Origin of the sequence: Mesorhizobium sp. SARCC-RB16n, assembly GCF_008520305.1 — a bacterium.
In the GTDB taxonomy this organism is placed as follows: Bacteria; Pseudomonadota; Alphaproteobacteria; order Rhizobiales; family Rhizobiaceae; genus Mesorhizobium.
Map to the genome: position 1 here is coordinate 99281 of NZ_ML703260.1, position 54977 is coordinate 154257.

Annotated in this window: 62 protein-coding genes (1 of these 62 cut by a window edge); 42 read left to right on the forward strand and 20 right to left on the reverse strand. The window is 64.0% G+C overall.

Annotation, left to right across the window (positions count from 1 at the left end; translation table 11 throughout):
* Positions 1-64: 64 nt before the first annotated feature.
* Positions 65-2755, reverse strand: a complete 2691-nt coding sequence (gene acnA / locus C7I87_RS07360) for an aconitate hydratase AcnA (protein WP_149903575.1) — start codon at positions 2753-2755, stop codon at positions 65-67.
* 285 nt (positions 2756-3040) lie between these two features.
* Between acnA and ccmA the strand changes: the two genes are divergently transcribed.
* The 4 genes from ccmA (at position 3041) to C7I87_RS07385 (ending at position 5485) form a co-directional block, all read left to right on the forward strand.
* Complete coding sequence (gene ccmA, locus C7I87_RS07365; protein ID WP_149903576.1) at positions 3041-3649, forward strand: heme ABC exporter ATP-binding protein CcmA; 609 nt, start codon at positions 3041-3043, stop codon at positions 3647-3649.
* Between the two features lie 292 nt (positions 3650-3941).
* Positions 3942-4607 (forward strand): heme exporter protein CcmB, encoded by a 666-nt coding sequence (gene ccmB / locus C7I87_RS07375; protein WP_149903577.1) that lies wholly within the window; start codon positions 3942-3944, stop codon positions 4605-4607.
* A 132-nt stretch (positions 4608-4739) separates the two neighbouring features.
* The gene (gene ccmD / locus C7I87_RS07380) at positions 4740-4907 is read left to right on the forward strand and encodes a heme exporter protein CcmD (RefSeq protein ID WP_149903578.1); all 168 of its coding nucleotides are present in this window, start codon (positions 4740-4742) and stop codon (positions 4905-4907) included.
* Positions 4904-5485 carry a DsbE family thiol:disulfide interchange protein gene (locus C7I87_RS07385; protein ID WP_149903579.1) on the forward strand — a complete coding sequence of 194 codons (582 nt, stop codon included), beginning with the start codon at positions 4904-4906 and terminating at the stop codon, positions 5483-5485. Before ccmD ends, C7I87_RS07385 begins: the two co-directional genes overlap by 4 nt.
* Positions 5486-5519: 34 nt before the next feature.
* Here the strand turns inward: C7I87_RS07385 and C7I87_RS07390 are convergent, their stop codons facing one another.
* Positions 5520-5687 carry a hypothetical protein gene (locus C7I87_RS07390; protein ID WP_149903580.1) on the reverse strand — a complete coding sequence of 56 codons (168 nt, stop codon included), beginning with the start codon at positions 5685-5687 and terminating at the stop codon, positions 5520-5522.
* Between the two features lie 252 nt (positions 5688-5939).
* Here C7I87_RS07390 and C7I87_RS07395 point away from each other — a divergent pair, with 252 nt between their 5' ends.
* Positions 5940-6860: an SMP-30/gluconolactonase/LRE family protein gene (locus tag C7I87_RS07395; protein ID WP_149903581.1), complete on the forward strand. Its 921-nt coding sequence runs from the start codon at positions 5940-5942 to the stop codon at positions 6858-6860.
* A 23-nt stretch (positions 6861-6883) separates the two neighbouring features.
* Positions 6884-7093 carry a tautomerase family protein gene (locus tag C7I87_RS07400; RefSeq protein WP_140618294.1) on the forward strand — a complete coding sequence of 70 codons (210 nt, stop codon included), beginning with the start codon at positions 6884-6886 and terminating at the stop codon, positions 7091-7093.
* Positions 7094-7175: 82 nt separating this feature from the next.
* Here C7I87_RS07400 and C7I87_RS07405 read toward each other — a convergent pair whose 3' ends face one another.
* The 10 genes from C7I87_RS07405 to C7I87_RS07450 form a co-directional block, all read right to left on the reverse strand.
* Entirely contained in the window at positions 7176-7706 is a 531-nt protein-coding gene (locus C7I87_RS07405) for an NADPH-dependent FMN reductase (protein ID WP_149903582.1), read from the reverse strand.
* A 36-nt stretch (positions 7707-7742) separates the two neighbouring features.
* Positions 7743-8363: a pyridoxamine 5'-phosphate oxidase family protein gene (locus C7I87_RS07410; protein ID WP_149903583.1), complete on the reverse strand. Its 621-nt coding sequence runs from the start codon at positions 8361-8363 to the stop codon at positions 7743-7745.
* Between the two features lie 23 nt (positions 8364-8386).
* Complete coding sequence (locus C7I87_RS07415) at positions 8387-9058, reverse strand: septation protein A (RefSeq protein WP_149903584.1); 672 nt, start codon at positions 9056-9058, stop codon at positions 8387-8389.
* A 57-nt stretch (positions 9059-9115) separates the two neighbouring features.
* On the reverse strand, positions 9116-10528 hold the full coding sequence (gene ftsY, locus C7I87_RS07420) for a signal recognition particle-docking protein FtsY (protein ID WP_373424651.1): 1413 nt from the start codon (positions 10526-10528) through the stop codon (positions 9116-9118).
* Between the two features lie 513 nt (positions 10529-11041).
* Complete coding sequence (mtaB, locus tag C7I87_RS07425; protein ID WP_149903586.1) at positions 11042-12367, reverse strand: tRNA (N(6)-L-threonylcarbamoyladenosine(37)-C(2))-methylthiotransferase MtaB; 1326 nt, start codon at positions 12365-12367, stop codon at positions 11042-11044.
* Positions 12367-13251, reverse strand: a complete 885-nt coding sequence (gene dapF, locus C7I87_RS07430) for a diaminopimelate epimerase (protein ID WP_149903587.1) — start codon at positions 13249-13251, stop codon at positions 12367-12369. The genes mtaB and dapF overlap by 1 nt, the downstream gene beginning before the upstream one ends.
* Positions 13252-13344: 93 nt before the next feature.
* Positions 13345-13506: a DUF1328 family protein gene (locus C7I87_RS07435; RefSeq protein ID WP_149903588.1), complete on the reverse strand. Its 162-nt coding sequence runs from the start codon at positions 13504-13506 to the stop codon at positions 13345-13347.
* 98 nt (positions 13507-13604) lie between these two features.
* A complete protein-coding gene (locus C7I87_RS07440) occupies positions 13605-14165 on the reverse strand; it encodes a sugar O-acetyltransferase (RefSeq protein ID WP_149903589.1) in 561 nt (186 codons plus the stop codon).
* 21 nt (positions 14166-14186) lie between these two features.
* Positions 14187-14753 (reverse strand): hypothetical protein, encoded by a 567-nt coding sequence (locus C7I87_RS07445; RefSeq protein WP_149903590.1) that lies wholly within the window; start codon positions 14751-14753, stop codon positions 14187-14189.
* An 80-nt stretch (positions 14754-14833) separates the two neighbouring features.
* On the reverse strand, positions 14834-15844 hold the full coding sequence (locus tag C7I87_RS07450; protein ID WP_149903591.1) for an MBL fold metallo-hydrolase: 1011 nt from the start codon (positions 15842-15844) through the stop codon (positions 14834-14836).
* A gap of 256 nt (positions 15845-16100) precedes the next feature.
* On the opposite strand from C7I87_RS07450, the gene C7I87_RS07455 reads away from it, so the two are divergent.
* Together C7I87_RS07455 and zapE are read left to right on the forward strand one after the other, a co-directional pair.
* A complete protein-coding gene (locus C7I87_RS07455) occupies positions 16101-16640 on the forward strand; it encodes a protease inhibitor Inh/omp19 family protein (protein ID WP_149903592.1) in 540 nt (179 codons plus the stop codon).
* Positions 16641-16823: 183 nt separating this feature from the next.
* Positions 16824-18041 (forward strand): cell division protein ZapE, encoded by a 1218-nt coding sequence (zapE, locus tag C7I87_RS07460; protein ID WP_149903593.1) that lies wholly within the window; start codon positions 16824-16826, stop codon positions 18039-18041.
* Here the strand turns inward: zapE and C7I87_RS07465 are convergent.
* The gene (locus tag C7I87_RS07465) at positions 18038-18466 is read right to left on the reverse strand and encodes a GNAT family N-acetyltransferase (protein ID WP_149903594.1); all 429 of its coding nucleotides are present in this window, start codon (positions 18464-18466) and stop codon (positions 18038-18040) included. The genes zapE and C7I87_RS07465 overlap by 4 nt on opposite strands.
* A 217-nt stretch (positions 18467-18683) precedes the next feature.
* Here C7I87_RS07465 and mdh point away from each other — a divergent pair, with 217 nt between their 5' ends.
* The 11 genes from mdh (at position 18684) to lpdA (ending at position 30950) form a co-directional block, all read left to right on the forward strand.
* On the forward strand, positions 18684-19652 hold the full coding sequence (mdh, locus tag C7I87_RS07470) for a malate dehydrogenase (protein WP_149903595.1): 969 nt from the start codon (positions 18684-18686) through the stop codon (positions 19650-19652).
* 46 nt (positions 19653-19698) lie between these two features.
* Positions 19699-20892 carry an ADP-forming succinate--CoA ligase subunit beta gene (gene sucC / locus C7I87_RS07475; protein WP_149903596.1) on the forward strand — a complete coding sequence of 398 codons (1194 nt, stop codon included), beginning with the start codon at positions 19699-19701 and terminating at the stop codon, positions 20890-20892.
* Positions 20893-20896: 4 nt separating this feature from the next.
* Complete coding sequence (locus tag C7I87_RS07480; RefSeq protein ID WP_149903597.1) at positions 20897-21388, forward strand: hypothetical protein; 492 nt, start codon at positions 20897-20899, stop codon at positions 21386-21388.
* A 29-nt stretch (positions 21389-21417) separates the two neighbouring features.
* The gene (locus tag C7I87_RS07485; RefSeq protein WP_149903598.1) at positions 21418-21789 is read left to right on the forward strand and encodes a cupin domain-containing protein; all 372 of its coding nucleotides are present in this window, start codon (positions 21418-21420) and stop codon (positions 21787-21789) included.
* A gap of 3 nt (positions 21790-21792) precedes the next feature.
* Positions 21793-22290 carry a DUF1579 family protein gene (locus C7I87_RS07490; protein ID WP_149903599.1) on the forward strand — a complete coding sequence of 166 codons (498 nt, stop codon included), beginning with the start codon at positions 21793-21795 and terminating at the stop codon, positions 22288-22290.
* A 12-nt stretch (positions 22291-22302) separates the two neighbouring features.
* Entirely contained in the window at positions 22303-23205 is a 903-nt protein-coding gene (gene sucD, locus C7I87_RS07495; protein WP_149903600.1) for a succinate--CoA ligase subunit alpha, read from the forward strand.
* 133 nt (positions 23206-23338) lie between these two features.
* A complete protein-coding gene (locus C7I87_RS07500) occupies positions 23339-26323 on the forward strand; it encodes a 2-oxoglutarate dehydrogenase E1 component (protein ID WP_149903601.1) in 2985 nt (994 codons plus the stop codon).
* A gap of 65 nt (positions 26324-26388) precedes the next feature.
* Entirely contained in the window at positions 26389-27666 is a 1278-nt protein-coding gene (odhB, locus tag C7I87_RS07505) for a 2-oxoglutarate dehydrogenase complex dihydrolipoyllysine-residue succinyltransferase (protein ID WP_149903602.1), read from the forward strand.
* 10 nt (positions 27667-27676) lie between these two features.
* Entirely contained in the window at positions 27677-28258 is a 582-nt protein-coding gene (locus tag C7I87_RS07510; protein WP_149903603.1) for a hypothetical protein, read from the forward strand.
* A gap of 506 nt (positions 28259-28764) precedes the next feature.
* The gene (locus C7I87_RS07520) at positions 28765-29520 is read left to right on the forward strand and encodes an SDR family oxidoreductase (protein WP_149903686.1); all 756 of its coding nucleotides are present in this window, start codon (positions 28765-28767) and stop codon (positions 29518-29520) included.
* 23 nt (positions 29521-29543) lie between these two features.
* Complete coding sequence (gene lpdA / locus C7I87_RS07525) at positions 29544-30950, forward strand: dihydrolipoyl dehydrogenase (protein ID WP_149903604.1); 1407 nt, start codon at positions 29544-29546, stop codon at positions 30948-30950.
* Positions 30951-31681: 731 nt separating this feature from the next.
* On the opposite strand, the gene C7I87_RS07535 is transcribed toward lpdA, so the two are convergent.
* Positions 31682-32749, reverse strand: coding sequence for a TraB/GumN family protein (locus C7I87_RS07535; protein WP_149903605.1), 1068 nt, complete (start codon positions 32747-32749; stop codon positions 31682-31684).
* Positions 32750-32811: 62 nt separating this feature from the next.
* Complete coding sequence (locus tag C7I87_RS07540) at positions 32812-33750, reverse strand: tyrosine recombinase XerC (protein WP_149903606.1); 939 nt, start codon at positions 33748-33750, stop codon at positions 32812-32814.
* Between the two features lie 116 nt (positions 33751-33866).
* Between C7I87_RS07540 and rimM the strand changes: the two genes are divergently transcribed.
* Both rimM and trmD read left to right on the forward strand, forming a co-directional pair.
* Positions 33867-34466, forward strand: coding sequence for a ribosome maturation factor RimM (rimM, locus tag C7I87_RS07545; RefSeq protein WP_149903607.1), 600 nt, complete (start codon positions 33867-33869; stop codon positions 34464-34466).
* Entirely contained in the window at positions 34463-35161 is a 699-nt protein-coding gene (gene trmD, locus C7I87_RS07550; protein WP_149903608.1) for a tRNA (guanosine(37)-N1)-methyltransferase TrmD, read from the forward strand. The genes rimM and trmD overlap by 4 nt, the downstream gene beginning before the upstream one ends.
* On the opposite strand, the gene C7I87_RS07555 is transcribed toward trmD, so the two are convergent.
* The gene (locus tag C7I87_RS07555) at positions 35143-35895 is read right to left on the reverse strand and encodes a sulfite exporter TauE/SafE family protein (RefSeq protein ID WP_149903609.1); all 753 of its coding nucleotides are present in this window, start codon (positions 35893-35895) and stop codon (positions 35143-35145) included. The genes trmD and C7I87_RS07555 overlap by 19 nt on opposite strands.
* A gap of 339 nt (positions 35896-36234) precedes the next feature.
* On the opposite strand from C7I87_RS07555, the gene rplS reads away from it, so the two are divergent.
* The 8 genes from rplS (at position 36235) to leuC (ending at position 42140) form a co-directional block, all read left to right on the forward strand.
* Positions 36235-36786, forward strand: coding sequence for a 50S ribosomal protein L19 (gene rplS / locus C7I87_RS07565; protein ID WP_149903610.1), 552 nt, complete (start codon positions 36235-36237; stop codon positions 36784-36786).
* Positions 36787-36940: 154 nt separating this feature from the next.
* A complete protein-coding gene (locus tag C7I87_RS07570) occupies positions 36941-37354 on the forward strand; it encodes an organic hydroperoxide resistance protein (protein ID WP_149903611.1) in 414 nt (137 codons plus the stop codon).
* Positions 37351-37893: a MarR family winged helix-turn-helix transcriptional regulator gene (locus C7I87_RS07575; protein ID WP_149903612.1), complete on the forward strand. Its 543-nt coding sequence runs from the start codon at positions 37351-37353 to the stop codon at positions 37891-37893. The genes C7I87_RS07570 and C7I87_RS07575 overlap by 4 nt, the downstream gene beginning before the upstream one ends.
* A 193-nt stretch (positions 37894-38086) precedes the next feature.
* On the forward strand, positions 38087-38884 hold the full coding sequence (locus C7I87_RS07580) for a transporter substrate-binding domain-containing protein (protein WP_149903613.1): 798 nt from the start codon (positions 38087-38089) through the stop codon (positions 38882-38884).
* 89 nt (positions 38885-38973) lie between these two features.
* Positions 38974-39783, forward strand: a complete 810-nt coding sequence (locus C7I87_RS07585) for an amino acid ABC transporter permease (protein WP_149903614.1) — start codon at positions 38974-38976, stop codon at positions 39781-39783.
* A 55-nt stretch (positions 39784-39838) separates the two neighbouring features.
* Positions 39839-40474, forward strand: a complete 636-nt coding sequence (locus C7I87_RS07590; protein WP_149903615.1) for a class I SAM-dependent DNA methyltransferase — start codon at positions 39839-39841, stop codon at positions 40472-40474.
* Between the two features lie 33 nt (positions 40475-40507).
* Positions 40508-40660 (forward strand): hypothetical protein, encoded by a 153-nt coding sequence (locus C7I87_RS07595; protein ID WP_188393775.1) that lies wholly within the window; start codon positions 40508-40510, stop codon positions 40658-40660.
* A gap of 70 nt (positions 40661-40730) precedes the next feature.
* The gene (leuC, locus tag C7I87_RS07600) at positions 40731-42140 is read left to right on the forward strand and encodes a 3-isopropylmalate dehydratase large subunit (protein WP_149903616.1); all 1410 of its coding nucleotides are present in this window, start codon (positions 40731-40733) and stop codon (positions 42138-42140) included.
* A gap of 34 nt (positions 42141-42174) precedes the next feature.
* On the opposite strand, the gene C7I87_RS07605 is transcribed toward leuC, so the two are convergent.
* Positions 42175-42492 carry a hypothetical protein gene (locus tag C7I87_RS07605; RefSeq protein WP_149903617.1) on the reverse strand — a complete coding sequence of 106 codons (318 nt, stop codon included), beginning with the start codon at positions 42490-42492 and terminating at the stop codon, positions 42175-42177.
* Positions 42493-42642: 150 nt separating this feature from the next.
* Between C7I87_RS07605 and C7I87_RS07610 the strand changes: the two genes are divergently transcribed.
* Together C7I87_RS07610 and C7I87_RS07615 are read left to right on the forward strand one after the other, a co-directional pair.
* The gene (locus tag C7I87_RS07610; RefSeq protein WP_149903618.1) at positions 42643-43839 is read left to right on the forward strand and encodes a GGDEF domain-containing protein; all 1197 of its coding nucleotides are present in this window, start codon (positions 42643-42645) and stop codon (positions 43837-43839) included.
* A 76-nt stretch (positions 43840-43915) separates the two neighbouring features.
* Entirely contained in the window at positions 43916-45133 is a 1218-nt protein-coding gene (locus C7I87_RS07615) for a GGDEF domain-containing protein (RefSeq protein WP_149903619.1), read from the forward strand.
* Here the strand turns inward: C7I87_RS07615 and C7I87_RS07620 are convergent.
* Positions 45117-45491, reverse strand: coding sequence for a hypothetical protein (locus tag C7I87_RS07620; RefSeq protein ID WP_188393768.1), 375 nt, complete (start codon positions 45489-45491; stop codon positions 45117-45119). The two genes, C7I87_RS07615 and C7I87_RS07620, sit on opposite strands and share 17 nt — an antisense overlap.
* A gap of 243 nt (positions 45492-45734) precedes the next feature.
* On the opposite strand from C7I87_RS07620, the gene C7I87_RS07625 reads away from it, so the two are divergent.
* The 7 genes from C7I87_RS07625 to C7I87_RS07655 all read left to right on the forward strand — a co-directional run bounded on the left by C7I87_RS07625 (position 45735) and on the right by C7I87_RS07655 (position 51062).
* Complete coding sequence (locus C7I87_RS07625) at positions 45735-46157, forward strand: hypothetical protein (RefSeq protein ID WP_149903620.1); 423 nt, start codon at positions 45735-45737, stop codon at positions 46155-46157.
* Positions 46158-46413: 256 nt separating this feature from the next.
* Positions 46414-46830, forward strand: coding sequence for a succinate dehydrogenase, cytochrome b556 subunit (sdhC, locus tag C7I87_RS07630; RefSeq protein WP_149903621.1), 417 nt, complete (start codon positions 46414-46416; stop codon positions 46828-46830).
* Positions 46830-47225 (forward strand): succinate dehydrogenase, hydrophobic membrane anchor protein, encoded by a 396-nt coding sequence (gene sdhD, locus C7I87_RS07635; protein WP_149903622.1) that lies wholly within the window; start codon positions 46830-46832, stop codon positions 47223-47225. Before sdhC ends, sdhD begins: the two co-directional genes overlap by 1 nt.
* A gap of 4 nt (positions 47226-47229) precedes the next feature.
* Positions 47230-49065, forward strand: coding sequence for a succinate dehydrogenase flavoprotein subunit (gene sdhA / locus C7I87_RS07640; protein WP_149903623.1), 1836 nt, complete (start codon positions 47230-47232; stop codon positions 49063-49065).
* 2 nt (positions 49066-49067) lie between these two features.
* Positions 49068-49502 carry a DUF3052 domain-containing protein gene (locus C7I87_RS07645; RefSeq protein ID WP_149903624.1) on the forward strand — a complete coding sequence of 145 codons (435 nt, stop codon included), beginning with the start codon at positions 49068-49070 and terminating at the stop codon, positions 49500-49502.
* On the forward strand, positions 49502-50281 hold the full coding sequence (locus C7I87_RS07650) for a succinate dehydrogenase iron-sulfur subunit (protein ID WP_149903625.1): 780 nt from the start codon (positions 49502-49504) through the stop codon (positions 50279-50281). The genes C7I87_RS07645 and C7I87_RS07650 overlap by 1 nt, the downstream gene beginning before the upstream one ends.
* A gap of 151 nt (positions 50282-50432) precedes the next feature.
* Positions 50433-51062 (forward strand): YceH family protein, encoded by a 630-nt coding sequence (locus C7I87_RS07655; RefSeq protein WP_149903626.1) that lies wholly within the window; start codon positions 50433-50435, stop codon positions 51060-51062.
* A 162-nt stretch (positions 51063-51224) separates the two neighbouring features.
* Here the strand turns inward: C7I87_RS07655 and C7I87_RS07660 are convergent, their stop codons facing one another.
* Positions 51225-51650, reverse strand: a complete 426-nt coding sequence (locus C7I87_RS07660; RefSeq protein WP_027145525.1) for an OsmC family protein — start codon at positions 51648-51650, stop codon at positions 51225-51227.
* Between the two features lie 213 nt (positions 51651-51863).
* Here C7I87_RS07660 and C7I87_RS07665 point away from each other — a divergent pair, with 213 nt between their 5' ends.
* The 3 genes from C7I87_RS07665 to C7I87_RS07675 all read left to right on the forward strand — a co-directional run bounded on the left by C7I87_RS07665 (position 51864) and on the right by C7I87_RS07675 (position 53126).
* Positions 51864-52091 (forward strand): hypothetical protein, encoded by a 228-nt coding sequence (locus C7I87_RS07665; protein WP_149903627.1) that lies wholly within the window; start codon positions 51864-51866, stop codon positions 52089-52091.
* Positions 52088-52444, forward strand: coding sequence for a YciI family protein (locus C7I87_RS07670; protein ID WP_149903628.1), 357 nt, complete (start codon positions 52088-52090; stop codon positions 52442-52444). Before C7I87_RS07665 ends, C7I87_RS07670 begins: the two co-directional genes overlap by 4 nt.
* Before the next feature lie 154 nt (positions 52445-52598).
* Entirely contained in the window at positions 52599-53126 is a 528-nt protein-coding gene (locus tag C7I87_RS07675; protein ID WP_149903629.1) for a hypothetical protein, read from the forward strand.
* A 120-nt stretch (positions 53127-53246) separates the two neighbouring features.
* On the opposite strand, the gene C7I87_RS07680 is transcribed toward C7I87_RS07675, so the two are convergent.
* On the reverse strand, positions 53247-54506 hold the full coding sequence (locus C7I87_RS07680) for a ubiquinone biosynthesis hydroxylase (protein WP_149903630.1): 1260 nt from the start codon (positions 54504-54506) through the stop codon (positions 53247-53249).
* A 97-nt stretch (positions 54507-54603) separates the two neighbouring features.
* On the opposite strand from C7I87_RS07680, the gene tesB reads away from it, so the two are divergent.
* Positions 54604-54977, forward strand: partial view of an acyl-CoA thioesterase II gene (tesB, locus tag C7I87_RS07685; protein ID WP_149903631.1) — the 5' portion only. The gene runs 487 nt beyond the window's last position; only the first 374 of its 861 coding nucleotides appear in the window; it begins with the start codon at positions 54604-54606; the stop codon falls past the right edge of the window.

Consider the following 54977-nt stretch of genomic DNA (forward strand, 5'->3'; position numbering starts at 1 on the left):
AGTAGGGGAGTAGGGGAGTAGGGGAGTAGGGGAGGATCTTCCCGGCTCCCCTACTCCCTTGTTGCTAAGCCGCCAGATCGCGCAGCACGTATTGCAAAATGCCGCCGTTCTTGAAGTAGTCGAGCTCGTCCAGCGTATCGATGCGGCAGATGATCGGCACGTTCTTCACCGTGCCATCGCCATAGGTGATCTTGGCCGTCATCTTCTGGCGCGGCTTGATGGCGCTCAATCCGTCGATCTCGACCAGCTCATCGCCCTTGAGGTTGAGCGAAGCCCATGAGGTGCCGTCCTCGAAGACGAAGGGGATGACGCCCATGCCGACCAGGTTCGAGCGATGGATGCGCTCGAAGGACTGGGCGATGACGGCGCGGACACCAAGCAGGTTGGTTCCCTTGGCCGCCCAGTCGCGCGACGAGCCGTTGCCGTATTCGACGCCGGCGAAGATGACCAGCGGCACGCCTTCCTTCTTGTATTCCATCGCCGCGTCGTAGATCGATTCCTCTTCCTTGCTGGGGTAGTGGATGGTGTAGCCGCCCTCGCGGCCGTTCTCGCCCAGCATGTGGTTACGGATGCGGATGTTGGCGAAGGTGCCGCGCATCATCACCTCATGGTTGCCGCGCCGCGTGCCGTACTGGTTGAAGTCGGCAACGCCGACGCCATGGTCGGTGAGGTATTTGCCGGCCGGCGAGGCCGCCTTGATCGAACCCGCCGGCGAGATGTGGTCGGTGGTGATCTTGTCGCCGAACAGGCCGAGCACGCGCGCGCCCTTGATGTCGCCGATCTTGCCGAAACCCGATGTCATGCCGGCGAAATAGGGCGGGTTCTGCACATAGGTCGAATTGTTGTCCCAGGCATAGGTCTGGCCTTCCGGCGCCTTGACGTTCTGCCAGTATTCGTCGCCCTTGAAGACGTCGGCATATTTGCGGGCGAACAGCTCGCGGGTGACGTTCTTCTCGATGAACTCCTGGATCTCGGCCGAGCTCGGCCAGATGTCCTTGAGATAGACCGGGTTGCCGTCACGATCATCGCCGAGCGGCTCGGTGGTCAGGTCCTTGGTGACGGTGCCGGCGAGCGCATGCGCCACGACCAGCGGCGGCGAGGCCAGGTAGTTGGCCTGCACGTCGGGCGAGACGCGGCCCTCGAAGTTGCGGTTTCCGGACAAAACCGCGGCAGCGATCAGGCCCTTGTCGTTGATGGTTTTCGAGATCGGCGCCGGCAGCGGGCCGGAATTGCCGATGCAGGTGGTGCAGCCGAAGCCGACCAGGTTGAAGCCGATCTGGTCGAGTTCCTTCTGCAGGCCGGACTTTTCCAGATATTCCGCCACCACCTGGCTGCCGGGCGCCAGCGAGGTCTTCACCCACGGCTTCTGCTTCAGGCCGAGGCGGTTGGCGTTGCGTGCCAGCAGGCCGGCGCCGATCAGCACGCTCGGGTTCGAGGTGTTGGTGCACGAGGTGATGGCGGCGATGACGACGTCGCCATGGCCGAGGTCATGATCGGTGCCTTCGACGGCGTAGCGCTTGGAGATCTCGGCCGCCTTCTTGTACTCGGTGTCCATCGCCTTGGCGAAGCCGGCCGGAATGCCTTCGAGCGCGACGCGGCCTTCCGGGCGCTTGGGGCCAGCCATCGACGGCACGACGCTGTCGAGTTCCAGTTCGAGCAGGTCGGTGAAGACCGGGTCGGCGGAACCGGCCTCGCGCCACATGCCTTGCGCCTTGGAATAGGCCTCGACCAAAGCGATGCGGTCCTCGCTGCGGCCGGACATTGTGAGGTAGCGGATGGTCTCGCTGTCGACCGGGAAGAAGCCGCAGGTGGCGCCGTATTCGGGCGCCATGTTGCCGATGGTGGCGCGGTCGGCCAGCGTCATGTTGGACAGGCCGGGGCCGAAGAACTCGACGAACTTGCCGACGACGCCCTTCTTGCGCAGCATCTGGGTGACGGTGAGCACGAGGTCGGTGGCGGTGACGCCCTCCTTCAGCTTGCCGGTGAGGCGGAAGCCGATGACTTCGGGCAACAGCATGGAGACCGGCTGGCCGAGCATGGCCGCCTCGGCCTCGATGCCGCCGACCCCCCAGCCGAGCACGCCAAGGCCGTTGATCATGGTGGTGTGCGAATCGGTGCCGACGCAGGTGTCGGGATAGGCTGTGGTTTCGCCGTCCTCGGTGTTGGTCCAGACGACCTGGCCGAGATATTCGAGGTTGACCTGATGGCAGATGCCGGTGCCGGGCGGCACGACGCGGAAGTTGCGGAACGCCTGCTGGCCCCATTTCAGGAACTTGTAGCGCTCTTCGTTGCGCTCATATTCGAGCTCGACATTGCGGGCGAAGGCCATCGGCGTGCCGAATTCGTCGACGATGACGGAATGGTCGATGACGAGGTCGACTGGCACCAGCGGGTTGATCTTCTGCGGATCACCGCCGAGCGAAGCCATGGCGTCGCGCATGGCGGCGAGGTCGACCACGGCCGGGACGCCGGTGAAATCCTGCATCAGCACGCGGGCCGGGCGATAGGCGATCTCGACGCCGGCGGTGCCCTTGTCGGTCAGCCAGCCGGCCACAGCCTGGATCGATTCCTTGGTGACGGAGCGGCCATCCTCGTTGCGCAGCAGGTTTTCCAGCAGCACCTTCATCGAATAGGGCAGCTGGGCAATACCGGTGAGACCGTTCTTCTCGGCCTCGACGAGGTCGAAATAGACATACTCGGCGGCGCCCGCTTTCAGCGTGCGGCGGCAATTGAAACTGTCGAGGGATTTTGACACGTGCGATCCGTCCTTGTCTGTTCAGCCTGAAAGGGAACGGACGCCGATGGCATGCAATCACGCGCAAAGGTGCGGGTACGGCCATTTCCGCTGTCCGTTCCCAAGCAACCCGAGCCGTTCAAGGCGGCGCGTGCGCTGGTTCGGCGCTAATTCTGTTCCCGCGCCGACCGCTGGCACGGATGAACCGCATATAGAGAATTTTCTGGAATAGTTCTAGACAGTTGCAAAGCAAATTTGTGCGATGCGGCGGCGACCGTGCCGCATCGTTGCAGGGACAGGGACGGGATGCGGCTGATCGCCGAAAATCTGGGCGGTGAGCGCGGCGGCGAGATGGTGTTTTCCAGCATCGGGTTCGCGTTGGAGGCGGGGCAGGCGTTGGTCGTCACCGGGCCGAACGGTTCGGGTAAATCGACCTTGCTCAGGGTGGTCGCCGGGCTGCTGCCGAAAGCCGAAGGCCGCCTGCTGCTCGAAGACGGCGGCGATGAATTCCCCTCGATCGCCTCGGCCTGCCACTATCTCGGTCACCAGAACGCAATGAAGACGGCGCTGAGCGTGACGGAGAATTTGCGCTTCTGGCGGGAGTTCCATGGCGAAGGCCGGCTCGATGTCGAGGAAGCGCTGGAAACGGTCGGGCTGGGCGGCATCGGCCATTTGCCGTTCGGCTATCTTTCGACTGGGCAAAGGCGTCGCGCGGCGATCGCGAAGCTGCTGGTCAGCCACCGGCCGCTGTGGCTGCTGGATGAGCCGACGGCGGGGCTGGACAAGGCTTCGGAGGGGCGGTTTGCCGGGTTGATGACGAGGCATTGCGCGGAAGGCGGAGTGATCGTGGCGGCGACGCATCTGCCACTGGGATTGGAGGTGGCGACGGAATTGAAGATGGGGGAGGCCGGTTGATGTCGGTACTCTACGGCGCCCCCCTCTGCCCTGCCGGGCCCGGCCCTACGCTATCGCTCCGGGCGTTCGTCGTTCGGAAAGCCAAGCAATTGGCTTCCCGTCCGCTGCGCGGACCACTCCTCACCCCCCTCAAGGGGGGAGATTGGATGTTGTCTCGGCTTTCGCCAATCTCCAACGTCTCAAAAGAGGCGCGATGGCCGAAGTTGCCGATCTCCCCCCTCGTGGGGGAGATGTCCGGCAGGACAGAGGGGGGCGCGACAGAACGCCGGCCTCAGCAAAGGACCACATCGTAATGTGGTCCCTCCTCCTCCGCGACATCCGCCTCTCGATCCGCGCCGGCGGCGGTGCGTTGACAGGCGTCATCTTCTTCCTTGCCGTCATCGCCACCATCCCTTTCGGCGTCGGGCCGGACCTGAAACTGCTTGCCCGCATCGGCCCGGCGATCCTGTGGATCGGGGCCTTGCTTGCCTGCCTGCTCGGGCTCGACCGGCTGTTCCAGGCCGACCGCGAGGACGGCTCGCTCGATCTGCTGGTGCTCGGCAACGATCGCCACATGCTGGCGCTGACGGTGCTGGTGAAATGCGTCGCGCATTGGGCGGGCAGCGTCATGCCGCTGGTCATCGCCGCTCCGTTGCTCGGCCTGTTCATGAACATGGAGCCGTTGGCGATCGGCGCCACGGCGCTGACGCTTCTGGTCGGCACGCCCGCGATCACCTTCATCGGCGCCGTGGGCGCCGCGGTGGCGGTGGCACTGCCGCGTGGCGGGCTGCTGATCTCGGTGCTGGTGCTGCCGCTGACCATCCCGGTGCTGATCTTCGGCGTTTCGGCGAGCTATGGCGCGACGGCCAATCCAGACCCGTTCCTGCAGCCCTTCCTCATTCTTGCCGCGCTGACGCTGTTTCTTGGCGTACTAGGCCCAGTGGCCGCGGCGCTGGCATTGCGTCATGGCACGGATTGAGGCGACCACGGGCGACAGAGGCTGCGGCGCGACGGCCGATTGCGTAGCCCATGGCGCGAGGTTAAGGGAAAGCATGATCGAGCGCTGCGAACGGACCGGGTTGGCGAGCGGCATGCCAAGGAGGCGGCCGGCATGAGCCCGCACGCCCTTTACGTCACCGCCGCCTATGCCATCACGGCGATCGTGCTGGCCGGGCTGATCGGCTGGATCCTGATCGATCAGCGGGCGCGCAAGCGCGAGCTTGCCGAACTCGAGGCGGCCGGGGTGCGGCGACGCTCCGACAAGGCGGCCAAGCCATGAGCACAGAGACGGAAACGCCGACGCCGACCCGTCGCCGCCTGTTCGTGTTTTTGCCGTTGCTGGTTTTCCTCGGCCTGGCCGGGCTGTTCCTGTCGCAGTTGTTGTCGGGACGCGATGTTTCGGAGGTGCCGTCGGCCTTGATCGGCCTGCCGGCACCGCAAACCAGCCTGCCGCCCTTGGAGGGCAGCAACCTGCCGGGGCTCGATTCGAAAGCCTTCGCCGGCAAGGTGACGCTGGTCAACGTGTTTGCGTCGTGGTGCGCGCCATGCCGGGAAGAGCACCCGGTGCTTCTGGCGCTGGCGCAGGACAAGCGGTTCGCCATGGCGGCGCTGGATTACAAGGACCGGCCGGAAAACGCCCGCCGGTTCCTCGGCGACCTCGGCAATCCGTTCCAGGCGATCGGCATCGACGAAGCCGGCCGCACGGCGATCGACTGGGGTGTCTATGGCGTGCCGGAAACCTTCGTCATCGGCAAGGACGGCAGAATCGCCTACAAGCATGTCGGCCCGCTGACGGCTGAGTCCGCCAAGGAGCTTCTGCTGCCGCAGATCGACAAGGCGCTGGCGGCGCCGAAGTGATGCCGCCTTCCTTCGTGATAGGTCGACCGAATACTCAGCCGTAGATCTGCTTGTGGATCTGGTAGAGCATTTCCGAGCGGTCGGCGCGCATGTCGGCCAGATCGCGGCTGGAGAAGCTGTCGATTTCGGCGACGAGGCGGTTGTAGTGCTTGCGCTTGGCGATGCTGTTGCGAGCGCGGGTCATGAGATCGTTGAAGATCATGGCAAGGTTCCTTCTGTGCCGCATTTGCCGCGGCTGGTTTCTTCCTCCCTTGATCGATACGGAGCATGACATAGGAATGGTGCATTGCAAAAAGAAGATGTTGCAATGCACCATTGCGCGCAGCGCATAGCCGGTTAATGGCGTCCTAACACACGTCCTGTCCGTTTTGTCTTACAAATGCTGGTGCCCCGTCTTGCCAGATCGGTCGCGGACTGGCTTGATCCGCCGTCACGTGATGCCGGGAGGAAATGCATGGCGGCCGCAGACTATTATGAGGTTCTCGATCCGCGTTTCGCGCGCCTGTTCAACGGCAGCGCGCAAGTGGAGAAGCTGTTCACCGGATGCCGGTGGGCCGAAGGCCCGGCCTGGTTTGCCGCCGGCCGCTATGTCGTGTGGTCCGACATTCCGAACAACCGCATGCTTCGCTATGACGAGACGGACGGCAGCGTCAGCGTGTTCCGGCAGCCGTCGGGGAATTCCAACGGCAACACCGTCGACCGGCAGGGCCGGCTGGTCACCTGCGAGCATTCGGGCCGCCGCGTCAGCCGCACCGAGCATGACGGCTCGGTCACCACAATCGCCGCCAGATGGAAGGGCAAGCCGCTGAACTCGCCCAACGACGTGGTGGTGAAATCCGACGGCTCGATCTGGTTCACCGACCCGACCTACGGCATCGACACCGACTATGAGGGCGACAAGGCCGAGAGCGAAATCGGCGCCTGCCATGTCTACCGGGTCGATCCCGACAGCGGTGAGGTCGAAGCCGTCATCACCGACATGGTCAGGCCGAACGGACTTGCCTTCTCGCTCGACGAGAGCCTGCTCTATGTCGTCGACACCGGCCGCACGCATGGCGCTGAGAACCCGGCGCATATGCGGGTGTTCAACGTCGGCAAGCACGGCAAGAAGGTGTCGGGCGGCAAGGTATTCGCCGACTGCACCGCCGGCCTGTTCGACGGCTTCCGGCTCGATGCCGACGGGCGCATCTGGACCAGCGCGGCCGACGGCATCCATTGCTACGATCCGGACGGCACGCTGATCGGCAAGGTCAAGGTGCCGGAGGTGACCGCCAATTGCGTGTTCGGCGGCGCCAAGCTGAACTGCCTCTATATCGCCGGCACCACCTCGCTTTATTCGGTGCGGCTGATGGTGAACGGGGCCAAGACGTACTGATCAGGAATGAAGGGGAGGACGTCATGCCGTTCGTCAACATCCGCATCGTCAAGGAAGTGATCGCCGCCGATCCGGCCGGCAAGAAGGCTGACATCGCCAGGAAAGTCACGGCGGCCATCATGGACGCCACCGGACTTGGCAATGACGATGTCTGGGTGGTCTTCGAGGAAGTCAACGCCCGCGACTGGTATGTCGGCAAGACCGATGTCGAGACGTTGCGGGGGAAGAAATAGGCCAAAGGCTGGGCGACCGCCGCCAATTGCGGACGTTAGAAATTGGCCCGAAGCCTCTCTCTCACTTCGTGGTGGCCGCCGCTCAACGCGTGCGTATGAAATGCATGAAGCCCGACAGCGCATCATGCATCGCCTTCTGGTTTGTCGGTTCCAGCAGAATGCTTGCTACCTCCGGTGGCTTCTTGCCGAGCAGGGGAATCTCCGGGCCGCCATCATAAAGCGCGAACGACATGGTGCGCATGATCTCGGCCAGCGCCGCGCGGGCATAGAGCGAGCGTGGCGAGGCGTGCACTGGCATGGCCGGCTTGCCGACGGCGACGTCGCGCGAGACCAGCCAGTCGAGCGCGTTCTTCAGTCCGCCCGGCACGCCATGGGCATATTCGGGACAGGAGACGATGACGCCGTCGGCGCCGGTAACGGCGTCGATCAGGTCGGAGGCATCGCCTGGCGTTCGCTCGCCCTCGTCGTCGGGGTTGAAGATTGGCAAGCGGCCAAGCCCGTCATAGACGGTGACGCGACAGCCCTCGGGCGCGTTCAAAGCCAATGCCGCGACCAGGGCCGAATTGGTGGAGGCCGCCCGCAGGCTGCCCGAGATGGCAAGAAGATTGAGCAAGGCGGCTGGGTCCGGGCGAATCGTGGGCCGAAAACCCTACCACATCGTCTGCTTGTACTCGTCGTCCAGCCAGCGGTCGGTCGCCTCGGCCGAATCGGCCAATGCCAGCTGGTCGCGCAGGATCTGCCCGAGCGTCGGCAGCGTGGCGCGGTCGTACCAGCTGTCGGGCTTCCACAAATCGGAGCGCATGAAGGCCTTGGCGCAATGCATGTAGGCGGACTTGACGGCGACCACGATGACGCTTTGCGGCTCCTTGCCATCGACCGCGAGGCGCTCGCGCAAGGTGGCGTCCACGGTGATGCGGGCGTCGCCATTGACGCGCAGTGTCTCGTTCATGCCGGGGATGAGGAAGAGCAGCCTGACCGAGGGATTGCGCAGGATGTTCTCCAGCGTATCCAGCCGGTTGTTGCCGGGCCGGTCGGGGATGGCGATGGTCTTCTCGTCGAGAATGGCGGCGAAGCCGGGCTTGTCGCCTTTCGGGGTGACGTCGGCATTGCCTTCGCCATCGGACGAGCCGATCAGCACGAACGGGCTCTTGCCGATGAAGGAGCGGCAATGGCCGTCGAGCGCCTTCAATTCCTTGCGGATCGAGCCATCGGTAGGGCGCGGCGTCTTGTAGATCGTCCGCAGCTCTTCCCGGGTCGTGACGAATTCCATGGCTCTCCCCTTTATTCCCGGCCTTATTCGCCGGCCTTCTCTCCACCCGCCTTGTCGTCGAGCGAATGGCGCAGGATCAGCGGCATCTGGCTGAAGGTGAACAGAAGCGTGATCGGCATGATGCCCCAGACCTTGAAGGTAACCCAGGCATCGGTGGAAAAGTTGCGCCAGACGACTTCATTGACGATGGCCAGGAACAGGAAAAACAAGCCCCAGCGGAAGGTGAGCTTACGCCAGCCTTCGGCATCGAGTTTGAAGGCGGACTCGAAGACATAGCCAAGCAGCGACTTGCCGAAGAACAGGCCGCCAAGCAGCACGCCGCCGAAGAGCGTGTTGACGATGGTCGGCTTCATCTTGATGAAGATGTCATCCTGCAGATAGAGCGTCAGCGCGCCGAAGATGAAGACGACGACACCCGAGACCATCGGCATGATCGGCAAGGTCCGGGTGAGCAGCCATGAGGCGATCAGCGCGATCGCTGTCGCGGCCATGAACAGGCCGGTGGCGACGAAGATCGGGCCGCCAAACTCGGCCAGCACGGGTAATTTCTGCGTCAGCCATTCGCCGCGCGCATTTGCGAAGAAGAAGACGAGCAGCGGCCCGAGCTCCAGTGCCAGCTTGAGCAGGGGATTGATGCCTTCCTTCTTCTCTTTCTGCGGGTCGGACGGATCGCGTTCGAGAATGGGTGGGTTCATGGTTTCCTTCTAACGCACGATCCAATCCGGAAGCCTCACTTCCGGCATCGTGCTTGTTCAAGCCACGCCAGCGATTGCCCTGGCGAATTCGCTTGCCGAGAAAGGTTCGAGGTCGTCGACCTGTTCCCCGACGCCGATGAAATAGACCGGCAATCTGTGCTTTGCCGCGATCGCCACCAGAATACCGCCGCGCGCCGTGCCGTCCAGCTTGGTCATAACCAGTCCGTTGACGCCGGCGACATTGCGGAAGATCTCGACCTGGTTGAGTGCATTCTGGCCGGTGGTGGCGTCGACCGTCTGCAGCACTGTGTGCGGCGCTTCGGGATCGAGCTTGCCCAGCACCCGCACGATCTTTTCCAGTTCCGCCATCAGTTCGGTCTTGTTCTGCAGCCGGCCGGCGGTGTCGATGATCAGCACGTCGGAGCCCGCTTCTTTTGCCCGTTCGAAGGCATCGTAGGCGAGACCGGCGGCATCGGCGCCGAGCTTGGAGGCAATGACGGGCGATTTCGTGCGCTCGCCCCAGATCTTCAATTGCTCGATCGCGGCGGCGCGAAAGGTGTCGCCCGCGGCCAGCATCACCGACAGGCCGCCATCGGTCAGCTTGGCGGCGAGCTTGCCGATCGTCGTGGTCTTGCCGGTGCCGTTGACGCCGACCACCAGGATGACATGCGGCTTGTGCGACAGATCGAGCTCGAGCGGTTTCGCGACCGGGGCGAGCACCTTCTCCACCTCGGCCGCCATGACGGCACGCACCTCCGTATCGGAAACATCCTTGCCGTAGCGGCTGGCGGCCAGTGAATCGGTGACGCGCAGCGCCGTTTCCACGCCGAGATCGGCACGGATCAGCACATCCTCCAGGTCCTGCAGCGTCTCCTCGTCCAGCTTGCGCTTGGTGAAGACGCCGGCGATGTTGCCGGTCAGCTCGCGCGAGGACCGGGCAAGCCCGTCGCGCATGCGCTGGAACCAGGATCGCCTCGGCGCCGGCTCGGGCGCCTTCCGCGGCTCGGCCTTCTGCTCGACCTTCTTGGCGACGGTCACCTTGCCGGGCGCGGGTTTTGGCTCGGGTTGCGGGACCGATTGAGGCTCGGGCGCAACCTCGGCGATGACCGGCTGTGTTTCGACCGGCGCCGGCTGGCGAATGGGCGGCGCAATTTCGGCTGGTGGAGCTGTCTCGACCGGGAGTGAGATAATCTCCGCGGGCTGGCGCTGCCCCTCACCCTCTCCCCGTGAAGGACGGGGAGAGGGGGGCGTCAGCGTTGAGGCTACTTCTTCGATGTCTGTAGTAGGAGCGCCGGCGATGGTGTCAGCGCCCTCCTCCCCGTCCCTATACGGGGAGAAGGCGCCGGCAGGCGGATGAGGGGCGGCGCCGACCTCTGAAGCTGGCTGCTCGTAGGCGGGCGGAGGGACTTCAACCGACGATGGCGTAGGCACTTCGACCGGTGCAGGCACTTCGACCGGCGGCGTCGGCACTTCGACGGGTGCGGGTTCCGGTTGCCTTTCCGGGCGCGACGGGACGATCTCCGGCTCGGACGGCGCGGGTGGCGGCACTTCTTGCGGCTGTGGCTCGGGCGTGGGCTCCGGCACGACCGGCGTTGTCGGGACCTCTTCGGGCGCGGGCGGTTCAGGCGTCTCGGGCGGGGGTGCCGGTTTCTCTTCCGGCGCAGGCTCCGGCTGCGGTTCCGGTTCTGACGGAACGACCGGCTCCGGCGCTGGCGGAATGGTGGGGACAGGTTCGGGCTTGGGCTCCTCGCGCTCCGGTCTAGGCGCGGCCTCGACCGGAGCGGGCGCCGGCGCGGCTTCCGCCGCCGGCTCCTCGCGCTTCAGAAACTCCGGCACGGCCTGCTCGGCCGCCGGCTTCAGCGCGTCGAGCTGGTCCCATTTGATCGGTGGCAGCGGGGCGGTCTCGTCGATGCGCTCCTCGACCACCTCCTTTTTGCCGAACGAAAATATCTTCTTGAAAAAACCAGCCATGCTTTTGCGTTCTCAGGCGGCGCGGGCGGCAAGGGGAGCGGCTGTCAGCCGGATACCATCGTGGCCGGTTATATCAGCTTCGACGATCTCTCCCGGCGCGCCGGTGCCGAGTGCGGCAAGCGTGAACCCTTCGGTGCGACCAAGACCGTCGCGCTCGATCAGGATCGACTGGCGGCTGCCGGCGAGCGAAGACAGATGCCTGGCATAGGCCGCTTCGCCGGCGGCGCGCAGCCGGGCGGCGCGCTGCTTGACGAGCTCGCGACGCAGCTGAGGCATGCGCGCGGCGGGTGTGCCTTCGCGCGGTGAAAACGGGAAGACGTGGAGATGGGTCAGGCCGCATTCCTCGACGATTTCCAGCGAATTCTCGAACATGGCGTCGGTCTCGGTCGGAAAGCCGGCGATGATGTCGGCGCCGAAAACAATGCCGGGACGCAGCTTGCGCACATCCTCGCAAAAGCGGATCGACTGATCACGCAGATGCCGGCGCTTCATGCGCTTCAGGATCATGTCGTCACCCGATTGCAGCGACAGGTGCAGATGCGGCATCAGCCGCGGCTCGGTGGCGATGGCGTCGAGCAAATCGTCATCAGCCTCGATCGAATCGATCGAGGACAGCCGCAGGCGCTTCACGTCGGGCACCTGCCTGAGAATGGTCTTCACCAGCTTGCCGAGCTTCGGCGCACCTGGCAGATCGGCGCCGAAAGACGTCATGTCGACGCCGGTCAGCACGATCTCGGCATAACCGTTGCCCGCCAGCCGCTTGACCTGCTCGACCACGGCGCCCATCGGCACCGAGCGCGAATTGCCGCGGCCATAGGGGATGATGCAGAAGGTGCAGCGGTGATCGCAGCCGTTCTGCACCTGCACGAAGGCGCGTGCCCGGCCCTCGATGGCGTCGACCATGTGGCCGGCGGTCTCGCGCACCGAGAAGATGTCGTTGACGCGCGCTTTCTCGGTGTCGTTGACACCGAAATCGGGCAGCGCGCGATAGGAATTGGCCTTGAGCTTTTCCTCATTGCCAAGGACGAGGTCGACCTCGTCCATGGCGGCGAATTTTTCGGACTCGGTCTGCGCGGCGCAGCCGGTGACGATGATGCGCGCGGCCGGGTTGTCGCGGCGCGCCTTGCGGATCGCCTGCCTGGCCTGGCGCACCGCTTCGCCGGTGACGGCACAGGTGTTGAAGATGACGGCGCCACCGGCCAACGCGGCGAGGCCGGCACTTTCGGCCTCGCGCCGCATCACTTCGGACTCATAGGTATTGAGGCGGCAGCCGAAGGTCACCACGTCGATGCGGCCGGGCTGCTTCGCCACGTCGACGTCTTTGGCAAGAGCGGACATCAGGCCGCGCTTTCGGTATCGCGGGCCCATTTTCCGGTCGACGGATCGAAGCTGCCGGAAAATTCCCATTCGGCCGCACCGATCAGGATGACGTGGTCGTCGTCGCGCCACTCGACATGCAGCGTGCCGCCGCCGGGGGTCAGCAGGCTGACGCCGCGGCCCGTGCGCCTGGTGCGGGCCGCTGCCACCACAGCAGCGCAAGCCGCCGAGCCGCAGGCCTTGGTCAGGCCGGCGCCACGCTCCCAGGTGCGGATGATCATGCTGGCTGGCGAGGTCACCTGCGCGATGGTTATGTTGGCGCGCTCGGGAAAGATCGGATGGTTTTCGAGCAGCGGGCCGAAACGGTCGAGTTCATAGGTCCAGACGTCGCCGTCGACCCAGAAGATGGCGTGCGGATTGCCCATCGAGACGGCGGAGGGCGAATGCAGCACCGGGGCGTCGATAGGGCCGACCTGCAACTCGATCGTGCGGGTGTCGCGGAACTCCTCGGCCAGCGGAATGTCGCGCCAGCCGAAGCGCGGCGTGCCCATGTCGACCGAGATCGAGCCATCGGCGTGTTCGCGGGCGTTGAGGATGCCGGCCACGGTCTCGAAGGTGAAGGTCTTCTCGCCGGTCTCGGCGGCCAGCGCCTGGACGACGCAGCGCATACCGTTGCCGCAAGCCTGAGCGCCCGACCCGTCGGAATTCAGGATGTCGACGAAATAGGCGGTGCCCGGCGTCCTGGCGTCGTGGATTGCCATGATCTGATCGAACCGCGTCGCCGCGTCGGCGTTGAGCGCGATGGCCGCGGCCGCCGTTACCCGATCCGCACGGCCACGCATGTCGGCAACGATGATCTCGTTGCCGATGCCGTTCATCTTGGCGAAAGGGGCCGTGCCTGCCATTGCTCCGAAAATTCCATGTCCGTTCGGCGCTATATGGCGGAAACGGGCAGGAATTACCAGTGCGCAGCCGCTTTGACGGCGAAGGCGCCGGACTTACGTCACCGCGAAGACCCCAAGCAAGATCAACAGGAAGATGATGAGCACGACGCCGATGAGAATGCGTGCGCCTGTGGCGGCGGCACCGGCCAGCGCCGGCATGCCAAGCAGGCTCGCCGCCGCGGCGATGATCAGGAGAATGATGATCCATTTGAGCATGGAAACGCCTCGCAAGCCGAACACATTGAAACCGGTTGAAAAACGCGGCTGTCGTGCTTGGGTTCCAAGGCTGAGAGATAGCGCCTTGCAGGTGTCGTTCAGTCGACGCCGATCGAACGAATGACCCGCGCCGGGTTTCCGCCGACCAAGGTATTCGGGGGGACGTTCCTGGTGACCACCGAACCCGCGGCCACAACCGCGTTTTCGCCCACCGTTACTCCGCCGATAACGGTCGCACCGGCCGCGATCCAGACGTTTCTTTCGATCACGATGGGCTTCCCGATCGTGACCGCGCGGCGCTGCGATGGGTCAAGCGGATGTCCCGCCGTGATGATGCTCACATTCGGCCCGACCATCACATCGTCGGCGATGTCGAGGCCGCCGAGGTCATAGAAAGTGCAGTTCTGATTGATGAAGACATTACGCCCGACACGGATTTCGTCCCCGCCGGCCGTATAGAATGGCGGAATCAGCAAGAAACTCTCGTCCACCTCCTTGCCGATGAGCTGGCCGAACAAGGTCCTGACTTCGTCCGCATCGTCGAACGTCAAACGGTTAAGCCGGGCGGTGATCGCCATCGCCCGTTTGACATTCGCCAGCATGGATGCGGATTCGGGTGTCCTGCGGTGAATTATCCTGGTGCCGTCTCCATCGGACATCCGTCGTTTCCCCGGAACGCCCTAGCCGGCGATCTCGACATCCGTGCTGAAGGGGGCCGTCTTGCTCGAATTCTCGTCATGCATGACGAAGTCGCACCGGTACTTGCCGGGCGGCAAGCCGGTGAGCGAAAGGTCCAGTTTGAAGAACAGTTCGCGGTTGTGCGAACGGGATGCGACCTGCACGCGACCGATCTTTTCAAACGTGCCGAGTTTTTCACCGGCTTCGGAAAGCACGGTAAGGTCGACGGACAGCGCGATCGAGCTGTTGCCAAGCCCGTCCGAGCCATAGCCGTAGCCGACCGGCTCCATGTAGAGGACGACCTGCTCGCCGGGTTTGTAAACATGATTGGCGCGTTCGCTGTAAATCCCAAAGCCGGAGGCGGTATCCACTTGCTTGACGTTCATCACGCCAAGCGGCATCGCCTTCCAGAGCGCCTCCTCGCCGCTGTGGAATTTCTCCAGCGCACCGGCGCCGTCGCCCGACTGGAGAAGTTTTTCGGCCTCCGCCGCCTTGTCGCTGATTTCGCCCGCGAAAGCCGCCGGCACCGAGACCGCCAGCGCCAAAAGAGCTGCCATGATCGACTTCATCTGATTCCCCTATCCTGTCCGCGGATGACCATCAGCGAAAAGCATGGCAGCGTAAACAGTCATTCTGGCTGTCGAGGCCATCATATTCGGGGCACTTCCCAGACCTCGCCGGGCCGCAACGCACGGAACAGCTCTCGCGGCAGGCCTTCGGCGTCAAGCGCTTCGACCAGTTTCCGGACCGGCTCGTCGAATGGCTCGTCAGTGAGCTGGAACGTGCCCCAATGGCAGCCGGCGGCGAAGGTGGCGTTGCACAACAACATGCCCTGGACCGCTTCCTCGGGGTTCTGGTGCTGCGGCGCCATGAACCAGCGTGGTTCGTATGCACCGATCGGCAGGATGGCGAAGCGGAAGCCGCCATGTTTTTCCGCCATCAGCCGGTAGTTGATGCCGTCGTGGAAGCCGGTATCGCCGGCGAAATAGATTCTTCCGCCCGGCGTCTCGATGACGAAGCCGGCCCACAGCGCCATGCGCCGGTCTCGCGCTCCGCGCGCCGACCAGTGATGCGCGGGCTCGACATGAATGGCGGTGCCGTTGGAGACATCCACCCTGTCGCCCCAGTCATGCGCGGAAAGCCGCATGCCGGGCACAGCGGCGGCGATGATGGCATCGTTGCCGAGCGGCGTCACCACCAGCGGATCGTGCTTGTCCTTCAGCTGCCTCAGCGTGGCAAGGTCGAGATGGTCATAGTGGTTGTGGCTGACCAGCACGACGTCGATCACCGGCAGATCGCCAAAAGCGATACCCGGCGGATTGACGCGTCTGGGTCCGGCAAAGGAGAACGGCGAGGTGCGCTCTGACCACACCGGATCGGTGAGGATGTTCAGCCCGGCGGTCTGGATCAGCAAGGTGGAATGGCCGACCATGGTCACAGCCAGATCGCCACCTTCGACCGTCGCGGCCGGCTTTGCCTGCGCAAAGGGGCTCGGGCCGGCAGGCGGCCATTTCGAGCGTTGGCCGCCGAACCGCCATCTCAGCAGATCCGTGAAGCGGCCGGGCATCCGGCCGCCGGGATTGAAGAACAGGGTGCCGTCGAAATGATCGCTTGATGGCCCGCTGTAGTAGCGGTTGGCGGCTTTCTGTCTCGCTGCCAAGGTTTGCGCTCCAGCGGGTTTCGGCTCCTAGACATAGGCCTTGCTCCGGTGGGTGCAAGCGGTAGGCGCGAATAGGAGAGGGCGGGGCCTTGGACGACATCCCTGAACTTCGGCAGTGGTGCGACAAATTTGCAACAATTCGTGCCGCAAATCCTATTTTAACCATATCGGGTTGAAATTTTGCCACCTTCTCCATCTTGGTGGAGGTGAGATTGCGCGGACGGCGTCCCCCCAGCCGAATCCGACGGAGGTTGTAATGAATTTTTCGAAAGGCGGCCTGGCGGCCGTATCCCTAGCGGCACTCGTTGCGAGCGGCTGCTCAACCTCACGCTTCTCGTCTATGGACGAACAGCAACCGGCGCCATTGCAGGCGGCCCCTGCCGGCCAGGTGAGCTCGAATCAGCTGCCGCCGCCGGCGTCCCCCGGCACCACCGACCCGTCGCAATTCCCGACAGCGCCGGCGAACACGCAGGTTGCCTCCCTGCCGCCGGACGGCGCGGCGCCCGCGGGTGCCGCGGATCTCAACGCGGCAAGCGTCGCCGGTGTCTGGAACGTCAGCGTCTCCGGCCAGAGCTGCAAGGTGGCGACGCCGCAGACCAAGTTCGGCGCCGGCTTCCGTGCCGGACCGCTGCATTGTCCGGCGCCGATCGACGGGATCAAGTCGTGGAACGTCGCCGGCAAGCAGCTGACGCTTTATGACGAGAATGGCGGCTCGCTGGCGCGGCTCTATTCATCGGGCGGCTCGAAATTCGACGGCCAGACTTCCAACGGACAGCCGATCTCGCTTACAAGATAGGCTAGGCATGTCGATATTCAGGTGATGCCGGCCTGCGAATAGCGGCTTCCTGTGCTTCCGGTGCTCACGTACTTAAGTACGCTCCGCTCCGGTTCTCGGAAGCCACCATTCTCGGCTCGGCCTGACCTGAATCTCAACATACCTTCTCTCTTGGGCGTCCTGCTCTGAACAACGACGTGACCGATGCATCTGCGTGACGGCCTCCAGACCCATGCGACCGTCAGGCAGCGCTACGACCATCTGGTGGAAACCGGTGCGATCGAACGCGATTCCGCGCAGGAAGAGATCGCCGCCGCGCTCGACCGGCTGATCGACGAGATTTCAGCCAAGCGGCTGGCGCACAAGTCCAGTGCGCTGGGCTGGCTGTTTGCCCGCAAGCGAGAGACGCGTGAGGCGGTCAAGGGCCTCTACATCCATGGCGGTGTCGGCCGCGGCAAGACCATGCTGATGGACATGTTCTTCGAGCTGTTGCCAGTCAGGCGCAAGCGCCGCGTCCATTTCAACGACTTCATGGCCGAGGTGCAGGACCGCATCCAGAAGCACCGGCAGGCGCGCAAGGAAGGCACGGTCAGGGAGGACGATCCGATCCCGCCGGTGGCCAAGGCACTCGCCGAGCAGGCCTGGGTGCTGTGCTTCGACGAGTTCTCGGTCACCGACATCGCCGACGCCATGATCCTGTCCAGGCTGTTCTCGGCGCTGTTCGCCAACGGGGTCGTGCTGGTCGCCACCTCGAACGTGGCGCCGCAAAACCTCTATCGCGACGGGTTGAACCGCCAGCTTTTCCTGCCGTTCATCGCCATATTGGAACGTCACGCGCGGGTGCTGTCGCTGGACAGCGACAAGGACTACCGGCTGGAAAAACTTGCCCGCACGCCTGTCTACGTCATGCCGGCGGATGCGGCGGCCGACGAGGCCCTCGACGAGGCCTGGCAGGCCATGACGCACGGGGCGCCGACGGCCGAAACGTCGCTGACGCTCAAGGGCCGCAAGGTGATGGTGCCGGCCGCCGCCGGCGATGCCGCGCGTTTCTCCTTCGCCGATCTCTGCGAAAAGCCGCTCGGCGCGCGCGATTACCTGGCGATCGCCGGGCGGTTTTCGACAATCTTCATCGACCATGTGCCGGTATTGGGCGAAGGCAAGCGCAACGAGGCCAAGCGCTTCATCCTGTTGATCGACACGCTCTACGACCATCATATGCGCCTGGTAATGAGCGCCCAGGCGCCGCCGCACGAGCTTTACGTGGCCAAGCGCGGTGTCGAGGTGTTCGAATTCGAGCGTACGGCCTCCCGACTGATCGAGATGCAGAGCCGTGACTGGCTGGAGGATTGGGCGGAACGGCGGAAGCAATCCGTGCCGGCGGAAGCGAAGCAGGCGCAGGCTGCCGTGCCTTGGTCATCCTAAAGCCGATACACATACATCACAAAGTTCTCCGCCTCGTCATGCGGCTCCTTGCGCGTCTCATAGAGCGCTCGCGCTGGCAGATTGTCCGGCTCAGTGCCGACCCAGGCCTCCTCGCAGCCATGCTCGCGGCCGAGCGCGAACATGGCACCGAGCATTTTGCGCGCAATGCCCCGGCGCTGGAAGGCCGGCGAGACGCCGACCTCGTCGATGTAAAGCTCGGTCGGCTTGTCGGGATGGCGGTGGATGACCGCCGCGCACTGGCCGACGACAAGGTCCCCGGCGATTGCCACGATCATGAAATGGCCCGATTGCGCGAGATAGCTGGCCAGGCGATCGGGCCGCACTGGCTCGTCGAAGACGTCCTCGGCAACCCGCATCACAAGGGCGTCATCTCCGGGATAGAGTCTTCTGATCTCGACCGTCATTGTGTAAATTCCTCCAAGTCGGCTTACAAACTTTGACGTTTACGTAAATCCCAAACACTCTAACCGATTGAAAATGCAGAGGTCGAAATAATCGTTTGAATTTATTCTGCACCGGAGCTATTGGGTGCGGCGAAATTCGCGGTTCCCCCCGCAGCATTCCGGCCTCTTCCTCGACGCCGTGTTGGCGCCGTCACAGACAAAGGGAAATCATCCTCACATGGCACGCAACAAGATAGCGCTTATCGGCTCTGGCATGATCGGCGGCACGCTCGCCCACATGATCGGCCTCAAGGATCTCGGCGACGTGGTCCTGTTCGATATTGCCGAGGGCATCCCGCAAGGCAAGGGGCTCGATATCGCGCAGTCGTCGCCGGTTGATGGTTTCGATTCCCGGCTGACCGGCGTCAACGACTACGCCGGCATCGAGGGCGCGGACGTCTGCATCGTCACCGCCGGCGTGCCGCGCAAGCCGGGCATGAGCCGCGATGACCTGCTGGGCATCAATTTGAAGGTCATGGAGCAGGTCGGCGCCGGGCTGAAGAAGTACGCGCCGAAGGCCTTCGTCATCTGCATCACCAATCCGCTCGACGCCATGGTATGGGCGCTGCAGAAGTTTTCGGGCCTGCCCAAGACCCATGTCGTGGGCATGGCCGGCGTGCTGGACAGTTCCCGGTTCCGTTATTTCCTGGCCGAGGAATTCAAGGTTTCGGTCGAGGACGTCACCGCTTTCGTGCTCGGCGGCCACGGCGATTCCATGGTGCCGATGATCCGCTATTCGACGGTGTCGGGCATTCCGCTTCCCGACCTGATCAAGATGGGCTGGACCTCGAAGGAAAAGCTCGACCAGATCGTGCAGCGCACCCGCGACGGCGGCGCCGAGATCGTCGGCCTCTTGAAGACCGGCTCGGCCTACTATGCGCCGGCGGCCTCGGCAATCCAGATGGCCGAATCCTACCTCAAGGACAAGAAGCGCGTCCTGCCTTGCGCGGCGCACCTCTCCGGCCAGTATGGCGTCAAGGGCACCTATGTCGGCGTGCCCGTGGTGATCGGCGCCGGCGGTGTCGAGCGCGTCATCGAGATCGACCTCAACAAGGCCGAGCAGAAGATGTTCGACGCTTCGGTGGCGACCGTGCAGGGCCTGACCGAGGCCTGCGTCAAGATCGCGCCGCAACTCGCCTCGAAGTAACCCCGCCCAAACGTCACCCCGGCAAACGACCTGGAGATAGTTCCCGATGAACATCCATGAATATCAAGGCAAGGCGCTGCTGAAGAGCTTTGGCGCGCCGGTGGCCGAAGGCGTGCCGGTGTTCAAGGCAAGCGAGGCGGAAGCCGCGGCGCAAGCGCTGCCTGGCCCGCTCTATGTGGTGAAGAGCCAGATCCATGCCGGCGGCCGCGGCAAGGGCAAGTTCAAGGAGCTCGGCCCCGACGCCAAGGGCGGCGTGCGGCTGGCTAAGTCGGTCGCCGAGGTGGTCGCCAACGCCAATGAGATGCTCGGCCACACGCTGGTCACCAAGCAGACCGGCCCGGCCGGCAAGCAGGTCAACCGCCTCTATATCGAGGACGGCGCCGACATCGAGCGCGAGCTCTATCTCTCCATCCTGGTCGACCGCTCGGTCGGCCGCATCGCCTTCGTCGTCTCGACCGAAGGCGGCATGGACATCGAGGCGGTCGCGCACGACACGCCGGAGAAGATCATCACCGTCGCCATCGACCCGGAAAAGGGCGTCACGGCCGGCGACGTCAAGGCGCTCAATGGCGCGCTGAAGCTCGACGGGGACGCGGCCAAGGACGGCGGCACGCTGTTCCCGATCCTCTACAAGGCCTTCGTCGAGAAGGACATGAGCCTGCTCGAGGTCAACCCGCTGATCGTGATGAAGAACGGCCGCCTGCGCGTGCTCGACGCGAAAGTGTCGTTCGACAACAACGCGCTGTTCCGCCACCCCGACCTGATGGAACTGCGCGATACCTCCGAAGAGGACGAGAAGGAGATCGAGGCGTCGAAATACGACCTCGCCTATGTCGCGCTCGACGGCAATATCGGCTGCATGGTCAACGGCGCCGGCCTTGCCATGGCGACGATGGACATCATCAAGCTCTACGGTGCTGAACCCGCCAACTTCCTCGACGTCGGCGGCGGCGCGTCGAAGGAGAAGGTGACGGCAGCGTTCAAGATCATCACCAGGGATCCGGCGGTCAAGGGCATCCTGATCAACATCTTCGGCGGCATCATGAAGTGCGACATCATCGCCGAGGGCGTGATCGCCGCGGTCAAGGAAGTCGGGCTGAAAGTGCCGCTGGTGGTGCGGCTGGAAGGCACCAATGCCGAGCTTGGCAAGAAGATCATCAACGACAGCGGCCTGAACGTGGTGTCGGCCGACGATCTCGACGACGCGGCCAAGAAGATCGTGGCGGCGGTGCAGGGCTGATACGATGCGGCTGCTGCTGGCCATAACGCTGACCGGCATGGCCCTTTGGGCCAGCCCAGCGACTTCGGCCGAAGATCCGGCATCGCCTGCTTGGATCGGCAAGCGGGTCAATCTGTTCATGACTTTGTGTCCGGCGACAGCGCCGAGCTTCGGCAGGTTTAACGCTGCTGCCCGAGGGAATGGCTTTCGGCCGGGCTTCAAGAGCGATCAGATTTATAAGGAAACAGAAATTGTTGCCTCGATCAGGAATGTTAGCGGCCGATGCGACTGCCTGGTTTCGTTTGGCACCGACAATCCGAAGCTTGCCGCCAATATGATCTTGAAGAGGCTGCTTTCCAAATACGGCAGCAGGTTTCAGGCAGACGATGATCCTGAATCCCTTGGACTGATCAAGACGACCGACGGCAAACTGTCCGTTCAAGTCGTGACGACGCATGAGGCTAAGGGGCAATGGATCGGCGCTGTCGTTCACGGGAAGAAGCAATGCCCAGCTTGAGCCCGCAACCCGCCAGAGGTCGATAAACGATGCCTCCGCGCAAGATAAACCTGGTCGAGGCGGCTGATCGCAAGATCACTGAGGTCTTCGATCCGCATATTGCCGGCGATGTCAATGACAGCCAGGCCAAGGTCGCCAAGTTCGGCGAGGTCTTTGACTGGCACGCGCATGACAATGAGGACGAAGCCTTCCTGGTGCTGCGCGGCAGGATCGCCATCGATTTCCGCGATGGTCCGGTCGAGCTCGGCGAGGGCGACTTCATCGTCGTGCCGCGCGGTGTCGAGCACCGGCCGCGCTCGCTCACCGAGGAGCCCGTGGTGCTGATGTTCGAGCCGGCGACGACGCTCAACACCGGCAACGCCAAGAGCGATCTCACCGTCACCGATCTGAAGCGGCTCTGACCCATGAACGCCTCACCCTTCTCATCGCTCTCGGCCGATCACCAGCGCCTGCAGGCGCTGGTCGGTGCGTGGCGCGGCGAGGAAGAGGTGGCGGACACACAATGGGCCGATGGCGGCGCAGCGACCAGCGAAGTACTGGCGGAAGCGGAGTTCGGCGGCCAGTTCGTGGTGCAGCGTTACCGTCAGCGCCGCGACGGCACGATTTCGTTCGGCTCGCACACTGTGTTCGGTTTCGACCAGCAAAACAGCGTCGTGACCATGCACCAGTTCGATTCGATGGGTTTCGTGCCGATGTCGCCTGCCACCGGCACATGGAACGGCAGCGAACTCAATCTGGAACGGTCGTCGCCGCGCGGCTTTGCGCGCGTGACGTATATTTTCGACGATCCCGACACCTACCGCATGCGATTGCATTTCAAACCCGCCGGCAGCGATGGCTGGCAAGCCATGGTGAGCGGCGTCTACCGGCGCGTCTCGCCTTCCTCGATCAACGGTTTTTAGAAAAGGGCTCCGATGTCCATTCTCGTCGACAAGAACACCAAGGTGCTGGTGCAGGGCCTGACCGGCAAGACCGGTACGTTCCACACGGAGCAGGCGCTCGCCTATCACGGGACAAAAATGGTCGGCGGCATCCACCCGAAGAAGGGCGGCGAGACCTGGACCGGCTCGAAGGGCGAGAACCTGCCGATCTTCGCCACGGTCGCCGAAGGCAGGGAAAGAACGGGCGCCAACGCTTCCGTCATCTACGTGCCGCCGGCGGGCGCGGGCGAAGCCATCATCGAGGCGATCGAGGCGGAAATCCCGCTCATCGTCTGCATCACCGAAGGCATTCCGGTGATGGACATGGTCAAGGTCAAGGCGCGGCTCGACCGCTCGGCCTCGCGGCTGATCGGACCGAACTGCCCGGGCGTGCTCACCCCCGACGAATGCAAGATCGGCATCATGCCCGGCAACATCTTCCGCAAGGGCTCAGTCGGCGTTGTTTCGCGCTCGGGAACGCTTACCTATGAGGCTGTGTTCCAGACCACCAATGTCGGCCTCGGCCAGACCACCGCCGTCGGCATCGGCGGCGACCCCGTCAAAGGCACCGAGTTCATCGACATGCTCGAGATGTTCCTTGCCGACGACGAGACCAAGTCGATCATCATGATCGGCGAAATCGGCGGCTCGGCCGAGGAAGACGCCGCGCAGTTCCTCAAGGACGAGGCCAAGCGCGGCCGCAGGAAACCGATGGCGGGCTTCATCGCCGGGCGCACCGCGCCGGCCGGCCGCACCATGGGCCATGCCGGCGCGGTCATCTCCGGCGGCAAGGGCGGTGCCGAAGACAAGATCGCGGCGATGGAATCGGCCGGCATCAAGGTCTCGCCCTCGCCGGCACGTCTCGGCACGACGCTGGTTGAAGCCATCAAGGGCTGAACCGCGCCGGTTTTGGAATGAGAGCCAATGACGGTTCGTTGGCTTTGAGGGGACGAGACGGGCGGGTGAACCGCCCACTATCGCGGCTCAGCCGCAAACGTAAGGAGACGGAGCCAGGCTCCGCTGAAACGACATGGCAAGACAAGATCAGGCCAACGACCAATTTTCGCTCACCTCATTCCTCTATGGCGGCAATGCCGATTACATCGACGCGCTCTACGCGGCCTATGAGGACGATCCCGCCTCGGTCAATCCCGAGTGGCAGGAGTTCTTCGCCGGGCTGAAGGACGATGCCGGCGATGTGCGCAGGAACGCCAAGGGCGCTTCGTGGGCGAAGCCTTCCTGGCCGCTGCAGGCCAATGGCGAACTGGTGTCGGCGCTCGACGGCAATTGGGGCATCGTCGAGAAGCACCTGGAAAAGAAGGTCAAGGACAAGGCGGTCACCAACGGTATCGTGCTGTCCGATGCCGACGTGCACCAGGCGACGCGCGATTCGGTGCGCGCCATCATGATGATCCGCGCCTTCCGCATGCGCGGCCATCTGCACGCCAATCTCGACCCGCTCGGCATTGCCAAGCTTGAAGACTATAACGAGCTGTCGCCGGAGAATTACGGCTTCACCGAAGCCGACTATGACCGGCCGATCTTCCTCGACAATGTGCTCGGGCTCGAATTCGGCAGCATCCGGCAGATGCTGGAGATTCTCACCCGCACCTATTGCTCGACGCTCGGCGTCGAGTTCATGCATATTTCCGATCCCGAGGAGAAGGCCTGGATCCAGGCGCGTATCGAAGGCGCCGACAAGGAGATTTCCTTCACCGCCACCGGCAAGAAGGCGATCCTGCAGAAGCTGGTCGAGGCGGAAGGCTTCGAGCAGTTCATCGACGTCAAGTACAAGGGCACCAAGCGCTTCGGCCTAGACGGCGGCGAATCGCTGATCCCGGCACTGGAGCAGATCGTCAAGCGCGGCGGCCAGCTCGGCATGAAGGAGATCGTGCTCGGCATGGCGCATCGCGGCCGCCTCAACGTGCTCAGCCAGGTGATGGCCAAGCCGCACCGTGCCATCTTCCACGAGTTCAAGGGCGGCTCGGCCGCCCCCGACGAGGTCGAAGGCTCGGGCGACGTGAAATACCATCTCGGCGCCTCCTCCGACCGCGAGTTCGACGGCAACAAGGTGCACCTGTCGCTGACCGCCAACCCCTCGCATCTGGAAATCGTCGACCCTGTCGTGATGGGCAAGGCGCGCGCCAAGCAGGATTATCTGTTCGGCCGCGGCCGCGAGGAGATCGTGCCGCTGGAAGAGCGCGCCAAGGTGCTGCCGCTGTTGCTGCACGGCGACGCCGCCTTCGCCGGCCAGGGCGTGATCGCGGAAATCCTCGGCCTGTCGGGCCTGCGCGGCCATCGCGTCGCCGGCACGCTGCATTTCATCATCAACAACCAGATCGGGTTCACCACCAATCCGCGCTTCTCGCGCTCGTCGCCCTATCCGTCCGACGTTGCCAAGATGATCGAGGCGCCGATCTTCCACGTCAATGGCGACGACCCGGAAGCCGTGGTGCACGCGACCAAGGTGGCGATCGAGTTCCGCATGAAGTTCCATAAGCCGGTGGTCGTGGACATGTTCTGCTACCGCCGATTCGGCCACAATGAGGGCGACGAACCGGCCTTCACCCAGCCGCTCATGTACCGCAACATCCGCGCCCACAAGACGACGGTGCAGATCTATGGCGACCGGCTGATCGCCGAAGGCCACATCACCCAGGCCGAGCTCGACCAGATGAAGGCCGACTGGCGTGCGCATCTGGAAGCCGAATGGGAAGTCGGCCAGGCCTACAAGCCCAACAAGGCCGACTGGCTCGACGGCGCCTGGTCGGGCCTACGCACGGCCGACAACCAGGACGAGACAAGGCGCGGCAAGACGGCGGTGCCGGTCAAGACGCTGAAGGAAATCGGCAAGAAGCTGACCGAGGTGCCGAAGGATTTCGAAGCGCACAAGACGATCATCCGCTTCCTCGAGAACCGGCGCCAGGCGATCGAGTCCGGCGAAGGCATCGACTGGTCGACGGCCGAGGCGCTGGCCTTCGGCGCGATCCTGCTCGACGGCAATCCGATCAGGCTTTCGGGCCAGGATTCCGAGCGCGGCACCTTCTCGCAGCGCCATTCCGTGCTTTACGACCAGCGCGACGAGACCCGCTACATCCCGCTCAACAATCTGTCGGCGGCGCAGGCCGGCTACGAAGTCATCAACTCGATGCTGTCGGAAGAGGCGGTGCTGGGCTTCGAGTATGGCTACAGCCTGGCCGAGCCGAAGGCGCTGACCTTGTGGGAGGCGCAGTTCGGCGACTTCGCCAACGGCGCCCAGGTGGTGTTCGACCAGTTCATCTCGTCGGGCGAGCGCAAGTGGCTCAGAATGTCGGGCCTCGTCTGCCTGTTGCCGCATGGCTATGAAGGCCAGGGCCCGGAACATTCTTCCGCCCGGCTGGAGCGCTTCCTGCAGCTTTGCGCCGAAGACAATATGCAGGTGGCCAACTGCACGACGCCGGCCAACTACTTCCACATCCTGCGCCGGCAGCTGAAGCGCGACTTCCGCAAGCCGCTGATCCTGATGACGCCGAAGTCGCTGCTGCGCCACAAGCGGGCGGTGTCGACACTGCCGGAAATCTCGGGCGAAAGCTCGTTCCACCGGCTGTTGTGGGACGACGCCCAGCTGCTGCCGAACCAGGCGATCAAGCTGACCAAGGATTCCAAGATCCGCCGCGTCGTTCTGTGCTCGGGCAAGGTCTATTACGACCTCTACGAAGAGCGCGAGAAGCGCGGCATCAACGACATCTATTTGCTGCGCGTCGAACAGCTCTATCCGTTCCCGGCCAAGGCGCTGATCACCGAGCTGTCACGCTTCCGCAACGCCGAGATGGTGTGGTGCCAGGAGGAGCCCAAGAACATGGGCGCCTGGTCGTTCATCGACCCGTATCTGGAATGGGTGCTGGCGCATATCGACGCCAAGCATCAGCGGGTGCGCTACACCGGCCGTCCCGCGGCCGCGTCGCCGGCGACCGGATTGATGTCCAAGCACCTTGCCCAGCTAGCCGCCTTGCTCGAAGACGCGCTCGGTGAATAGAGCAGACTTGGGCGAATAAAGCAGAACTGGGCGAAAGAACTGAACCGAAAGAACGGACAGGCACAATGGCTACCGAAATCCGCGTCCCCACGCTGGGCGAATCCGTCACCGAAGCGACCGTCGGCAAATGGTTCAAGAAGGTCGGCGATGCCATTGCCGCCGACGAGCCGCTGCTCGAGCTCGAGACCGACAAGGTGACGGTGGAAGTGCCTGCCGCCGCCGCCGGCACGCTCGGCGAAATCACCGTTGGGGAAGGCGAGACGGTCGGCGTCGGCGCGCTGCTCGGGTCGATTTCGGCCGGTGGCGCTGCCGCCCCCGCGACCAAGCCGCAAGCGGTGGCGCAGGCTTCGAGCCCCGACGCGGCGCAGACCACCAAGCAGGCCGCGGCCGAGACCGCCAAGGTTGCCGGCGATGCCGGCGCGGTCGAGCCGCGCACCATGCCGCCGGCGCCGGCGGCGGCAAAACTGATCGCCGAGAACAATCTGTCGGTCGACCAGCTTTCCGGCTCGGGCAAGCGCGGCCAGGTGCTGAAGGGCGACGTGCTGGACGCCATCTCCAAAGGTGCACCATCGCAGCCGGCCGAAACGCCGAAGGCAGCGCCGGCACCGGTTGCCGTGCGTGCGCCGTCCTCGGGCGACGATGCCTCGCGCGAGGAGCGCGTGCGCATGACCAAGCTGCGCCAGACCATCGCGCGCCGGCTGAAGGAAGCGCAGTCGACCGCCGCCATGCTGACCACCTTCAACGAGGTCGACATGTCGGCGGTGATGGCGCTCAGGTCCAAGTACAAGGACGTGTTCGAGAAGAAGCACGGCGTGAAGCTCGGCTTCATGGGCTTCTTCACCAAGGCTGTCACGCACGCCCTGAAGGAAATCCCCTCTGTCAATGCCGAGATCGACGGCACCGACATCATCTTCAAGAACTATGCCCATATCGGCGTCGCGGTCGGCACCGAAAAGGGTCTCGTGGTTCCGGTCGTGCGCGATGCCGACCAGATGTCCATCGCCGAGATCGAGAAGGATATCGGCCGGCTGGGCATCGCCGCGCGCGACGGCAAGCTGTCGGTGGCGGACATGCAGGGCGGCACGTTCACCATCTCCAATGGCGGCGTCTACGGCTCGCTGATGTCGACGCCGATCCTCAACGCGCCGCAGTCGGGCATTCTCGGCATGCACAAGATCCAGGACCGGCCGGTCGTGGTCGGCGGTCAGATCGTGATCCGGCCGATGATGTACCTGGCGCTCAGCTACGATCACCGCATCGTCGACGGCAAGGAAGCCGTGACCTTCCTGGTGCGGGTCAGGGAAAGCCTGGAGGATCCGGAACGGCTGGTGCTCGATTTGTGAGCGATCCGGGATGGCTGAGCCCGCCGAGCCGATCGACCTGTTCGAGCTTGTAACGACAGGCCGGGCAGGGCCAATAGAACTTGGCAAAAGCAGCCGTGAAACGGTTCGAGGATTGATCGAGCCTGAGGATTTGCGCGCCGACAATCATTTTCGCCATGGAGACACCGAGTCGGCTTGGTGCATCTATGGCACGAATTGCGAGTTCTTTTTCAGTCCCGATTTTCGCTTGCGGTCGATCAGCGTCGAACCTGTCTTCGGAAGATTGCAATCAGGTGGAATGATGGCGACTTGGTACGGCCATCTGGACGTCGATGTGGGGCGACATCCAGTAACTTTTGCAGGCAGCAAGCCGATAGCCATACATACTTTGCCCAAGGCACTGCAGTTCTTGAACCAGAGTGAATTCAAGTGGGCAATCGGCGGCGGTCGTGAGCGCGACGTTTATATCGAACTGGCGCAGAACTCTCGCATCTTGACCCTCAAATACGAGGTGAACACCATTCCCGTCGACAGGAATGAAAACGTTGTGTTTGAGATAGACTATTTTCTTTCGACGGTCTTCATTCTCGATCAAGCTGTTCAAGGTGGATAGCGGTGACGATCCGTTCTTTTTTGTCCGAAAATCTGTCGACTGCATCGATAGCGGTCGGCGCGGTGATGATCCCAGCGACCGCCTATACCGCCTGCCCGATCGAGCTTGCCGTTTACGGCGATACACAAAGCGGTAGCGAGATCGACTTTACCCCGACCGGCACGTCCGCGACCGTCACCAACACGTTTCGCTTGATCCTCGACAACAATGTCGTGCTCAACGGCATCGTCATGTGGACCCAGGATGTGGCGCGGCCGAACGGTGCGCTGATGTACAAATGCCCGGAAGGCGATGTCACCGGCGGGGAGCTTGCCGCCTGCACGCTGTGGAACGGCGTCATCTACACGTCCGACGACAAGGGCAATATCGGGCTTTTGCCGGCCGAGGGGGTCGGGGCGCCGAAGACGCTGATCCTGCCCGATCTCGGGCCGGTGCTTCGGCAATCCCGGGCCTATGGCGGCAGCGGCTTCTCGAAGGTGCCGTCGGATGTGTTCGCGATGCCAGGAATGAGCGCGGCCCAAAAAGTGCTTCTGGTCACCGGCGGCAGCCGCGGCATCGGCGCCGCCATCTGCCGCCTTGGCGCCAAGGCGAGCTATCGCGTGGCGGTCAATTACGCCTCCAACAAGGCTGCCGCCGATGCGCTGGTTGCCGAAATCAAGGCCGGCGGCGGCGAAGCCGTTGCCGTCAGAGGGGATGTCGGCAAGGAAACCGATATCGTGGCCATGTTCGGCGCCGTCGACCGCGCCTTTGGCCGGCTCGACGCCTTCGTCAACAATGCCGGCATCGTCGACGTCAAGGCGCGCGTCGATGAAATGGATGTTTCGCGGCTTGAGCGCATGATGCGCGTCAATGTCGTCGGCTCGTTCCTGTGCGCCCGCGAGGCGGTCAAGCGCATGTCGACGCGGCACGGCGGGTCGGGCGGATCGATCGTCAACATCTCGTCGGCGGCGGCGACGCTGGGCTCGCCGGGCGAATATGTCGACTATGCCGCCTCCAAGGGCGCCATCGACAGCTTCACCATCGGCCTCGCTCGCGAGGTGGCGCTGGAAGGCATCCGCGTCAATGCGGTGCGGCCAGGCATCATCGACACCGAAATCCACGCCTCCGGCGGCCAGCCCGACCGGATAGAACGGTTCCGCGACCTGCTGCCGATGAAGAGAGCGGGCACGGCGGATGAAGTCGCCGGCGCGGTCCTCTATCTTTTATCCGATGCCGCGTCCTATACGACGGGCGCGATCCTGAATGTCAGCGGCGGCCGCTGAGCCCCAAGCAAAAGGGAAACAACATGGCTTATGACGTGGTTATCATCGGCTCGGGACCGGGCGGCTATGTCTGCGCCATCAAGGCGGCGCAGCTCGGACTGAAGGTCGCGGTGGTCGAGAAGAACGCGACCTTCGGCGGCACCTGCCTCAACATCGGCTGCATCCCGTCCAAGGCGCTGCTTTATGCCTCCGAAATATTCGCCGAGGCCGGCCATTCCTTCGACACGCTCGGCGTCGAAATCCCGGCACCCAAGCTGAACCTGAAGAAGATGATGGCGCACAAGGACGCGACGGTTTCGGCCAACGTCAATGGCGTCGCCTTCCTGTTCAAGAAGAACAAGATCGACAGTTTTCGCGGCACCGGCAAGGTGATCGCCGCCGGCAAGGTGTCGGTGACCGGCGAGGACGGCAAGGTCGAGGAGATCGAGACCAGGAACATCGTGATCGCCACCGGTTCCGATGTCGCCGGCATTCCCGGCGTCAAGGTCGATTTCGACGAGAAAATCATTGTGTCGTCGACCGGCGCGCTGTCGCTGGAGAAGGTGCCTAGCCGTCTGGTGGTGGTTGGCGGCGGTGTCATCGGGCTCGAGCTCGGCTCCGTCTGGGCACGGCTCGGCGCCAAGGTCACCGTGGTCGAGTTCCTCGACACCATTTTGGGCGGCATGGACGGCGAGGTGTCGAAACAGTTCCAGCGGCTGCTCTCCAAGCAAGGCTTCGAGTTCAAGCTCGGCGCCAAGGTCACCGGCGTCACCAGGGCCAAGAAGGGTGCGACCGTTACCTTCGAGCCGGTCAAGGGCGGCGCGGCCGAAACCATCGATGCCGACGTGGTGCTGATCTCGACGGGACGCCGCGCCTTTTCAGACAGCCTCGGTCTCAAGGAAGCCGGCGTCGAGGTCGACGAGCGTGGCCGGGTCAAGACTGACGGCCACCTCAGGACCAATGTTCCCGGCATCTATGCCATCGGCGATGTCATCGCCGGGCCGATGCTGGCGCACAAGGCCGAGGACGAGGGCGTGGCGGTGGCCGAGACCATTGCCGGCCAGGCCGGTCATGTGAACTATGACGTCATTCCAAGCGTCGTCTATACCAGTCCGGAGATCGCCTCGGTCGGCAAGACCGAGGAAGAGCTGAAGAAGGCCGGCATCGACTACAAGGTCGGCAAGTTTCCCTTCACCGCCAACGGCCGCGCGCGCGCCATGCTGCACACCGACGGCTTCGTGAAGATCCTGGCAGACAAGAAGAGCGACCGCGTGCTCGGCGTCCATATCGTCGGCTTTGGCGCCGGCGAGATGATCCACGAGGCGGCGGTGCTGATGGAGTTCGGCGGCTCGTCGGAAGACCTTGCCCGCACCTGCCACGCGCATCCGACGATGTCGGAAGCGGTGAAGGAAGCGGCGCTGGCCACGTTCTTGAAGCCGATCCACATTTAGTCGATCTATACAAGCCCTACGCTTCGTCATCCCAGGGCGGAGCAGCCGCGCAGCGGCGTCGCGAAGACCCTGGGATCCATGCCGCGACGTCAGAGCACCGCTTCGGTGCCGAATTCTGCCTCCGCCGCGCTCCCCTGTTGGGTCGCGGCATGGATCCTCGGGTCAAGCCCGAGGATGACGAATGGCGTCGTCCAAAACAAAACGGCCCGCCTTTCGGCGGGCCGTTCCTCTTTGATTCGAGCCGCTTACTGGGCTGGCGCGGGCGCCGGAGCCGGAGCCGGTGCGGGCGCTGGGGCAGGAGCCGGCGCTGGTGCCGGAGCCGGGGCTGGAGCTGGGGCAGGTGCCGGAGCCGGTGTGGCTGGCTTGGCCGGTTCGGCGGGCTTCATCGGTTCAGCCGGTGCGGGCGCCGGGGCCGGTGTGCTGGCCGCTGGCGGCTCGGCGGGTGCCGGGTGCTCACCACTTCTTCCGAAAACGTAATACGCGACAATCGCCAGAATGACGACGACCAGCGCAATCAGCCAACGGCTGCCGCCACCGCCGCTCGGCCGAGGGGCATTGGTGGTCGAATTGTACGGGTCGTTTGGGTTTGGTGTGTTCGCCATAAATGTGTCCTCCGGGAAAATGAAAATGGTCAATCAACATCCATCAACGCGCAACCGTTGAATGGGTTTCACGCTAGCGGAGGAAAATGCCGGAAACGCGGCGTTTGCGTGCCTCCGCTGCCATCCGACTCAATTGACGGCGGTGACAGTATAGCCGGCTTTGCGGAAATCCTCGACCAGCCCCTCCGGGCCGGGAAGATGCAGCGCGCCGACCGCCATGAAGGCATTGCCCTTGGCCAGGATCGGCCCGGCATGATCGACCATCACCTTGTTGCGGCTGGTGATCATGGTCTCCTCGAAGGCGGCATAGCCCGCGGGGTCCTCCTGTTCGTCGGGCATGGCGGCGCGAAACAGCGGCCAGAACATGCCCGTGTCGCCACGCTGGTAGAGCACGATCATGGTCTCGTTGATGTCGTTGACCTTGTCGCCCAGCTTCAGCGTGTCGACCAGGCCTTTCATGTGAAAGGCGAGTGGCAGCGAAGCCATGGCGCGCAACTGGCTCTCGGCTGTTTCCAATCCCTCCACCGGCTTGCCGGCCGCCTTGGCGCTCTCCGCCAGCTTGACGTCGAGCACCGGCGCTCCGCTGGACTGGCGGGCGAGTTCGCAAGCCGGAAGCGCCATCATAGCCGAGAGCATCCACGGCTTCATCTTGGCGACCGTCGCCGGCGGAATGCCACGAGCGTCCAGCGCGGCGTTCATGGCCGCCGCTTCCTTCGGCGACAGCAATGACGACAGCGTCGTGGAGTCGGTGAACATCATCAGGTCCGGCTCCTTCAGCATCGCCGTCATCATCTTCTGCTTGTCGAGCACGTCGGTGGTCTCGATGATGAGGGTGCCGGCGGCGTCAAAGGCCTTCTGTGCATACGCCGGCAGCGTGGTCACGCGCGGATCGGTCATGTGCATGGTGCCGAACAGGTAGGATGGCTGTTCGCCTGATTTTTCGAGCTTCCACAGCAGGCCCTTGCCATTGAGCGTGGCAGCCGCCTCCGCCTCGATCTTGTCGTAGGTGGCAGGGCTGCCCTTCTGCAAGGCCGACAGCATGTCGGCGCCTGTGCAGGTCGGGATTTCCGCATGCGCCCTGCCGGCGGCGAACAGCAGGACTGCAAGGAAAGACAGGAAAAACAGCACGTTAAGCGCGACAAGCAGTTTCAGCGAGACGGAAGCTGCACGGTCGGCGATGGCGATGACGCGTTTCATAATCCTATTCCTAGGACCGAAAAGCGGCAAAACCGTTAATCGCGACGGCAAAATTGAAGGGTTCATGCCCTTGGATGGGCGGATTCGTAGATTTCCAGCAGTCTTGCGGTGTCGACGCCGGTGTAGATCTGCGTCGTCGACAGGCTGGCGTGGCCGAGCAGTTCCTGGATGGTGCGCAAATCGCCGCCTCGGACGAGCAGATGGGTGGCGAAGGAATGGCGCAAGGCGTGCGGCGTCGCGGTGGCGGGCAGGTTGAGCGCCGAGCGCAGTTTCGCCATGTCGCGCTGGATGATGGCCGGGCTGAGCGGGCCGCCGCGCGCGCCGCGAAACAGCAGCCCCTTAGGATCGAGATGGTAGGGGCAAAGCCGGCGATATTCGGCGATCGCCCTGAGTGCCACCGGCAGCACCGGCACCAGCCGCGTCTTGCCGCCCTTGCCGGTGACGCGCAGCACGGTGTCGGCCTCCGACGCGAGATCGGCGGCGCTGAGGCCAAGTGCCTCGGAAATGCGCAGGCCGGAGCCGTAGAGCAGCGTCAGCACGGCGGCGTTGCGGGCAGCGATCCAGGGTTCTTCCGCCAGCTGACCCTCGACCGACACGACGTGCCTGGCGTCGCTCGCCGTCAATGGTTTCGGCAGGGATTTGGGCTGGCGCGGCGCGCGCAAGGCTGCAGCGCCAGCAGCATTGGCCAGGCCGCGCCGTTCGAGGAACCGCAGCAGCGAGCGGATGCCGGCCAGCCCTCGGCCAAGCGTACGAGCCCCGGCACCGGCGCTACGCCGCGCGGCGAGGAAGCCGCGCAGGTCGGCCGGGCGCAGGTCGGCGATATCGGAGATACCGGGCGGTCCACCGATGTGGCCGGTGAGGAAGTGCAGGAACTGGCGTGAATCGCGCTCATAGGCCTCGACGGTTTGCGGCGATAGCCGGCGTTCGCGCGCCAGCATCTTCAGCCAGTTTTCACGCGCTGACTGGAGGTCGGGTTTTGCCGGTATGAGGAATTCCTGCATGGCATCTGTTCCGGTTCGCCGTCATTTTCCGGCAGCCGGGTTAGGAAGCGGTGAAGAGCCCGTCATTGAAATGATGGCGAGGCGGCGCTAGAGCAAGGGCAAAGGATTTTTCGCCCATGAGCAAGCCGCAAAACCCCGTCCAGATGGCCGTGATCGGCGCCGCCCATGGTATCAAGGGCGAATTGCGGGTGAAAACCTTCACCGGCGATCCAATGGCGCTGGCCGACTATGGACCGCTCTACGCCAGGGACGGCCGTGTCTTCCAGATAACGGATATAAGGCCGGCCAATACCGTCGTCGTGGTGCGCTTCAAGGGCGTCAGCGACCGCAACGCGGCAGAGGCGCTCGCCGGCACGGAGCTGTTCGTCGACCGCTCGATGCTGCCGGACGATGGCGAGGAAGATGAATTCTACCATGCCGACCTGATCGGGCTGGAAATCCGGGATGATACCGGTGCTGCCATCGGCAAGGTGGTCGCGGTGCACAATTTCGGTGGCGGCGACATTCTCGATGTGACGCTCGCCGGGCGCAAGGGCGTGCTGATCCCGTTCACGCAGGCCGCGGTGCCGCAGGTATCGATCGCCGAGGGTTTTGTCCGCGTCGACCCGGTGGCGGCCGGGCTGGTCGAGGACGAGGATGGCGAGACCCCGCGCGAGGACGATTTCGACCCCGAGGGCAGGCCGCGCGGACCGCGTGACGCCGGGGGCAACCGGTGAGTTTTGCCGCATCGGTGCTGACGCTCTATCCCGAGATGTTTCCGGGAGCGCTCGGCCTGTCGCTTGCCGGCCGGGCGCTGGAGGCGGGCACATGGTCGTTGGACGCGATCCAGATCCGCGACTTCGCCACCGACAAGCACCGCACCGTCGACGACACGCCGGCCGGCGGCGGCGCCGGCATGGTGATGCGCGCCGACGTGCTGGCCAAGGCGATCGATCATGCCTCGCCGCCGGGAGATGCGCGCCCCCGCCTGCTGATGAGCCCGCGCGGCAAGCCACTGACGCAGGCGCGCGTGCGCGAACTCGCCGCCGGGCCGGGCGCCGTCATCCTGTGCGGCCGTTTCGAAGGTGTCGACCAGCGGTTGATCGACGCGCGGGAATTGGAGGAAGTCTCGATCGGCGATTTCATCCTGTCGGGCGGCGAGCCGGCCGCACTCGTGCTGCTCGACGCGGTGGTGCGGCTGCTGCCCGGCGTTATGGGCAATGCCGTGTCCGGCGAGGAAGAGAGTTTCGAGAACGGCTTGCTCGAACATCCGCATTACACGCGGCCGCAGGAATTCGAAGGCCGGGAGATTCCCGAAGTGCTGATCTCGGGCAATCACAAGAAGATCGCCGCTTGGCGGCGCGAGCAGGCAGAGCGGCTGACGGAGGAGCGGCGGCCCGATCTTCTGAGCGCTCAGCCCTTGCTGAAGTAGTAAAAAGCCAGAAACAGGCCGACGGCGATAACGAAGCCGCGCACGACGTTCTGCGGCACGCGCTTGGCGATCCAGACGCCGGCATAGCCGCCCAGCGCGCCGCCCGGGATCATGACGATCGCCTGCGGCCAGGCGACGACACCGCCCGAGACGAAGACGACGATCGCTACCGCGGCGATGACGATGGCCAGCATGTTCTTGAGGGCGTTCAGGCGGTGGTAGTCGCCGGCCTGGGTCAGGCCGAGCGTCGCCAGCATCATCACGCCCATGCCCGCACCGAAGAAGCCGCCATAGATGGCGGTGACGAACTGCGCCAGCGACCCGGCGAGCGAGCCCACGGCCGCTTCGTGTCCGGGTTTCGGCGCCGGCTTCAGCCACGGTCCGGCGGCGAACAACGCCGTCGCGCCCAAAAGCAGCCATGGCACCAGGACGCGAAAGGAAGGATTGTCGAGCGCCAGCAGGATCAGCGCGCCCGCCAGCGCGCCGACCGCCGAGATCAGGCTGAGCAGCAGCGCACCGCGCCAGAAATGCCTGATGTCGGCCCAATAGGCGATCGTCGAGGTGATGTAGCCGGGAAATTGCGTCACCGAGGAGGTGGCGTTGGCGACGATCGGCGGCACGCCGACCAATGTCATGGCGCCGAAGGTGATGAAGGTGCCGCCGCCGGCGACCGCGTTGGCGGCGCCCGACAGAAAGCCCGCCAGGAAGAGCAGGATGGCGTCGAAGACAGACATGGAAAGGCCGCCGTGATGAAGTGTGCTATTTCTGGCTTAGGAAGCTTGTCGGACCGGCGCAACCCGGCACGGCAGGATTACGATGGTGCCATGCCGGGGGCCATGGCGGCAAAAAATGCATGGTCAAGGCGTGACAAAGCGCCGAAATAGCTGTATGTGCCCGCCCGTACCGGCAAGAACAATCTTCCGGACCCGTCAACAATGACGGTGTAGTCGCCCCTGCCCGATGTCTAGGAGACAAATGTCTTTGAGACAAAGGACATAGCCGAGCGGTCAATGGAACTGCAAGGCAAGCGTAGGGCGCTCTGACTGTCGGAAGAACAAGAAGTGGATTTTTAGATGGATCTCATCCGTCAGCTCGAGGCCGAACAGGCCGCCAAGATCGAAGCCAAGCGCAAGCTTCCCGAATTCCAGCCCGGCGACACCGTGCGCGTTCAGGTCCGCGTGACCGAAGGCACCCGCACCCGCGTCCAGGCTTATGAGGGCGTGGTCATCGCCCGTTCCGGTGCCGGCTTCCAGGAAAATTTCACCGTCCGCAAGATCTCCTACGGCGAAGGCGTCGAGCGCGTGTTCCCGGTTTTTTCGCCGATGGTCGAAGGCGTCGAGATCGTGCGCCGCGGCAAGGTGCGCCGCGCCAAGCTCTATTACCTGCGTGATCGTCGCGGCAAGTCGGCCCGTATTTCGGAAAACACCGGCGTGCGCGCCCGCAAGCTCAACGATGAGGAGCGCGACGCGCTGAACGCCGAGAAGGCCCGCATCGAGGCCGAGAAGGTCGCCGCCGCCCAGGCGCTGGCCGCCGAGACGGCCGCCAAGGAAGCCGCCGAGAAGAAGGCGGCCGCCGAGGCCGAAGCAGCAGCCAAGGCTGCAGCCGAAGCGACCCCCGCCGAATAAGATTTCGGCAAAAGATTTTGAAAGGCGGCTTCGGCCGCCTTTTTTCGTTTCACCGGACTGTGACCGTCTTCACCCCGGAAATAGGGAACGGCGGTTGACGCTGTATTATATTGTGTACTAAATAATAGTGCACAACCTAATTGGAGAAGATGATATGGCACTCTACACGACACAGGCTCGCGTCACCGGCGGTCGCGCCGGCCATGGCGAGACAAGCGACGGTTTGCTCAAGGTCGATCTGGCGATGCCCAAGGAGCTCGGCGGGCCGGGTGGCGCGACAAATCCCGAACAGCTTTTCGCCATCGGCTATGCCGCCTGCTTCGAGAGCGCCGTCCGCTTCGTCGCGCGCAAGCAGAAGCTGCCGCTCGAGGATGCCGCGGTAACGGCCGCCGTCAGCCTGCTTCCGAATGGCGAGGGCTTCAGGCTCGGCGTCGCGCTCGCTGCGGAGACGAAAGGCCTTGATCAGGCGGCGGCGGAAGCGCTTGTATCGGCTGCGCACCAGGTTTGCCCCTATTCGAACGCCATCAGGGGCAATGTCGAGGTGGCGCTTTCGGTAGAGGCGGCATGACGACAAAGGTCGAAACGAAAGCCAGAGAAGTCCCGGCGCAGGCCGCCGGGGCGATCCCGGCGCCACGGCTCGATCAGCAGCTCTGCTTCGCGCTCTATTCGGCGAGCGGACTGATGACAAAGCTCTACCGGCCGTTGCTCGATCCGCTCGGCCTGACCTACCCGCAATATCTGGCGATGCTGGCGCTGTGGGAACGCGCGCCGAGCACGGTGGGCGAGCTTGGCGAAGCGCTGGGCCTGGATTCGGCGACGCTGACGCCGCTGCTCAAGCGGATGGAGGCGGGCGGCCTCGTCACCCGCCGGCGCGATGCCGCCGACGAGCGCCGGGTCCTGGTCGAGCCGACGGCCAAGGGCCAGGCGCTGCGCGCCCGCATGAAGGATGTCTCCGCCGCGCTTGCCTGCAGCATGCCGCTCGGCCCAGGCGAAGCGAAGGCCTTGCACGGCACGCTTACCCAACTTGTCGCTGGCCTACGCAGCGCTGTGGCTGATGACCGGTCGACGGATGCGGAGCCGTCGGTTCCCGACACGGGAAAATTCTAGCCGCCACTCGGCCGTCCATTGCCGTGACACGGATCGTTCCGGAATTCCCGGATTGAAGGCATCCAAATTCGTTTTCGGCTGTTCCGACGCAGCGGACCGTCTTGCGTGGCGCTTGCGGAAAGCTAAAGTCGGCGCCTGATTTTCCTGCAAGCCCGGCCGATATCCGGGCATTTCAATTTCCGGGGAGTGTGTCATGACCAAATCGAAATTGCTGCTGGCCGGCCTGTTGGCTCTGGTCCTGGCGCCCGTTGCCGCCTTCGCGCAGGCGCTGCCCGATCTCGGTGGCAGACAAGTGGTGGTGGTGACGGAAAATGCCTATCCGCCGCTGCAGTTTATCGATGCCAAGACCGGCAAACAGATCGGCTGGGAATATGACGCGATGAACGAGATCGCCAAGCGGCTGAATTTCAAGGTCGAGTACCAGAACACCTCCTGGGACGCGATGATCCAGGCGGTTTCCGACAACCAGTACAACATCGGCATGACCGGCATCACCATCAAGGACGACCGCAAGCAGAAGGTGGATTTCTCCGACCCCTATATGCGCTCGGAACAGTTCATGCTGGTGCGTGGCGACGAAAGCCGCTTCACCGACGCCAAGACCTTCGGCGCCTTCAAGGACGGGCTGATCGGCGCGCAGGCGGGCACCACGCCGTTTTACACCGCCGTCTACAGCGTGCTCGACGGTAACGAACAGAACCCGCGCATCAAGCTGTTCGAGACCTTCGGTGCCACGGTGCAGGCGCTGAAGTCGGGCGATGTCGATGTCGTGCTCACCGACGGCACCGCCGGCAAGGGCTATGTCGACGCTTCGGAGGGCAAGCTGAAGCTGATCGGCGGCCCGCTCGGCACCGAGGATTTCGGCTTCATCTTCCCCAAGGGGTCGGATTTGGTAAAGCCGGTCAACGCGGCAATCGCGGCGCTCAAGGCGGATGGGACGCTGGATGCGCTGAACAAGAAGTGGTTCCTTGATTACAAGATGGGGCAGTAGTTTCGTTGCTACGCGCATTTGATGAGGCGCAAGAACTCGCGCGGCGTCTGCGCCTGGGCGCCATCCTTCGACACTCTTTACGCCGCCTAATGGCAGCGCCCTCCATCTCCAACCCCGAATTCCCCTGGTGGCTCGCCGTTGCCGGCGTCCTTGCCTTGGCCGCCGCCCTCGCCATCGCGGCCAGCGACCTCTACGCCCAGGTCTTTGCCACCGTCGCCAAGGGCATCGGCATCACCGTCTTCGTCACCGTGGTCGCTTTCGCGCTCGCCTCGGCGATCGGCCTCGGCATTGCGCTCATGGGCCTGTCGGGCTCGGCCTGGCTGCGGCAGATCGCGCGCTTCTATGTCGAGATCATTCGCGGCGTGCCGATCCTGGTGCTGTTGTTCTGGATCGCGTTTGCCGGCGCGCCGGCCTTCGTTGCGGGCTGGAACGCGCTGACTGCGCCGCTGCAGAACGCCGGTATTCTCGGCGAATTGCTGGTGCGCGACGTGTCGTTGCTGTGGCGCGCCATCATGGCGCTGACCATCGGCTATTCGGCCTTCATCTCGGAGGTCTTCCGGGCCGGCATCCAGTCGGTCGAGAAAGGCCAGATCGAGGCGGCGAAAGCGCTCGGGTTGAGCCGTGCGCAGCGCTTCCGGCTGATCGTGTTCCCGCAGGCGATCCGCACCATCCTGCCGCCGCTCGGCAATGACTTTGTCGCCCTGGTCAAGGATTCCTCGCTGGTCTCGGTGCTCGGTGTCGCCGACATCACGCAGATGGGCAAGGTCTATGCGGCCGGCTCGTTCCGCTTCTTCGAGACCTATTCGATAACGGCCTATATCTACCTCATCCTCACCGTCGGCCTGTCCTTGTCGCTCAGGGCGCTGGAGCGGCGTTTGCGCCGCCAGCACGAGGAATAGTTTTTCGGCGAGGACAGCGTTACGCTCGGGTGTTTACCGGAGGAGGAGCTTGCCCATGAACATCGACAAGGCCAATGCGGCGCTGGATTCGGTCTACACGGCCGATACGCCCGAAACGCTGGCGCATGCCTATGCCGCATGGGCCGCGACCTATGACAGCGAGACCGCCTCGCTCGGTTATTTACTGCCTTTCCTCATCACAGCCTGGGTGGCGCGGCATGTGCCTGCGGGAGAAGCGCCGTTGCTCGACGCCGGCTGCGGCACCGGCCTGTCGGGACCTTCGTTGAAAGCGCTCGGTTACAACGACATTGCCGGGCTGGATCTCTCGGACGACATGCTCAAGATCGCCGGCAGCCGCAATGCCTACAGCGAACTGAAGCAGGCGATGCTGGGCGGGCCGCTGCCATGGCCGGACGGGCATTTCCGCGCCTTCTTCTCCGCCGGCGTCTTCACCATCAGCCACGCGCCGGCCTCCGGCCTGCACGAACTGGTGCGTATCACCAAAAAGGGCGGCCACGCCATCTTCACCGTGCGCGACCAGGTTTTTGAGAGCGGTGAGTTCCAGGTGGTGTTCGATGAATTGGAGCAGGCCGGGAAATGGCGGGCGGTTGAGGCAAGCCCGTGGTTTCGCTGTTACGCCATTGCCGAGCCGGATGCTCTGGTGAAGACTTTTGTGTTCGAGGTGATTTGAGCTGAAGGGGGAATTGCGAGCGACACGCCGCAATTGCCGAAATGGCAAAACATTGCTATCTACCCGGCCATGGAAGAGCTTTTTGGCGATCCGGCTTACAAGGGATTCGTGCTGCAGGACAGAAAACGCCTGCCGTCGCGCTTCTCCGCGCGCGTGTCCGGCGCCCTGACCAGCCGACTTCGCTGATCCCTGACGGCCGGCCGCAGGCTTGCGGCATCAGCTCTTTTCCCATTCTCATATCGACGGATTTACGCACATGAGCGCACCGCGCACCCTCTACGACAAGATTTTCGACGATCATGTCGTCGACCGCCAGGACGACGGCACGTGCCTGCTCTATATCGACCGCCACCTCGTCCATGAGGTGACCAGCCCGCAGGCCTTCGAAGGCCTGCGCATGAGCGGCCGAAAAGTCCGGCATCCTGAAAAGACGCTGGCCGTGGTCGATCACAATGTCTCGACTTCGCCCGAGCGCAAGTTCGGCATCAAGAACGAGGAAAGCCGCATCCAGGTCGAGGCGCTGGCCAAGAACGCCAGGGATTTCGGCGTCGAGTATTATTCCGAGAACGATATCCGCCAGGGCATCGTCCACATCATTGGCCCCGAGCAGGGCTTTACGCTGCCGGGCATGACCATCGTCTGCGGCGACAGCCACACCTCCACCCATGGCGCGTTCGGCGCGCTGGCACACGGCATCGGCACGTCCGAGGTCGAGCATGTGCTGGCCACGCAAACGCTGATCCAGCGCAAGGCCAAGAACATGCTGGTGCGCGTCGACGGCGTGCTGCCGGAAGGCGTCACCGCCAAGGACATCATCCTCGCCATCATCGGCGAGATCGGCACGGCCGGCGGCACCGGCTATGTCATCGAATATGCCGGCGAGGCGATCCGTGCGCTGTCGATGGAAGGCCGCATGACGATCTGCAACATGTCGATCGAGGGCGGCGCGCGCGCCGGCCTGATCGCTGCCGACGAGACCACCTTCGACTATGTCAAGGACAAGCCGCGCGCTCCGAAGGGCGCGGCCTGGGACGCTGCGCTCGAATACTGGAAGACGCTGCAGAGCGACGAAGGCGCGCATTTCGACAAGGTGATCGTGCTCGACGCGGCCAAGCTGCCGCCGATCGTGTCCTGGGGCTCATCGCCCGAGGACGTCGTCTCGGTGCAAGGCATCGTGCCGAACCCGGAGGACATCACCGACGAGAACAAGCGCACCTCCAAGCTGCGCGCGCTCGACTATATGGGCCTGACGCCGGGGACGAAGATCACCGACATCACGCTCGATCGCGTCTTCATCGGCTCCTGCACCAATGGCCGCATCGAAGATCTGCGCGCCGTCGCCAAGGTAGTCGAAGGCAAGACAGTCAGCCCGCATGTCGATGCCATGATCGTGCCGGGCTCCGGCCTGGTCAAGGAACAGGCGGAAGCCGAGGGGCTGGACAAGATCTTCCTCGCCGCAGGTTTCGACTGGCGCGAGCCGGGCTGCTCGATGTGCCTGGCCATGAATGACGACCGGCTGAAGCCGCACGAACGCTGTGCCTCGACCTCGAACCGCAATTTCGAGGGCCGGCAAGGTTTCAAGGGCCGCACCCATCTGGTGTCGCCGGCGATGGCGGCGGCGGCGGCGATTGCCGGTCACTTCGTCGACATCCGCGATTGGAAATAGACAAGCTGGCCTGACCCGAGCCTTGGCGCTCGGGTCAGGCCTTGCCGTCGCGCCGGATGAGTTCGTGGAATTCCTCCCGGCGTCCAGGCTCGTCGGCCGCGACCACGAGCGCTAGCTGCTGCTCTTCGAAGAGCTTGAACCACTCGTCCCATTCGACAAGCTCATAGCCGCCGGCATTGATAGGCCGTTCCGGCTGGTCCTGGTCCTGATAGGCGTTCTGGCCGAAGACCAGCCTCAGCATGGGCTGCGTCCCAGCTTCGGGCGATATGTCGACGATCGCCGGAAAGCCGGCGCGCGCCGCAGCCCACGAACGGATTGCATCGTGATCGGTCAATGTGATCATGTCGGCCATGGCCTGCTCCTGATTTTGAATTCAGGAACGCTGCCGACAGGACCGGGTTCCCCTGCAGCATACCGCGCCAACACCGCCCGGCTTAACGGCTTGTTTGGTGTTGCCCCCTAAGGTTTTCCGCAACGTCAAGCGAGGGGAAGTCACGGACCTTTGGACACTGGCCTGTTGATAGCGTTGCTCAATCCGACGATCGCGCTGGCGCTCGGCGCGGCGTTCCTCGTGCTGTGGTTCTATCAGCGCCATCGTCCCTATCTGGCGGTGCTGGCGCTGAGCTACTGCGTCTCGGCGCCCGGGTTCCTGTTCCAGTATTTCACCTTGCCCATCGGCGTGGCGCTGAGCAAGCTGATGTCGAACATCTGCTTCACCATCGCAGCCTGCTGCCTGTCCGGCGCCATCATCGCCCGCTATGGCAGGAAGGTGCCCGGTGTGGGAATCGCGGTGCTGGCGGGTGGCGGCCTTGCGGCCTTCGCGTGGTTTCTGTTCGTCACACCGGATCTCACCTGGCGCATCCTGGCCATGAATTTCGGCTTCGGCGGCGTCAGCCTGCTCGTCGCCGCCGAACTGCGCCCGGTGCGCAACAATGGCCCGACAGAAATGATCCTGTTCGTGCTGGCGCTGCTGTCCAGCGTCAACTTCTTCGTGCGCACCCTGGTGGTGGTCATCGCGCACGGGCCCTTCGCCAGCTATGACGGCTTCTACGGCTCGTCCTACTGGACGACGGCGCTGTTGTCGCATGCGCTGCTGTCGCTGCTGATAGCGCTTTGCCTCTTCACCGCCGCCGCGCTCGACGTGATGAAGGCGCTGAAGACGGAAACCTATACGGACCCGCTTTCGGGGCTGCTCAACCGCCGAGGTTTCGAGGAGCGCGCCGCCATGTTGCTGCAGCGTTGCGCCATGGCCAAATTCCCGGTCGCGCTGGTGCTGGCCGACCTCGACCATTTCAAGGCCCTCAACGACGTGCACGGGCACGCGGCCGGCGACCGGGTGATCGCGGACTTCGCCGCCAAGCTGCGCTCGGCCACGGGAGCACGAGGTGCCGCCGGACGCATCGGCGGCGAGGAATTCGCCGTGCTCCTGCCGCTGACCGATCTCGCCGCCGCGCGGCTGTTCGCCGAGGCGGTGCGCACACTCTATTCGGCCGGCGGCGTCGATGGGCTTCCCGCCGGCACGAAGGTCACCGCCAGCTTCGGCGTGGCGGCCCGCAGCGGCGAAGAGACGCTGGAACCCTTGATGCGCCGGGCCGACGAGGCGCTCTACAAGGCCAAGAAAAATGGCCGCGACAGCGTGCGCCTCTCCTACGAACGGCCGGAGACGATATTCATACCGGAGCCGCTCAAGGCTGGTTGACAGCTGGCATCCGCGCCTGGCGTTAACGTCTTTTTCGCCCGTCGATGTTTAGCTGCCGGCAGGGGTTCGAGGATCTATGAGCGGCGCCAACTTCATCCTGTTGATCAACCTGTCGGTCGCCGGCCTGCTGGCGGCATCCTTCATGGCGGTCTCGTTCCACGATGCCGGCCGCGCTCCGGCGCGCTGGCTGGCGTCAGGCTATGTCCTGGGCATGGCTTACTTTGCGATCGAATTCAGCATCCCCGCCTTCAGCGACGCGCGGCTTCCGGTGGTTGCCGCCTTCGCCGTTTTCCTTGGCGCCACCATCACCTTCAACGGCGGGCTTGCGCGAAAATATGGCGTGGTGCCGCCATGGACGCCGATGCTGTTCTTCCTGGCGGCCGCCACCATCGCGGTCTATTTCGTGCAGGATCTGCCGCGCCAGTCGCTCACCCGCATGATGGCCTACCAGCTTCCCTACGCAGCCATGCAGTTCGTCGGCCTAGGCATCGTCTGGTCGTCGCGGCAAAGCCGTGGCCGGCTCGATCTGATCCTGATGGCGGTGCTTGCGGCCAGCGGCCTGCAGTTTGCCTCAAAGCCGTTCATCGCGCATGCGCTCGGCGGCTGGGGCGCCAATCCGCAGGCCTATCTGCAAAGCAGCTACGCACTGGTGTCGCAGTCGCTCGGCACCGTCTTCGGGCTGGCGCTGGCGCTGCTGATTCTGGCCATCCTGGTCCGCGACGTGCTTGCCGAAGTGACATCGAAGTCGGAGATGGACACGCTGTCGGGCCTGCTCAACCGTGGCGGCTTCACGCGCCAAGCGGAGCTGGCGGTGCACGACGCCACGCGTTTGGGCATGCCGGTGGCAATGGTCATTGCCGATCTCGATCATTTCAAGACCATCAATGACAGTTTCGGCCATGCCTCCGGCGATCGGGTGATCGAGACCTTCGCCGGCCTGCTGCGAGAAGCGGCCGAGAGCCATCACGTGGTTGGCCGCATCGGTGGCGAGGAGTTCGCCGTTATCCTGTCAGGCACCAATCTTGCAACCGCCCGGCTGTACGCGGAAGGCACCCGCCACGCATTCGGCGCGTTGCCCATCAGCGGGCTCCCAGCTGAGAGCCGCTGCACGTCGAGCTTCGGCGTTGCCGAGCTTCACATAAGCGAGGGCTTCTCCGACCTGATGCGGCGTGCGGATGAAGCGCTCTATTTGGCAAAGAATGCCGGGCGCGACTGCGTGCGTGTCTCCACCGGACCAGCCGATGGCTTGGCCGTGGTAAAAATCGGCCAGGCCCGTATCAGCGGCAGGGGCTGAGCTCCGGCATCTCGCCGTCGGAAAGGCCGTACATATAGGAGCGGCCCTTGACGAACACGGGCGGGCGATAGCAGCCGCCGTCGCCCGATATGTCGTCGGATTCGTTCTGGTAGATCACCTTCGGCTGGCCGGCGCTGGTGTAGTCGGACAGTTGCCTAGCCAGCTTGCCTTCGCCGACGATGATGCGCTTGTAGCCGGCGGCGCTGTCGATGACGAGATTGCCGAACGAATCGGCGTAGATGCGGTCATGATGGCGCAAGCCGGCCTCGGCCGGCGCGGCCACCGCAACGGCAAGTGCTGCCAGCGTGACCGCGAGGCATGCCTGTACTGATTTGGCCCGCACTGACTTGGAATGCATGTCGCTCTCCCTTTATCGGCGCGAGAGAGATCGCGCCCGATCTGGTCCGAATCGGAAATTAACCCTTTCTTAACCTTTGTTAAGGGGTGGAGCGGCTCGATGGCCGTTTCTTAATGAACATAGTTAATTTTTGGGGTTCGCCCCGATGTCCCCGAACCGGTCGACATGGCGGGCCGAATCCGGGTCAACTTGATCTTGGCGCGCCGCGTGGCTAGCGTGCCCGGGGCATGAGGGGGGCAGCACATGATGTTTGGCCGAACGGTTCGGGTGTCGTTCGTTATTCCGCTGCTTCTTGCCGCCGGTGCCTGCGTGCCGGACGGCGCGCCCAAGGCAGCGAGCGCGGTGACACCCGTGGTGGCGCCTGCCGCTCCCGCCCAGCAACATCCCGCGCCACCGGCGACCAAGATCATCACCGACCTCACCGCGCCACGCATCACCACAGGCAGCGCCACCTATAGATGCGGCAATGGCGGCACGATCACCATCCAAAATCTCGGCACGTCGCTGCGCGTGGTCGGGCAGGAAGGTGCCACCGAGGAGTTCGCGGCGTCGCCGGCCAACCAGAGCAGCCGCTACCAGGCGGTGACGCATGACGCAATCGTGATCGACGGACGCGAAGCACTGGTGATGAAGAAAGGGTCGACGCCGCAGACCTGCACCCACTGACGCAAATCCTGACACGGCAGCGCCCTGGGCCAGACATGCTGCACTGCAGCGATATCGAGCCGGCTTCGGGCGTTCAGCCGCTAATCGATTGAAGCCGCATCTGGCCTTTTAGTCAGACTAAATTACGTTTTCGAAACGGTTTTCTGGCTTTGACGCGGTGCAAAAAGAGCATTAGAAACCGGCTGTCCGAAGTCGCAACCGGAAGCGGCAATGCCGCATTTCCACCTGAGGCGGGAGACGCCGAACTGGGGGAGCCATGAGCAAATCACCAGCCACCCAAGCCAGACGCGAACGGCCGCTTTCGCCGCACCTGATGGTCTACCGGCCGCCGATCACCATGACGATGTCGATCATCCATCGCATCACCGGGGGCGCGCTCTATTTCGGCACGCTGCTGGTCGCCGTCTGGCTGATGGCGGCGGCGAGTTCGCAAGGTGCTTTCGACTGGGTGAACTGGGCCTTCGGCACCTGGCTCGGCCGGCTCATCCTGTTCGGCTACACTTGGGCGCTGATGCATCACATGCTGGGCGGTGTCCGCCATCTGATCTGGGATACGGGCGCCGGCCTTGAAAAACACACGGCCTCGAAGATCGCCTGGGCGACGCTTGCCGGCTCGGTCCTGCTCACACTCTTGATCTGGATCGCTGGCTATATGGCGCGAGGAGCTTTGTGATGAGTGCGAAAAATACGGACATGCGTACCCCGCTCGCCAGGGTGCGCGGCCTGGGCTCGGCCCGCGAAGGCACCGGACATTTCTGGCGCCAGCGGCTGACGGCGATCGCCAACATCCCGCTCATCCTGTTTTTCACCGGATTCCTGATCGCGCTCAATGGCGCCGGCTATGCGCAGGTGCGGGCAGCGCTCGCCAACCCGTTCGTGTCATTGGTGATGGCCCTGGTGCTCATCTCGCCGCTCTATCATATGCGGCTCGGCATGCAGGCGATCATCGAGGACTATGTGCATGGCGAAGGCATGAAGCTGGCGCTGATCGCCCTCAACACATTCTTCACCATAGCGGTCGGCGTCGCTTCGCTCTTCGCCCTGCTGAAACTGGCATTCGGAGGCTGAAGTCTTGGCCCAGGACACGAAATCAGCCAACGCGGCAGGCTACACCTTTGTCGACCACAAGTTCGACGTGGTCATCGTCGGCGCCGGGGGCGCGGGCCTGCGCGCCACGCTCGGCATGGCCGAGCAGGGGCTGCGCACCGCCTGCATCACCAAAGTGTTCCCGACGCGCTCGCATACGGTGGCCGCGCAAGGCGGCATCGCCGCCTCGTTGTCCAATATGGGTCCGGATTCCTGGCAGTGGCACATGTACGACACCGTCAAGGGGTCGGACTGGCTGGGCGATGTCGATGCCATGGAATACATGGTGCGCGAGGCACCGGCGGCGGTCTACGAACTCGAACATTACGGCGTGCCGTTCTCGCGCACCGAAGAGGGCAAGATCTACCAGCGGCCGTTCGGCGGCCACATGATGAACTATGGCGACGGCCCGCCCGTACAGCGCACCTGCGCCGCGGCCGACCGCACCGGCCACGCCATCCTGCACACGCTCTACGGCCAGTCGCTGAAGAACAATGCGCAGTTCTTCATCGAGTATTTCGCGCTCGACCTGATCATGGAGCCGGACGGCACCTGCACCGGCGTCGTGGCGTGGAATCTCGACGACGGCACCATCCACCGCTTCTCGGCCAAGATGGTGGTGTTGGCGACCGGCGGTTATGGGCGCGCCTATTTCTCCGCCACCTCGGCGCACACCTGCACCGGCGACGGCGGCGGCATGGCCGCGCGGGCCGGGCTTCCGCTGCAGGACATGGAGTTCGTGCAGTTCCATCCGACGGGCATTTACGGCGCCGGCTGCCTGATCACGGAGGGCGCGCGCGGCGAAGGCGGCTATCTCGTCAACTCCGAGGGCGAGCGCTTCATGGAGCGCTACGCGCCGTCGGCCAAGGACCTCGCCTCGCGCGACGTCGTCTCGCGCTGCATGACGCTGGAAATCCGCGAGGGCCGCGGCGTCGGCAAGAACAAGGACCACATCTTCCTGCACCTCGATCATCTCGATCCGGCGGTCCTGCACGAAAGGCTTCCGGGCATTTCGGAGTCGGCAAAAATCTTCGCCGGCGTCGATCTGACCAAGGAGCCGATTCCGGTGCTGCCGACGGTGCACTACAATATGGGCGGCGTGCCGACCAATTACTGGGGCGAGGTGCTCAACCCGACCGCCGAAAATCCCGACCGGGTCTCCCCCGGCCTGATGGCGGTCGGCGAGGCGGGATGCGCTTCCGTGCACGGCGCCAACCGGCTGGGCTCGAACTCGCTGATCGATCTGGTGGTGTTCGGCCGCGCCGCGGCGATTCGCGCCGGCCAGGTCATCGACCGCAAGGCAGCGATCCGGTCGCCCAGCCAGGCTTCGGTCGACAAGATCATGGACCGCTTCGACCGGCTGCGCCACGCCAACGGTTCGACGCCGACGGCGGTTCTGCGCGAAAAGATGCAGAAGGCGATGCAGGAGGACGCGGCGGTGTTCCGTACGCAGGAATCGCTCGAAAACGGCTGCAAGCGCATTTCGGAAATCTGGACCGAGCTCAAGGACATAAAGGTGTTCGACCGCTCGATGATCTGGAACTCGGACCTGGTCGAGACGCTGGAGCTGGAAAACCTGATGGCCAACGCCATCACCACCGTGTATGGCGCCGAGGCGCGCAAGGAGAGCCGTGGCGCGCATGCGCGGGAAGATTTCTCCGCCCGCGACGACGCCAAATGGCGCAAGCATACGCTGGCCCATCTCGACGACGACGGCAAGGTGACGCTGACCTACCGGCCGGTGCACACCGAACCGCTGGTGGCCGAAAAGGACGGCGGCATCAGTCTCGCCAAGATCGCGCCGAAGGCCAGGGTGTACTGACGATGGTGACGGCGGCGGGATATTCCGGTACGCCCCTTCCGGCCAAGCTCGGCCTGAAGGACGGCATGGTTGCCGCCTTCATCGCGCTGCCAACGGAACTCGAAAGCCTCGCCGAGGCCGTCGATTTTGCCGAGGTCGACCGGCTGGCCGAATGGTCGAGCATTTCGGGAGCGACCCTGAAATACGACGCCGTCCACGCTTTCACCAGACAGCGCGCCGAGATCGAGGATCGCCTCGGTGCCGTCGAAGCGGCGATCAAGCGCGACGGCATGGTCTGGGTGTCCTGGCCGAAGAAGGCCTCGAAAGTGGCCACCGACGTCACCGAGGGCGTTGTCCGGGCTGAAGCGCTCAAGCTCGATCTTGTCGACGTCAAGGTCGCCGCCGTGAATGAAATCTGGTCCGGGCTGAAGCTCGTCATCCGAAAGGACCTGAGGTAATGGTCGAACTCACGCTCCCCAAGAACTCGAAGGTCCAGCAGGGCAAGACCTGGCCGAAGCCGGAGGGTGCCACCAATCTGCGGGAGTATCGCATCTATCGCTGGTCGCCCGACGATGACGAAAATCCGCGCATGGACACCTATTTCGTCGATATGGACGATTGCGGGCCGATGGTGCTCGACGCGCTGCTTTGGATCAAGAACAAGATCGACCCGACGCTGACGCTGCGCCGCTCCTGTCGCGAGGGCATTTGCGGCTCCTGCGCCATGAACATCGACGGTTCGAACACGCTCGCCTGCACCAAGGGCTGCGACGACGTTTCAGGCGCGGTCAAGATCTATCCGCTGCCGCATATGCCCGTGATCAAGGACCTGGTGCCCGATCTTACCAATTTCTACGCCCAGCACGCCTCGATCGAGCCGTGGCTGAAGACGGTGTCGCCAACGCCGGCCAAGGAATGGCTGCAGAGCCATGAGGACCGCGAAAAGCTCGACGGGCTCTATGAATGCATCCTGTGCGCCTGCTGCTCCGCCTCGTGCCCGAGCTACTGGTGGAACGGCGACCGCTATCTCGGCCCGGCGACGCTGCTGCAGGCCTATCGCTGGCTGATCGACAGCCGTGACGAGGCCAAGGGCGAACGGCTCGACAATCTCGAAGACCCGTTCCGGCTCTATCGCTGCCACACCATCATGAACTGCGCGCAGACCTGCCCCAAGGGGCTGAATCCCGCCAAGGCGATCGCCGAGATCAAAAAGATGATGGTGGAGCGGCGCGTCTGACGGCGATCGGTTTTCTCTTTTGTGCGCCTCCGGCGACACGGCTGCCGAGATCAAGAAGATGAGTGGTGGAGCGAGGGGATAGTCCGGCTTAGGTTCATATGCGGCGATCCTTCGCGCTGTCCCGCCAACCTCGAAAGGATAGCCAATCTCAATGAGCGATGACCTTCCCATCCTCTCTCCCGTCGAAGCGCGCGTGCTCGGTTGCCTGATCGAGAAGAAGGAACTGACGCCGGACGTCTATCCGCTGACGCTCAACGCAGCACTTGCCGCAGCCAACCAGAAGACGGCGCGCGAGCCTGTCATGGCGCTGGAGCAGACAGAGGTGCACCGGGCCCTGAAGCTGCTTGAGCAGAAGGGACTTGTGCGGCAGATGTTCGGTTCGCGCGTCGAACGCTACGAGCATCAGATGGCGCAGCGCTTCTCGCTGACCACGCCCCAGACCGCGTTACTCGGCCTGCTCCTGCTGCGCGGACCGCAGACGGCGCATGAGCTCTTGGCGCGCGCTGAGCGCATGACGCGGTTTTCGTCGATCGAAGACCTGCGCGCAGAACTCGACATGCTGATCGGCCGCCGGCCGCCGCTGATCCAAGAAATCCCGCGCGGGCCGGGCCAGCGCGAAGACCGCTACGTGCACCTGCTCTCTGGAGCCGTGGACGTTGCCGCGCTTTCGGCACACCGAAGCGTGCCGGCAATGCCTGCCTCCGACCTGGAAGCGCGGTTGGAAGCGCTGGAGCAGGAAGTCGCAGCCCTTCGTGCCCGGCTCGATGCGCTGGGCGGTTGAGGCCGTCAATCCGAGACGTTGGCGGGACAGCGCCCACATCTGTCCTGGCGGACATCTCTCCCATGAGGAAGGGGGAGATTGGATGGCGTGACCGCTTTCGCCAATCTCCAATGTTGAAACGCCGGCTCTGGGGCCGGCGTTTGTCACTTCAGGCCACTCTGCTCAGCCGAGTCTGGCGTCGAGCGAAACCTTGATCGCGCCGAGCGCCTGGGAGACCGGGCATTCGGCCTTGGCCTTCTCGGCCAATTCCTTGAATTTCGCCGCATCGATGCCGGGCACCTTGCCGACGAGCGTGATGGCGCTGCCGGTGATGCCGGTGCCGGGGACCAGAGTCACCACGGCCTTGGCGTCGAGCTCGGCCGCAGGCGTGCCGTTCTCGGCCAGGAAATGCGAGAGCTGCATGGCGTAGCAGCCGGCGTGCGCGGCGGCGATCAGTTCTTCCGGATTGGTGCCGGATTTGCCGCTTTCGTCCTCGAAGCGCGCCTTGAACGAATAGGGCGTACCCTTCAGGGTTCCGCTCTGCGTGTCGAGCGTGCCCTTGCCTTCTTTCAGATTGCCTTTCCAGACGGCGTTTGCGGTGCGGTCCATGGAGTCCTCCTGGGTTGTCGTGAACTGTGCTGGGTAAGCCAGTGTCAAGCCAACTATAGCGCGGGTGTGCGCGAAGACCACTGCGCTGTTTGGACCACGGCACGATGACAGCCGCTTTCTTGCGGGAAAAAATAAGCGTGCAAAAATGTCGGCTTCCATCCGGGCCGGCCGTCCTGCGGGCGGCCACGGGATTGTGGCCGGATGGAGGTTCACATGGACAATCTATTTTTTGCGCTGTGGAAGAGGCCGGGCCGCAGGCCCGAGCGACAGGAAGACTTCTGGCTGGACCCGCCGGCGTCCGGCTTCGGCAGGTTGCTGGCGGCGGTTGCCATCATCGCGGTCGCGGCATGCCTTCTCGACCATGCGGCGGCGGTCGCGGGCAAGGCTGACATGGTTGTCGCCGCATCCTATGGTTTGTCACAGGAAGGGAACTCGAAATGAAATATGTCTGCCTGGTCTATGGTGAGGAAAAAGATCTTTACGCGCTCACCGCGGAGAGAGGGGCCAAGCTCGATGCCGACTCGCTGGCCTATGACAGGTCATTGGATCAACAAGGCAAGCTGATCATCGCGCAGGCACTGCAATCGGTGAAGACAGCCAAGACCGTACGGAGGCGCAAGGGCAAGCAGCTGGTTACGGATGGCCCGTTCGCCGAGACCAAGGAACAATTGCTTGGTTTCGTCATGGTTGAGGCCGGCACTCTCGAGGAGGCGCTGGACATCGCCGCCGGCATTCCGCTGGCCGAACTCGGGACGATCGAGGTCCGGGCTATTTACGACGTACCGGGGTCGTAGGTGCGGATTGGCGACTGGGGTGGCGAATCGGCTTGTTTAACCGCCTAAGCTTCACCAGCCGCAAATTGAATTTTCTTCGCCAGAGGCAACTCGCGCGTGTTGAAGCAACGCGACAGTTCTCCTATCGTCGCCGGGATTTTCGGGGGATTTGGACATGCCTTTCCTGATTGCTGTCCTTGGCGTGCTTGGAGCGGCGGCGTTCTGGTGGTACCGGATGAAGGCGATGAACGACGCCGCGCGCGAGGTCGCCGACGTCGTCGGGCGCGTGCAGGGCAACATCAGGCGCAAGAAACTGCGCAAGCAGGCGGCACTCTCGCCGCTGACGGCGATCGACGATCCGGTTGTGGCCGCCGCGACGCTGATTGCATCCATCGTCTCCGAGAATGGCCCTATCCTGCCGCAGCGCGAGGCCGTCATCCGGTCGGTGATTTCCGAGATCGCCGACAAGAAGAAGACGGACGAGGCGGTGATCTACGCCAAATGGGCGGCGTCGCAGATCGATGACGCCACGGTCGTCATCGACAAGCTGGCGCCGTTCCTGCGCGAGCGTCTCGACGTGGCCGAGCGAAACGATCTGCTGCAGATGGTGAACCGCGTCGCGCAAGGCGGCGAGCAGCGCCTGCAGATATCCGACCAGAGGATATTGCGCCTGCGCCAGAAGCTCGGCTTCGAGGTCAACTAATGCATGTCGCCCAAAAGTGACCTCGGTTTTGGGAAGACGACGACATGCATAAAAACAAAGACCTAAAGCGCGTCGCCTGAATCTGTTTCGAGGCGACGCGCTTTAGTCCGCGACAGGGGATCAGATCGCCTCGCCCTTCAGCAGGCGCGGCGTGCCGGCAGATAGTCCCGACGCCTGGCGGATGAAGAACTCCTTCAGCCGTGGCATGCGTTCGACGAGGCCGAGGCCAATGTCGCGGACGGTGCGCAGCGGCGTGATGTCGTTGGAAAACAGCCGGTTCAGCACATCGGTCGTGATGCCCATCTGCACCGTGTCGAAACGGCGCCATTGCTGGTAGCGTTCCAGCACGTCGAGCGCGCCGATGTCCTGGCCGAGCCGGTCGGCTTCGACAATCACCTCGGCAAGTGCGGCCACATCCTTGAAGCCGAGATTGAGGCCCTGGCCGGCGATAGGATGGATGCCGTGGGCGGCATCGCCGGCAAGCGCGATGCGCGGCGCGACGAAAGCGCGCGCGATGGTCAGGCCGAGCGGCCAGGCGCGCGGCTTGTCGGCGACGCGGATTTCCCCGAGCTTCAGGCCGAAGCGCCGTTCGAGTTCATGTTCGAAGACGAGATCGTCGCCTTCCACGAGCGCTTTCGCATCTTCCGCCCGTTCGACCCAGACGATCGACGAGCGGTTGGTGCCGTCCTCGTCGGGTTTCAGCGGCAGCGTGGCGAAGGGGCCGGCGGGCAGGAAATGTTCTTCGGCGCGGCCGTTGTGCGGGCGTTCATGCGCCACGGTACAGACGATACCGGACTGGCCGTATTCCCACCTGACCGTCTTGATGCCGGCCATGTCGCGCAGTTTCGAATTGACCCCATCGGCGGCAACCAGCAGCCGCGCCGCCAGCGTGGCACCGTCGGCCAGATGCACCGTGATGCCGGCGCCATTGGTCTCAAAGCTTTGCACCGCGACGCCTTCGATGATGTCGATGCCGAGCTTTCCGGCCTTGGCCCGCAAGGCGCCGTTCAGCGCCCTGTTGGCGACCATATGCGCGAAGGGTTCGCCCGGCGCCACCTCGCCGCCGAAGGTCAGGAAGACCGGGCGCACCGGATCGGCGTTGCGTGAATCGGTGATGATCATCTCGGTGATCGCCTGCGCCTTGGGCGCGATTTCGGCCCAGACACCGAGCTGGTCGAGCATGCGGCAGGCGGCCGCGGCGATGGCAGAGGCGCGGCCATCCCTTTGCCAGGAACCGGCGGGCGCCGCGTCGACCAGCGCCACGGCAAGGCCCGGTCGCGCCTGCTTCAGCGAGACGGCGGCGGCCAGGCCGACATAGCCGGCGCCGGCGACGAGAACATCGAGCCCGGATCTGGTCTTGGCGTCCGCCTTACGTTCCATTGTCTTGGCTCCTTGCGTGCCGACCGGGCTGCGCCCTTGACGGCTCGTTCTTCCTGTCGGAAACCGCCATAGCAATTTTGCGGCGAGGTCACAAAACATGACGGCGGCCATGGACGAGCTTCTGCGCATTCTCGACCTCGAGAGGCTGGAACACAATCTGTATCGTGGTCGCAGCCCCCAGGTGGAGTGGCAGCGCGTGTTCGGCGGCCAGACCATCGCGCAGGCGCTGGTGGCGGCGCAGCGGACGGTGGAGCCGGACCGCTTCGTGCATTCGCTGCACGGCTATTTCATGCGCCCGGGCGACATCAAGGTGCCGATCATCTACGAGGTCGACCGTATCCGCGACGGCGGGTCCTTCACCACGCGGCGCGTGCTGGCGATCCAGCACGGACAGGCGATCTTTTCATTGGAGGCTTCGTTCCAGGTCGACGAGAAGGGCCTCGAGCACCAGTTCGCACTGCCCGACGACGT

Coding starts and splice junctions, on each gene's coding strand:
- C7I87_RS07455 (WP_149903592.1), top strand. CDS start 16,101: ATGAATTTTTCGAAAGGCGGCCTGGCGGCCGTATCCCTAGCGGCACTC.
- C7I87_RS07445 (WP_149903590.1), bottom strand. CDS start 14,753: ATGAAGTCGATCATGGCAGCTCTTTTGGCGCTGGCGGTCTCGGTGCCG.
- C7I87_RS07395 (WP_149903581.1), top strand. CDS start 5,940: ATGGCGGCCGCAGACTATTATGAGGTTCTCGATCCGCGTTTCGCGCGC.
- sdhD (WP_149903622.1), top strand. CDS start 46,830: ATGAGTGCGAAAAATACGGACATGCGTACCCCGCTCGCCAGGGTGCGC.
- C7I87_RS07605 (WP_149903617.1), bottom strand. CDS start 42,492: ATGGCCGACATGATCACATTGACCGATCACGATGCAATCCGTTCGTGG.
- C7I87_RS07415 (WP_149903584.1), bottom strand. CDS start 9,058: ATGAACCCACCCATTCTCGAACGCGATCCGTCCGACCCGCAGAAAGAG.
- C7I87_RS07655 (WP_149903626.1), top strand. CDS start 50,433: ATGAGCGATGACCTTCCCATCCTCTCTCCCGTCGAAGCGCGCGTGCTC.
- C7I87_RS07410 (WP_149903583.1), bottom strand. CDS start 8,363: ATGGAATTCGTCACGACCCGGGAAGAGCTGCGGACGATCTACAAGACG.
- C7I87_RS07660 (WP_027145525.1), bottom strand. CDS start 51,650: ATGGACCGCACCGCAAACGCCGTCTGGAAAGGCAATCTGAAAGAAGGC.
- dapF (WP_149903587.1), bottom strand. CDS start 13,251: ATGGCAGGCACGGCCCCTTTCGCCAAGATGAACGGCATCGGCAACGAG.
- rplS (WP_149903610.1), top strand. CDS start 36,235: ATGGATCTCATCCGTCAGCTCGAGGCCGAACAGGCCGCCAAGATCGAA.
- sdhC (WP_149903621.1), top strand. CDS start 46,414: ATGAGCAAATCACCAGCCACCCAAGCCAGACGCGAACGGCCGCTTTCG.
- ccmA (WP_149903576.1), top strand. CDS start 3,041: ATGCGGCTGATCGCCGAAAATCTGGGCGGTGAGCGCGGCGGCGAGATG.
- C7I87_RS07440 (WP_149903589.1), bottom strand. CDS start 14,165: ATGTCCGATGGAGACGGCACCAGGATAATTCACCGCAGGACACCCGAA.
- C7I87_RS07385 (WP_149903579.1), top strand. CDS start 4,904: ATGAGCACAGAGACGGAAACGCCGACGCCGACCCGTCGCCGCCTGTTC.
- C7I87_RS07580 (WP_149903613.1), top strand. CDS start 38,087: ATGACCAAATCGAAATTGCTGCTGGCCGGCCTGTTGGCTCTGGTCCTG.
- C7I87_RS07510 (WP_149903603.1), top strand. CDS start 27,677: ATGGCTGAGCCCGCCGAGCCGATCGACCTGTTCGAGCTTGTAACGACA.
- ccmD (WP_149903578.1), top strand. CDS start 4,740: ATGAGCCCGCACGCCCTTTACGTCACCGCCGCCTATGCCATCACGGCG.
- lpdA (WP_149903604.1), top strand. CDS start 29,544: ATGGCTTATGACGTGGTTATCATCGGCTCGGGACCGGGCGGCTATGTC.
- C7I87_RS07555 (WP_149903609.1), bottom strand. CDS start 35,895: ATGTCTGTCTTCGACGCCATCCTGCTCTTCCTGGCGGGCTTTCTGTCG.
- sucC (WP_149903596.1), top strand. CDS start 19,699: ATGAACATCCATGAATATCAAGGCAAGGCGCTGCTGAAGAGCTTTGGC.
- ccmB (WP_149903577.1), top strand. CDS start 3,942: ATGTGGTCCCTCCTCCTCCGCGACATCCGCCTCTCGATCCGCGCCGGC.
- sucD (WP_149903600.1), top strand. CDS start 22,303: ATGTCCATTCTCGTCGACAAGAACACCAAGGTGCTGGTGCAGGGCCTG.
- C7I87_RS07390 (WP_149903580.1), bottom strand. CDS start 5,687: ATGATCTTCAACGATCTCATGACCCGCGCTCGCAACAGCATCGCCAAG.
- C7I87_RS07675 (WP_149903629.1), top strand. CDS start 52,599: ATGCCTTTCCTGATTGCTGTCCTTGGCGTGCTTGGAGCGGCGGCGTTC.
- zapE (WP_149903593.1), top strand. CDS start 16,824: ATGCATCTGCGTGACGGCCTCCAGACCCATGCGACCGTCAGGCAGCGC.
- leuC (WP_149903616.1), top strand. CDS start 40,731: ATGAGCGCACCGCGCACCCTCTACGACAAGATTTTCGACGATCATGTC.
- C7I87_RS07485 (WP_149903598.1), top strand. CDS start 21,418: ATGCCTCCGCGCAAGATAAACCTGGTCGAGGCGGCTGATCGCAAGATC.
- C7I87_RS07615 (WP_149903619.1), top strand. CDS start 43,916: ATGAGCGGCGCCAACTTCATCCTGTTGATCAACCTGTCGGTCGCCGGC.
- C7I87_RS07535 (WP_149903605.1), bottom strand. CDS start 32,749: ATGAAACGCGTCATCGCCATCGCCGACCGTGCAGCTTCCGTCTCGCTG.
- C7I87_RS07585 (WP_149903614.1), top strand. CDS start 38,974: ATGGCAGCGCCCTCCATCTCCAACCCCGAATTCCCCTGGTGGCTCGCC.
- C7I87_RS07650 (WP_149903625.1), top strand. CDS start 49,502: ATGGTCGAACTCACGCTCCCCAAGAACTCGAAGGTCCAGCAGGGCAAG.
- C7I87_RS07480 (WP_149903597.1), top strand. CDS start 20,897: ATGCGGCTGCTGCTGGCCATAACGCTGACCGGCATGGCCCTTTGGGCC.
- C7I87_RS07625 (WP_149903620.1), top strand. CDS start 45,735: ATGATGTTTGGCCGAACGGTTCGGGTGTCGTTCGTTATTCCGCTGCTT.
- C7I87_RS07540 (WP_149903606.1), bottom strand. CDS start 33,750: ATGCAGGAATTCCTCATACCGGCAAAACCCGACCTCCAGTCAGCGCGT.
- C7I87_RS07520 (WP_149903686.1), top strand. CDS start 28,765: ATGAGCGCGGCCCAAAAAGTGCTTCTGGTCACCGGCGGCAGCCGCGGC.
- C7I87_RS07645 (WP_149903624.1), top strand. CDS start 49,068: ATGGTGACGGCGGCGGGATATTCCGGTACGCCCCTTCCGGCCAAGCTC.
- mdh (WP_149903595.1), top strand. CDS start 18,684: ATGGCACGCAACAAGATAGCGCTTATCGGCTCTGGCATGATCGGCGGC.
- C7I87_RS07680 (WP_149903630.1), bottom strand. CDS start 54,506: ATGGAACGTAAGGCGGACGCCAAGACCAGATCCGGGCTCGATGTTCTC.
- C7I87_RS07670 (WP_149903628.1), top strand. CDS start 52,088: ATGAAATATGTCTGCCTGGTCTATGGTGAGGAAAAAGATCTTTACGCG.
- C7I87_RS07575 (WP_149903612.1), top strand. CDS start 37,351: ATGACGACAAAGGTCGAAACGAAAGCCAGAGAAGTCCCGGCGCAGGCC.
- rimM (WP_149903607.1), top strand. CDS start 33,867: ATGAGCAAGCCGCAAAACCCCGTCCAGATGGCCGTGATCGGCGCCGCC.
- mtaB (WP_149903586.1), bottom strand. CDS start 12,367: ATGTCCGCTCTTGCCAAAGACGTCGACGTGGCGAAGCAGCCCGGCCGC.
- C7I87_RS07500 (WP_149903601.1), top strand. CDS start 23,339: ATGGCAAGACAAGATCAGGCCAACGACCAATTTTCGCTCACCTCATTC.
- C7I87_RS07590 (WP_149903615.1), top strand. CDS start 39,839: ATGAACATCGACAAGGCCAATGCGGCGCTGGATTCGGTCTACACGGCC.
- C7I87_RS07435 (WP_149903588.1), bottom strand. CDS start 13,506: ATGCTCAAATGGATCATCATTCTCCTGATCATCGCCGCGGCGGCGAGC.
- C7I87_RS07400 (WP_140618294.1), top strand. CDS start 6,884: ATGCCGTTCGTCAACATCCGCATCGTCAAGGAAGTGATCGCCGCCGAT.
- C7I87_RS07465 (WP_149903594.1), bottom strand. CDS start 18,466: ATGACGGTCGAGATCAGAAGACTCTATCCCGGAGATGACGCCCTTGTG.
- C7I87_RS07620 (WP_188393768.1), bottom strand. CDS start 45,491: ATGCATTCCAAGTCAGTGCGGGCCAAATCAGTACAGGCATGCCTCGCG.
- C7I87_RS07570 (WP_149903611.1), top strand. CDS start 36,941: ATGGCACTCTACACGACACAGGCTCGCGTCACCGGCGGTCGCGCCGGC.
- C7I87_RS07490 (WP_149903599.1), top strand. CDS start 21,793: ATGAACGCCTCACCCTTCTCATCGCTCTCGGCCGATCACCAGCGCCTG.
- odhB (WP_149903602.1), top strand. CDS start 26,389: ATGGCTACCGAAATCCGCGTCCCCACGCTGGGCGAATCCGTCACCGAA.
- C7I87_RS07665 (WP_149903627.1), top strand. CDS start 51,864: ATGGACAATCTATTTTTTGCGCTGTGGAAGAGGCCGGGCCGCAGGCCC.